The sequence below is a fragment of the Corallococcus sp. Z5C101001 genome (assembly GCF_007352635.1).
GTDB lineage: Bacteria > Myxococcota > Myxococcia > Myxococcales > Myxococcaceae > Corallococcus > Corallococcus silvisoli.
In genome coordinates, this window is record NZ_VKLU01000024.1 from 1 (window position 1) to 55,653 (window position 55,653).

General features: G+C 72.5%; 51 protein-coding genes. 35 read left to right on the top strand and 16 right to left on the bottom strand.

Annotated elements, in window-relative coordinates; translation table 11 throughout:
* Positions 1-73: 73 nt before the first annotated feature.
* Complete coding sequence (locus FOF48_RS34810; protein WP_143909086.1) at positions 74-280, bottom strand: CsbD family protein; 207 nt, start codon at positions 278-280, stop codon at positions 74-76.
* A gap of 314 nt (positions 281-594) precedes the next feature.
* Here FOF48_RS34810 and FOF48_RS34815 point away from each other — a divergent pair, with 314 nt between their 5' ends.
* Together FOF48_RS34815 and FOF48_RS34820 are read left to right on the top strand one after the other, a co-directional pair.
* Positions 595-2,376, top strand: a complete 1,782-nt coding sequence (locus FOF48_RS34815) for a methyl-accepting chemotaxis protein (RefSeq protein ID WP_143909088.1) — start codon at positions 595-597, stop codon at positions 2,374-2,376.
* Between the two features lie 187 nt (positions 2,377-2,563).
* Complete coding sequence (locus FOF48_RS34820) at positions 2,564-2,932, top strand: VOC family protein (protein WP_143909090.1); 369 nt, start codon at positions 2,564-2,566, stop codon at positions 2,930-2,932.
* 38 nt (positions 2,933-2,970) lie between these two features.
* On the opposite strand, the gene FOF48_RS34825 is transcribed toward FOF48_RS34820, so the two are convergent.
* The gene (locus FOF48_RS34825; RefSeq protein ID WP_143909195.1) at positions 2,971-4,551 is read right to left on the bottom strand and encodes an NAD(P)/FAD-dependent oxidoreductase; all 1,581 of its coding nucleotides are present in this window, start codon (positions 4,549-4,551) and stop codon (positions 2,971-2,973) included.
* Between the two features lie 212 nt (positions 4,552-4,763).
* Between FOF48_RS34825 and FOF48_RS34830 the strand changes: the two genes are divergently transcribed.
* The 9 genes from FOF48_RS34830 (at position 4,764) to FOF48_RS34870 (ending at position 17,615) form a co-directional block, all read left to right on the top strand.
* Positions 4,764-5,249 carry a chemotaxis protein CheW gene (locus FOF48_RS34830; RefSeq protein ID WP_143909092.1) on the top strand — a complete coding sequence of 162 codons (486 nt, stop codon included), beginning with the start codon at positions 4,764-4,766 and terminating at the stop codon, positions 5,247-5,249.
* Positions 5,246-7,069: a protein-glutamate O-methyltransferase CheR gene (locus tag FOF48_RS34835; protein ID WP_143909094.1), complete on the top strand. Its 1,824-nt coding sequence runs from the start codon at positions 5,246-5,248 to the stop codon at positions 7,067-7,069. Before FOF48_RS34830 ends, FOF48_RS34835 begins: the two co-directional genes overlap by 4 nt.
* The gene (locus FOF48_RS34840; protein ID WP_143909096.1) at positions 7,069-7,683 is read left to right on the top strand and encodes a chemotaxis protein CheW; all 615 of its coding nucleotides are present in this window, start codon (positions 7,069-7,071) and stop codon (positions 7,681-7,683) included. Before FOF48_RS34835 ends, FOF48_RS34840 begins: the two co-directional genes overlap by 1 nt.
* A complete protein-coding gene (locus FOF48_RS34845) occupies positions 7,680-9,323 on the top strand; it encodes a methyl-accepting chemotaxis protein (RefSeq protein ID WP_143909098.1) in 1,644 nt (547 codons plus the stop codon). The genes FOF48_RS34840 and FOF48_RS34845 overlap by 4 nt, the downstream gene beginning before the upstream one ends.
* Positions 9,324-9,326: 3 nt before the next feature.
* Positions 9,327-11,474: a response regulator gene (locus FOF48_RS34850; RefSeq protein ID WP_143909100.1), complete on the top strand. Its 2,148-nt coding sequence runs from the start codon at positions 9,327-9,329 to the stop codon at positions 11,472-11,474.
* Positions 11,471-12,538, top strand: coding sequence for a chemotaxis-specific protein-glutamate methyltransferase CheB (gene cheB, locus FOF48_RS34855; RefSeq protein ID WP_143909102.1), 1,068 nt, complete (start codon positions 11,471-11,473; stop codon positions 12,536-12,538). Before FOF48_RS34850 ends, cheB (FOF48_RS34855) begins: the two co-directional genes overlap by 4 nt.
* Before the next feature lie 111 nt (positions 12,539-12,649).
* A complete protein-coding gene (locus tag FOF48_RS34860) occupies positions 12,650-14,386 on the top strand; it encodes an ATP-binding protein (protein ID WP_143909104.1) in 1,737 nt (578 codons plus the stop codon).
* 102 nt (positions 14,387-14,488) lie between these two features.
* On the top strand, positions 14,489-16,270 hold the full coding sequence (locus FOF48_RS34865; RefSeq protein ID WP_143909106.1) for a monovalent cation:proton antiporter-2 (CPA2) family protein: 1,782 nt from the start codon (positions 14,489-14,491) through the stop codon (positions 16,268-16,270).
* 13 nt (positions 16,271-16,283) lie between these two features.
* Complete coding sequence (locus FOF48_RS34870) at positions 16,284-17,615, top strand: dicarboxylate/amino acid:cation symporter (RefSeq protein WP_143909108.1); 1,332 nt, start codon at positions 16,284-16,286, stop codon at positions 17,613-17,615.
* Here FOF48_RS34870 and FOF48_RS34875 read toward each other — a convergent pair.
* Positions 17,612-18,034, bottom strand: a complete 423-nt coding sequence (locus tag FOF48_RS34875) for a response regulator (RefSeq protein WP_235685575.1) — start codon at positions 18,032-18,034, stop codon at positions 17,612-17,614. The genes FOF48_RS34870 and FOF48_RS34875 overlap by 4 nt on opposite strands.
* Before the next feature lie 235 nt (positions 18,035-18,269).
* Between FOF48_RS34875 and FOF48_RS34880 the strand changes: the two genes are divergently transcribed.
* From FOF48_RS34880 to FOF48_RS34915, 8 genes are all read left to right on the top strand, one after another.
* Entirely contained in the window at positions 18,270-18,464 is a 195-nt protein-coding gene (locus FOF48_RS34880; RefSeq protein ID WP_143909111.1) for a hypothetical protein, read from the top strand.
* A 100-nt stretch (positions 18,465-18,564) separates the two neighbouring features.
* Positions 18,565-20,043: a sensor histidine kinase gene (locus tag FOF48_RS34885; RefSeq protein WP_143909113.1), complete on the top strand. Its 1,479-nt coding sequence runs from the start codon at positions 18,565-18,567 to the stop codon at positions 20,041-20,043.
* A complete protein-coding gene (locus FOF48_RS34890; protein ID WP_143909116.1) occupies positions 20,025-21,413 on the top strand; it encodes a sigma-54 dependent transcriptional regulator in 1,389 nt (462 codons plus the stop codon). The genes FOF48_RS34885 and FOF48_RS34890 overlap by 19 nt, the downstream gene beginning before the upstream one ends.
* A 60-nt stretch (positions 21,414-21,473) precedes the next feature.
* On the top strand, positions 21,474-21,935 hold the full coding sequence (locus FOF48_RS34895) for a response regulator (RefSeq protein ID WP_143909118.1): 462 nt from the start codon (positions 21,474-21,476) through the stop codon (positions 21,933-21,935).
* Positions 21,936-22,103: 168 nt separating this feature from the next.
* Entirely contained in the window at positions 22,104-22,649 is a 546-nt protein-coding gene (locus tag FOF48_RS34900) for a hypothetical protein (RefSeq protein WP_255443017.1), read from the top strand.
* A gap of 52 nt (positions 22,650-22,701) precedes the next feature.
* Positions 22,702-23,115, top strand: a complete 414-nt coding sequence (locus tag FOF48_RS34905) for a hypothetical protein (RefSeq protein WP_143909123.1) — start codon at positions 22,702-22,704, stop codon at positions 23,113-23,115.
* A gap of 25 nt (positions 23,116-23,140) precedes the next feature.
* Positions 23,141-23,584 carry a hypothetical protein gene (locus FOF48_RS34910; protein WP_143909125.1) on the top strand — a complete coding sequence of 148 codons (444 nt, stop codon included), beginning with the start codon at positions 23,141-23,143 and terminating at the stop codon, positions 23,582-23,584.
* A 447-nt stretch (positions 23,585-24,031) separates the two neighbouring features.
* Entirely contained in the window at positions 24,032-25,549 is a 1,518-nt protein-coding gene (locus FOF48_RS34915) for a PAS domain-containing sensor histidine kinase (protein ID WP_143909127.1), read from the top strand.
* Between the two features lie 24 nt (positions 25,550-25,573).
* Here the strand turns inward: FOF48_RS34915 and cheB (FOF48_RS34920) are convergent, their stop codons facing one another.
* The 7 genes from cheB (FOF48_RS34920) to FOF48_RS34950 are packed head-to-tail and all read right to left on the bottom strand — an operon-like array spanning position 25,574 to position 35,267.
* Positions 25,574-26,608, bottom strand: a complete 1,035-nt coding sequence (cheB, locus tag FOF48_RS34920; RefSeq protein WP_143909129.1) for a chemotaxis-specific protein-glutamate methyltransferase CheB — start codon at positions 26,606-26,608, stop codon at positions 25,574-25,576.
* Positions 26,605-27,426 (bottom strand): protein-glutamate O-methyltransferase CheR, encoded by an 822-nt coding sequence (locus tag FOF48_RS34925; protein ID WP_143909131.1) that lies wholly within the window; start codon positions 27,424-27,426, stop codon positions 26,605-26,607. Before FOF48_RS34925 ends, cheB (FOF48_RS34920) begins: the two co-directional genes overlap by 4 nt.
* A gap of 13 nt (positions 27,427-27,439) precedes the next feature.
* Positions 27,440-29,809 (bottom strand): HEAT repeat domain-containing protein, encoded by a 2,370-nt coding sequence (locus tag FOF48_RS34930; RefSeq protein WP_143909133.1) that lies wholly within the window; start codon positions 29,807-29,809, stop codon positions 27,440-27,442.
* Positions 29,806-32,349, bottom strand: coding sequence for a methyl-accepting chemotaxis protein (locus FOF48_RS34935; RefSeq protein ID WP_143909135.1), 2,544 nt, complete (start codon positions 32,347-32,349; stop codon positions 29,806-29,808). Before FOF48_RS34935 ends, FOF48_RS34930 begins: the two co-directional genes overlap by 4 nt.
* Positions 32,330-32,776, bottom strand: a complete 447-nt coding sequence (locus tag FOF48_RS34940) for a chemotaxis protein CheW (RefSeq protein WP_143909137.1) — start codon at positions 32,774-32,776, stop codon at positions 32,330-32,332. The genes FOF48_RS34935 and FOF48_RS34940 overlap by 20 nt, the downstream gene beginning before the upstream one ends.
* Positions 32,773-34,878 (bottom strand): chemotaxis protein CheA, encoded by a 2,106-nt coding sequence (locus tag FOF48_RS34945; RefSeq protein WP_143909139.1) that lies wholly within the window; start codon positions 34,876-34,878, stop codon positions 32,773-32,775. Before FOF48_RS34945 ends, FOF48_RS34940 begins: the two co-directional genes overlap by 4 nt.
* The gene (locus tag FOF48_RS34950; RefSeq protein ID WP_143909141.1) at positions 34,875-35,267 is read right to left on the bottom strand and encodes a response regulator; all 393 of its coding nucleotides are present in this window, start codon (positions 35,265-35,267) and stop codon (positions 34,875-34,877) included. Before FOF48_RS34950 ends, FOF48_RS34945 begins: the two co-directional genes overlap by 4 nt.
* A gap of 205 nt (positions 35,268-35,472) precedes the next feature.
* Between FOF48_RS34950 and FOF48_RS34955 the strand changes: the two genes are divergently transcribed.
* Positions 35,473-37,023: a response regulator gene (locus FOF48_RS34955; protein ID WP_143909143.1), complete on the top strand. Its 1,551-nt coding sequence runs from the start codon at positions 35,473-35,475 to the stop codon at positions 37,021-37,023.
* Between the two features lie 25 nt (positions 37,024-37,048).
* On the opposite strand, the gene FOF48_RS34960 is transcribed toward FOF48_RS34955, so the two are convergent.
* On the bottom strand, positions 37,049-37,423 hold the full coding sequence (locus FOF48_RS34960; protein ID WP_143909145.1) for a response regulator: 375 nt from the start codon (positions 37,421-37,423) through the stop codon (positions 37,049-37,051).
* 188 nt (positions 37,424-37,611) lie between these two features.
* On the opposite strand from FOF48_RS34960, the gene FOF48_RS34965 reads away from it, so the two are divergent.
* Entirely contained in the window at positions 37,612-38,301 is a 690-nt protein-coding gene (locus FOF48_RS34965) for a cyclase family protein (protein WP_201756031.1), read from the top strand.
* On the top strand, positions 38,298-39,380 hold the full coding sequence (locus tag FOF48_RS34970; protein WP_143909148.1) for a glucose 1-dehydrogenase: 1,083 nt from the start codon (positions 38,298-38,300) through the stop codon (positions 39,378-39,380). The genes FOF48_RS34965 and FOF48_RS34970 overlap by 4 nt, the downstream gene beginning before the upstream one ends.
* Here FOF48_RS34970 and FOF48_RS34975 read toward each other — a convergent pair.
* Entirely contained in the window at positions 39,355-40,011 is a 657-nt protein-coding gene (locus tag FOF48_RS34975; RefSeq protein ID WP_143909150.1) for a GNAT family N-acetyltransferase, read from the bottom strand. The two genes, FOF48_RS34970 and FOF48_RS34975, sit on opposite strands and share 26 nt — an antisense overlap.
* A gap of 114 nt (positions 40,012-40,125) precedes the next feature.
* On the opposite strand from FOF48_RS34975, the gene FOF48_RS34980 reads away from it, so the two are divergent.
* On the top strand, positions 40,126-40,368 hold the full coding sequence (locus tag FOF48_RS34980; protein WP_143909152.1) for a hypothetical protein: 243 nt from the start codon (positions 40,126-40,128) through the stop codon (positions 40,366-40,368).
* A gap of 126 nt (positions 40,369-40,494) precedes the next feature.
* Here the strand turns inward: FOF48_RS34980 and FOF48_RS34985 are convergent, their stop codons facing one another.
* A complete protein-coding gene (locus tag FOF48_RS34985) occupies positions 40,495-41,670 on the bottom strand; it encodes an NAD(P)/FAD-dependent oxidoreductase (protein ID WP_143909154.1) in 1,176 nt (391 codons plus the stop codon).
* 109 nt (positions 41,671-41,779) lie between these two features.
* Between FOF48_RS34985 and FOF48_RS34990 the strand changes: the two genes are divergently transcribed.
* Complete coding sequence (locus FOF48_RS34990) at positions 41,780-42,451, top strand: TetR/AcrR family transcriptional regulator (RefSeq protein WP_143909156.1); 672 nt, start codon at positions 41,780-41,782, stop codon at positions 42,449-42,451.
* Positions 42,452-42,494: 43 nt separating this feature from the next.
* On the opposite strand, the gene FOF48_RS34995 is transcribed toward FOF48_RS34990, so the two are convergent.
* Positions 42,495-44,465 (bottom strand): ATP-binding protein, encoded by a 1,971-nt coding sequence (locus FOF48_RS34995; protein WP_143909158.1) that lies wholly within the window; start codon positions 44,463-44,465, stop codon positions 42,495-42,497.
* 275 nt (positions 44,466-44,740) lie between these two features.
* Between FOF48_RS34995 and FOF48_RS35000 the strand changes: the two genes are divergently transcribed.
* The 5 genes from FOF48_RS35000 (at position 44,741) to FOF48_RS35020 (ending at position 49,319) form a co-directional block, all read left to right on the top strand.
* Positions 44,741-45,193: a Fur family transcriptional regulator gene (locus FOF48_RS35000; protein WP_143909160.1), complete on the top strand. Its 453-nt coding sequence runs from the start codon at positions 44,741-44,743 to the stop codon at positions 45,191-45,193.
* 188 nt (positions 45,194-45,381) lie between these two features.
* Entirely contained in the window at positions 45,382-45,759 is a 378-nt protein-coding gene (locus FOF48_RS35005; RefSeq protein ID WP_143909162.1) for a response regulator transcription factor, read from the top strand.
* Between the two features lie 120 nt (positions 45,760-45,879).
* Positions 45,880-46,368: a hypothetical protein gene (locus FOF48_RS35010; RefSeq protein WP_143909164.1), complete on the top strand. Its 489-nt coding sequence runs from the start codon at positions 45,880-45,882 to the stop codon at positions 46,366-46,368.
* A gap of 199 nt (positions 46,369-46,567) precedes the next feature.
* Positions 46,568-48,109, top strand: a complete 1,542-nt coding sequence (locus FOF48_RS35015; RefSeq protein ID WP_143909166.1) for a hypothetical protein — start codon at positions 46,568-46,570, stop codon at positions 48,107-48,109.
* Positions 48,110-48,404: 295 nt separating this feature from the next.
* Positions 48,405-49,319 carry a metallophosphoesterase gene (locus tag FOF48_RS35020; protein ID WP_143909168.1) on the top strand — a complete coding sequence of 305 codons (915 nt, stop codon included), beginning with the start codon at positions 48,405-48,407 and terminating at the stop codon, positions 49,317-49,319.
* Positions 49,320-49,325: 6 nt separating this feature from the next.
* Here FOF48_RS35020 and FOF48_RS35025 read toward each other — a convergent pair whose 3' ends face one another.
* The gene (locus FOF48_RS35025) at positions 49,326-49,763 is read right to left on the bottom strand and encodes a DoxX family protein (RefSeq protein ID WP_143909170.1); all 438 of its coding nucleotides are present in this window, start codon (positions 49,761-49,763) and stop codon (positions 49,326-49,328) included.
* Positions 49,764-49,980: 217 nt separating this feature from the next.
* On the opposite strand from FOF48_RS35025, the gene FOF48_RS35030 reads away from it, so the two are divergent.
* The 6 genes from FOF48_RS35030 (at position 49,981) to FOF48_RS36685 (ending at position 55,307) form a co-directional block, all read left to right on the top strand.
* Complete coding sequence (locus tag FOF48_RS35030) at positions 49,981-50,871, top strand: transporter (RefSeq protein ID WP_328700862.1); 891 nt, start codon at positions 49,981-49,983, stop codon at positions 50,869-50,871.
* Positions 50,871-51,605, top strand: coding sequence for a hypothetical protein (locus tag FOF48_RS35035; RefSeq protein WP_143909172.1), 735 nt, complete (start codon positions 50,871-50,873; stop codon positions 51,603-51,605). The genes FOF48_RS35030 and FOF48_RS35035 overlap by 1 nt, the downstream gene beginning before the upstream one ends.
* Entirely contained in the window at positions 51,602-52,906 is a 1,305-nt protein-coding gene (locus FOF48_RS35040) for an ATP-binding protein (protein WP_143909174.1), read from the top strand. The genes FOF48_RS35035 and FOF48_RS35040 overlap by 4 nt, the downstream gene beginning before the upstream one ends.
* The gene (locus FOF48_RS35045; protein ID WP_143909176.1) at positions 52,903-53,460 is read left to right on the top strand and encodes a response regulator transcription factor; all 558 of its coding nucleotides are present in this window, start codon (positions 52,903-52,905) and stop codon (positions 53,458-53,460) included. Before FOF48_RS35040 ends, FOF48_RS35045 begins: the two co-directional genes overlap by 4 nt.
* A 96-nt stretch (positions 53,461-53,556) precedes the next feature.
* Positions 53,557-53,955, top strand: a complete 399-nt coding sequence (locus tag FOF48_RS35050) for a tetratricopeptide repeat protein (protein ID WP_186002200.1) — start codon at positions 53,557-53,559, stop codon at positions 53,953-53,955.
* 92 nt (positions 53,956-54,047) lie between these two features.
* Positions 54,048-55,307, top strand: coding sequence for a hypothetical protein (locus tag FOF48_RS36685; RefSeq protein ID WP_186002201.1), 1,260 nt, complete (start codon positions 54,048-54,050; stop codon positions 55,305-55,307).
* An 89-nt stretch (positions 55,308-55,396) separates the two neighbouring features.
* On the opposite strand, the gene FOF48_RS35055 is transcribed toward FOF48_RS36685, so the two are convergent.
* The gene (locus FOF48_RS35055; RefSeq protein ID WP_186002202.1) at positions 55,397-55,591 is read right to left on the bottom strand and encodes a hypothetical protein; all 195 of its coding nucleotides are present in this window, start codon (positions 55,589-55,591) and stop codon (positions 55,397-55,399) included.
* Positions 55,592-55,653 lie beyond the last annotated feature (62 nt).

The following is a 55,653-nucleotide window of genomic DNA, read 5'->3' on the forward strand; positions in this document are numbered from 1 at the left end:
TCAACTACCTGGCCCTGGTGCAGGTGGCGCTCATCTTCTCCTACCTGCGCCACCTGCATCCATCAGACACGGCCTAGCGCCGGTGCGGATCCGCGTCGCGGCGCGCGGCCTCGCGCTCGTCGCGCTTGTCCTTGATGGCGTGCTTCACGTCCTCCACCACGCCTTTGATCTTCCCCTTGAGCGTGTCCGCCTTGCCCTCGGCTTCCAGCGAACGGTCGCCGGTCGCCGCGCCCACGGTCTCCTTCACCTTGCCCTTGGCCTTGTCAGTCCACTCACCCATGGCGTCCTCCTGACGTCGGTGTTTGAAGCGTTGGTGAAGGCAACGTGCGCATGTCTTCCGCGGCCGGCAGGCGACGCGGGCCCGCCCGCACGGCTGCCCTGCCCGGAGTCGGGCGAGGCCAGGACATCCATGGAGGTCAAGGCAACGGACGACACGCGACGCGCGCGGGTCCGACACGCTCCCCGCCCCCCCTACCCGTGGCGTCCCTGTTATTCAGGGAGCCCCTGGAGTCATTGTCACAAGACGAGGACGTTGCATTGACGCACCCGTGCTTCGCGCACAGGCTTGCGAGCACTTCCCGGATCCGCTGCCCGATGAATCCACCTCCGACCCCGTCGACGAACGCGCTGCTCTTCAAGCTGCTGATGCTGCGCACCCTGGTCGTCACGGTGGCGGTGGCTCCCGCCATCTACGTCGACATGCAGTTGTTGGACGTGGGGAGCGCGATGGGGTTCGTGCTGGGGGTGGTCACGCCCATCGTGATTGGCGGGCTGGCGTTGGTGGTGCCCATCGGGGCGGTGGGCGCGCTGCTGCGGCACGCGGTGCAGGAGGAGGCCGCCCCGCCGGAGCGGCTCCGGCGGCTGCTGCGGCTGCCGGGCGTGCTCACGTTCGTGGAGGCGCAGGCGGGCTGGTTCCTGGGCGGCATCTTCTTCAACGGCGCCATCGGTCTGGCGTTGGACCGGCCGCCGCGCGTCATCCTGGTGGGCGTGGCGGTGGCGATGAGCGCGGGGCTCTTCAGCGCGCCCATCATGTACATGCTCTACGAGCGGGCGCTGGCCGGGGTGACGCTGGAGGCCTTCCGCCGCGCGCCGCATGAGCGCCCCGCCGGAGAGGGCCTGTTCCTGCCCCGGCAGAGCTGGTTCCTGCCGGCCATCGTCGTGTCCGCGCTGCTCATCACCTGCATCACCAGCATCGCCACGTTGCAGCTGCGGCTGGAGAGGAACCTCTCGTCGCTGGCGGAGGACCTGGAGCTGTCGGGCGACCCCCGGGGCGCGGCGCGGGTGCGCGCGCGCATCCAGCCGCTGCAGGAGGATTTGACGACGCCGGTGGCGCTGCTGGGCGGGTTCGCGGCGCTGGGCGCCATCTTCACCGCGGCGTGGGCGGCGCGGCGGCTGGCGCAGGGAGCGAAGGCGGTGGGCGCGTCGCTGGACGCGCTGGTGGAGGGCCGCGCGTCGCCGCCGCAGTGGGTGTCCACGGACGAGCTGGGCGACCTGTCGGCGCGCACGTGGCTGCTCTACGAGCAGTTGCAGGAGCTGCCCCGGTCGCTGCGCTCGTCGGCGGGGCACCTGGCGAAGGCGGGCACGCGGCTGACGGAGGCGAGCGACCAGCAGAACCGCACGCTGTCGCGGCAGGCGGCGGCCATCCATCAAGCGCGCTCCACGGCGCATGAGATTCAGCAGACGTCGAAGCTGGCGGCCAGCCGCGCGGGGAGCATCCTCGCGGTGGCGGAGCGCGCGGCGGCGATGGGCCGGCTGGGCGCGGAGTCGCTGGCGGGCACGGAGCAGGGGCTCGCGGACATCCGCGACCTGACGCACGGCCTGAACCAGCAGGTGAGCGACCTGGGCACGCGCGCCCGCGAGGTGGGCCGGGTGTCGGAGGTGGTGAAGTCGCTGGCGGACCAGTCGCACATGCTGGCCATCAACGCGGCCATCGAGGCGAGCCGCGCGGGCGAGCAGGGCCGGGGCTTCGCGGTGGTGGCGCGGCAGATGCGCGAGCTGGCGGACCAGTCCATCAAGGCGACGGGCCAGGTGCGCGGGCTCTTGGAGGGCATGGAGGCCGCCACGGGCGAGGCCGTGACGACGGCGGACAAGAGCGCCCAGGGCGTGGAGGCGGCGCTGGTGCCGCTGCGCAAGAGCGGCGAGCGGCTGCGCGAGCTCATCTCGCTGGCGCAGGAGTCCGCGACGGTGGTGCGGCAGATCGCCGAAGCGGTGGCGCAGCAGCACGCGGGCGTGGATCAGCTCTTCGTCGCGGTGAGCGAGATGGACGAGCTGATGGCCGCGACGCTGCGCCAGCTGGACACCACGCAGGAAGCAGCGACGGCGGTGGCCCAGGCGACCGGGCAGGTGTCGGAGCTGGCGGAGCGGTACGTGGCCTGAGGTGCCGTCCGTGCGGGATGGCTTGCCACGCGTCCCTGCCCACCGTTAGCGTCCACCCCGGTCGAAAAACGGCGGACCGGTTCGGTGAGCCCCGGTCACTTCCATGGTGGAAGCACTTGTCCGTCTCCCTCGGGAGTCAGGACCCCCGGCCCTTCGAAGGCACGCGTGTGCCTTCGCGAGGCTCGCCATGAAACTGAATCACCTCGATCTGCAGGTCCCCGACGTCCAGGCCACCGCCCGCTTCTTCACGCGCTACTGCGGCTTCACGTCGCACGCGAAGAACCACGACTCGCCCGCCATCGCCATGCTCGCCGGCCAGGATGGCTTCGCGCTCATCCTCCAGCGCCGCAAGCGCGACACCGACACCTTCCCGGAGGACTTCCACGTCGGCTTCCTCCAGGACTCCGAAGCCCCCGTGCTCGACTTCCACGCGCGCGTGAAGGCCGACGGCCTGGAGGTGTCCGACGTCATCCGCAACAACCGGGGCACCCTCGTCTACTGCCGCGCCCCGGGCGGGCTCCTCGTGGAGGTGAGCTGCCGCCCCGGCGCCGCCTGAGCCCCGGCGGCGCTCCCGCGTCATGACCGACAGCCGCCTCAGGCCGCGCGCGGCCGGGGCGGCGCACTCGCCGCGTCATCCTCCAGCGGCGGCACGTAGGGCCAGCCCTTCAGCGGCCCCTTTCCCGCCTCGCGCGTGAGGTAGTCCGCCGCGATGTTCGCGCTCTCCATGATGGTGAGCAGCCCGCTGCCCGGGTGCGTGCCGCCGCCCACGAAGTACAGGCCCTCCACCTGCCCGTTCTTCACCCGGGGCCGCAGCGGCCCCAGCTGCAGCCACGTATGAGACAGGTTGAACACCGCGCCCCGGAACACGTTGAAGTCGTCCCGCCACGTCTCCGCCGTGAAGTAGCGCTCCGCCTTCACGTGTTCGCGCAGGTTCCGGATGCCCACCTTCTCCAGCATCCTCGGGATGCGCTCGCGCAGCGTGGCCTCTGTCCTCGCCCAGTCCACCGGCCTCGCGGTGTTGGGCGTGGGCACCAGCACGTACAGCGTGGAGTGCCCCGCGGGCGCCCCGGATGCGTCCGACACGCCCGGGTTGCACACGTAGAAGGGCGGGTCGTCCACGTCCACCGTCCGGTCCTCCAGCGCGTCCCGGTCCGTCCGCCGCGCGCTCTCCGACAGGTAGATGAGGTGGTGCGGCAGGTCCGCGTACGTCGTGTCCACGCCGTAGTACGCCATGAACGTGCTGCACGAATACTTCGCCCGCTCCAGCGCCGCGTCCGTCAGCCGGCTGCCCTCGCGCACCTCCGGGGCCAGCAGCGTCCGCGCCGCGTAGGCCAGGTCCGCGTTCACCACCACCGCGTCCGCGTCCAGCACCTCGCCGTTCGCGAGCTTCACGCCCACGGCGCGGCCCGCTTCCGTCCGCACCCGCTCCACCGCCGTGCCCATGCGGAAGGTGGCCCCCAGGTCCTGGGCGCACTTCATCATCCCGCGCGCCAGCTCCCGGAAGCCGCCCTGCACGTGCCACACGCCGAAGGCCAGCTCGATGAACGGAATCACGCTGAACACCGATGAGCACGTCGTCGGGTGCAGCCCCAGGTACTTGGATGGATACGCCAGCGCGTAGGTCATCCGGTCGTCGTGGAAGAACCCGTCCAGCTGCGCGTAGAGCGTCCGCCACGGCTTGAAGCGCAGCGTGGGCGCGAGCCGCCAGGGCGCGTAGTAGCTCAGGCTCCCCGCGTGGGTGCAGATGAACTTCTCATACGCGAGCGCGTACTTCTCCCGCCCGTCCGCCATCCAATCCCTCAGCGCCCGCGACTTGCCCGCGCCGAACTTCTCCAGCTCCTGCCCCATCCGCTCCAGGTCGCGCCGCGTGTCCAGGTGCGTGCCGTCCCAGAAGTGCACGCGCGTGTTGGGGTCCACCGGCGTGAGCGTGACGTAGTCCTCCAGCTGCTTGCCCGCGCGCTGGAAGATCTGCCTCAGCACGCCGGGCAGCTGGAGGATGGACGGGCCGGTGTCCACCGCGTACTCGCCGTCCTGCCCCAGCCGCAGCCCCTTCATGCGGCCACCGGGGATGGCGTCCTTCTCCACCACGGTGACCTGGAAGCCCTGCCCCGCCAGGTTGATGGCGGCCGACAGGCCCCCCGGCCCCGCGCCCACGACGATGACGTGCTGAACCATGTGCCTCACGATGCCCGGCCCCACGCCGGCTTGCGATTGCCCCATCGGGACGGCCATCCCGAAAAAGCGTTTCCGCCCGGGATTCCCGGCCGCGCGCCAGCGGTTGATTCCGGGCCGAAGCGCTCCCTCTCCCACGGAGCGTCTTCTAGAGGACGGGACACCATCCTGAATCCCCAGGGTGCATTCCGTCCTGTAGCCTGCGACGCGCATCCATGAATCCCCCCGCGGAGGCCCGCCCACTGGAAGTCTTGTTGTTCACCCTGGAGCGGCAGCGCTACGGCCTGCCCATGGAGGACGTGCGCGAGCTGGTGCGCGCCGCGCGCCTCACGCCCCTGCCCCAGGCACCGGACGTAGTGGAGGGCCTGCTCAACCTGCGCGGCGAGCTGCTGCCCGTGCTGGACCTGCGCCGCCGCTTCCGTCACGCCGCGCGGCCCCTGTCGCCCATGGACCACTTCATCGTCGCCAGCGCGGGCGGACGTCCGGTGGCGCTGCGCGTGGACCGCGCGGAGGGGCTGCACCCCATCACCCCTGGCGAATGGGATGCCTCCCCCGGGGCGCTGCCCGGCGTGGGTTATGTCGCGGGGGCCGCGAAGCTGGCGGACGGTCTGGTGTTGGTGCACGACCTGCGCTCCTTCCTCTCCGAGGCCGAAGCGATGCAGTTGGACACCGCGCTCGGAGCCCTTCCGGAGCCCGCTTGATAGGCGGCGTCCTTCCCCCGGGCTTCAAGGAAGTGCTCACCCTGGTGGAGGAGCGCGCGGGGCTCGCCGCGCCCAGCTGCCTGGCCGCGGCGCTGGAAGGCATCCAGCGCGCCATGGCCCGCGCCAACCAGGACGACGTGGAGGTCTACCTGCGGGAGCTGGCGCAGGACAGCTCCCTGCTGGACGACCTGCTCACCGAGCTGACCATCGGGGAGACGTACTTCTTCCGCACCCACGAGCACTTCGACCACCTGCGCCGCGTGGTGCTGCCGGAGCTCCGCGAGCGCAAGGGCCCGGACCACCTGCTGCGCGCGTGGAGCGCGGCCTGCGCCTCCGGCGAGGAGCCCTACTCCATCGCCGCGCTGCTGATGGCCGAGGGCTGGGAGGACCACATGCTGGTGCGCGCGACGGATGTGTCGCGCACGGCGCTCGCCCGCGCCCAGCAGGGCCGCTACACCGACTGGTCCCTGCGCGGCCCCTCCGCGGACCGCATGCGCGCCCACCTCAAGCAGGAGGGCCGCCACTACCTGCTGTCCCCCGCCGTGAAGCGCCACGTGCAGCTGGGCTACCTCAACCTCGCGTTGGAGACGTGGCCCTCCGCGGAGAGCGGCATCTGGCAGTTGGATGTCATCTTCTGCCGCAACGTCCTCATCTACTTCAACCGCGCCACCATCGAGGGCGTGGCGCGCAGGCTCCACGCGTCGCTGGATGAGGGTGGCTATCTCTTCACCGGCCCCTCCGACCCGCCGCTGGGCGACTATGCCCCGCTCGAGCCCGTCCTCACGGAGTGGGGCGTGCTGTACCGCAAGCCCCTGGCCGGACAGCACGCCGGGCACTTCGTTCCGCTCCAGCCCCTGGCGCCCCTGCGCGCGGACGGCACGCCGTTTCCGGCCACGCCTCCAAACGCGCCTCCCCGGCCCGACACCTCCCCCGCCGCGTCCACGCCGCACGCCCCGCGCGCGCCGACGACGCCTGGGATCCGCCCCGGCGCGGGAACGTCAGCGCTGACGGGCGCAGGGCCTTCTGGCGCGGTTCGGCCATCCTCGGGCGGCGGGTTTCGCGGCTCGGGAGACTCCGCGTCCTCCAGCAGCGGGCCTTCCGGCGCCTCGGGAGCCGGACCCGCGGCCACGGCGACTCCCGTGTCTCCAGGGCGCGGGCCGTCTGGCTCGGGCTCCTCCGCATCCTCAAGCGGCGGCCCCTCCAGCACGGGCGCTCCGGGCCCCGGGCCTTCGGCCACCGGGACTCCAGGAGGCGTGCCCTCTTCCGGCGGGGCTCCCGCGACGCGGCCGGCGGCGCGCTTCACCCTGGGCGTGGAGGCCCTGGAGGCGGTGCGGCAGGCCCTGGCCCGAGGCGACTGGCGCGAAGCCGCTCGGCGGGCGGGGGCCCAGGCCGCCGACCCCGACCACTCCGTGGCGGCGGTTCGTGCACTGGCCAACCTCGACTCCCGCGCCGCGGTGTTCGCGTGCGGTGAGGCCTCGCTTCGTCACCCGCTGGTCGCCGGTCTGCGCTATCTGGAGGCGCTGCTGCTGCTGGGACAGGGACGGCTGACCGACGCGGAGAAATCCGTCCGGCAGGCGCTCTACCTGGAGCCGGGGCTCGCCGTGGGCCACCTGCTCCTGGGCCACGTGCTGCGCCAGCAGGACCAGGCCGCCGCCGCGGCCCGGGCCTACCGCGAAGCCGAGGCGCTGTGCCGGAAGCTGCCGCCAGAGGCGCTGGTGCCGCTGGCGGAGGGAGAACGGGCAGGTGCCCTGGCGGACGTGGCCCGCGCGGAGTGGCGGCGCCTGGAGCGGTCCGGGACTGAAGGCGGAGAGGCGAGCTGATGGTCAAGCGCGAGGGAGTCATCGACTGGCAGCAGGTCCGGGCCCGGCTGGAAGCGCTGGAGCGCGCCACCGAGGCGCGCGACTCCCTCACGGACGCGGCGGCCCAAGCCCAGCTCGACGCGCGCGCCCTCATCCTCGCGCGTCCGCCGGAAGTCCCCGCGCTGCCCGGCAGCCAGCGCGAGGTGGTCCGCTTCCGCGCCGCGGGCCAGACGTACGCGCTGGAGTCGCGCTTCATCCTGGAGGTGATGCGCGCGCCGGAGCTCACCCCGCTGCCCGGCTCGCCGCCGCTGCTGCGCGGCCTGACCCTGCTGCGCGGCGAGGTGCTGCCCGTGGTGGAGCTGGCGCCGCTGTTCGGCCGGCCCGCCGCCAACGCGAGCGGCCCGGTGCTGGTGGTGGGCACCGCGCGGGCGGAGCTGGGGCTGCGCACGGACGAGGTGTCGGAGGTGGCGGTGCTCACGGGCACGGAGCTGTTGCCCGCGCCCCCCTCCCTGGAAGAGGAAGCGGGCGCGCTGGTGTCCGGCGTGAGCCCCGACGGCACGCTCGTCCTGGAGGGAGAAGCCCTCCTCGGTGACGAGCGTCTCGTGTTCGAGCTGTCCGAAGAAGGAGTCGCATGAGCATCGGGAATCGCATCGCGCTGGGCTTCGGCTTGTCCCTGCTGGTCCTGCTGGTAATCGCGGGCGTGGCCTTCCAGGGCGCGCAGCAACTCACCGCCACCACCGACGGCCTGCTGGAGTCCCACAACAACTACAAGCTGCTGCGCGAGGTGCGCGCGCTCGTCGTGGACGCGGAGACAGGCCAGCGCGGCTACGTGCTCACCGGCGACGACTCCTACCTGCGCCCGTACCAGAGCGCCCTGGGCGAGCTGCGCTCGGACCTGGACGCCTTGCGCCCCGCGATGGCGAAGTACCCGGACCAGCGCGCGCGCCTCCAGAAGCTGGAGCCCCTGGTCGCCAACAAGCTGGACGAGATGTCGGAGACCATCCGCCTGCGCCGCGAGCAGGGCTTCGACGCGGCCCTGGCCCTGGTGAAGACCAACCGCGGCCAGCGCGACATGGATGCCATCCGCGAAATCATCTACGAGATGCGCGACACCGAAGAGGAGCGCTGGCAGCAACACTCCGACGCCGCCACCCGGGCCGCGCAGCGCAGCATCTGGGTGCTGGCGCTGGGCACCCTGCTGGGCCTGGCCATCGTGGGCGTGGGCAGCTTCGTCATCACCCGGGGCATCACCGGTCCCTTGCGCAAGCTCACCTTCGGCGCCGAACAGCTGGGCAAGGGCGACCTCACCCACCGCATCGACGTGCGCGGCCGTGATGAGATGGCGGACCTGGCGAACACCTTCAACGCCATGGCCGACCGCCGCCAGCAAGCGGAAGTCCAATTGGCCCGGCAGGCCGAACAGCGCGAACACACCCTCAAGACGGTGGCGGAGTTCGTCAACCAGCTCGCGGGCGCGTCCTCCGAAATCCTCGCCAGCACCACCGAACAGGTGGCCGGCGCCCAGGAGCAGGGCACCGCCGTGACGGAGACGGTGAGCACCATCGAGGAGATCACCAAGACGTCGGAGGAGGCCGCGGGCCGCGCCCGCGCGGTGAGCGAGTCCGCCCGGCACTCGGAGGAGGTGGGCCGCTCCGGCCGCCGCGCCGTGGAGGAGGCCGTGTCCGCGATGGGCGCGGTGCGCGACCAGGTGGAGTCCATCGCGTCGCGCATCCTCGCCCTGGCCGAGCAGGCCCAGGCCATTGGCGACATCATCACCACCGTCAACGACATCTCCGAACAGACGCACATGCTGGCGCTCAACGCGTCCATCGAAGCGAGCCGCGCGGGCGAGCACGGCCGAGGCTTCGCCGTCGTCGCATCAGAGGTGAAGGCCCTGGCGGAGCAGTCCAAGAAGGCCACCGCGCAGGTGCGGCAGATCCTCGGTCAAATCCAGAAGGCCACCCACGGCGCGGTGATGACCACGGAGGAGGGCACCAAGAGCGTGTCGTCCGCCACCCGCGTCGTCACGGAGGCCGGCACCACCATCCAGCAGCTGGCGGACCTGCTCACGCAGGCCTCGCTCACGGCCGCGCAGATCGCCGCGTCCGCCAACCAGCAGGCCACCGGCATCGGGCAGATCCGCCAGGCGATGCACGACGTGAACCAGGCCACGCAGCAGGGCCTCACCTCGTCGCGGCAGACGGAGCGCGCGATGCAGGACATCAACGCCATGGGCCAGAAGCTCAAGGGGCTGCTCGGGGAGTTCGGGCGCTAACCCATGGATCGCGACAGGCTGGCGCAGGCACTGCTGGACTCGTTCCTGGAGGAGCTGGAGGGGCACGTCGTGTCCCTCAACCGGGACCTGCTCGCGCTGGAGCAGGCCCCGGCGCGCGCGCGGGAGCTCATCCCGGGCCTCTTGCGCACGCTGCACAGCGTGAAGGGCGCGTCGCGCGCGGCCAGCGCCAGCATGGTGGAGAACGCCTGCCACCGCATGGAGGAGGTGCTGGAGTCCCTCCTCCACGGGCGCGCCCCGACGCCGGACCTGTTCGAGCTGTGCTTCGCCACCGTGGACGCGCTGGACGACGCGGGCCGCCGCCTGGCGTCGCGCCAGGAGCTGCCCGGCTCGCCGCTGGAGGCGCTGCTGCCCCAGCTGGAGCAGGCCGCGCACGGCATGCCCGCACGGGCGCCGGAGCCCCCCCGGGCCGGCGCGAGGCCCCCCTCGCCCGAAGCCGCGGACGCGGAGCCGGAGCCGGAGCCCGCGGTCCCGGCGCAGGCCAGCGGGGAGGCGCTGCCGGTGCGCGTGTCCGGCCAGAAGCTGGACGCGCTCCTGAGCCGCAGCGGCGAGCTGCGCGTGGCCATGCTGCGCCTGGAAGGCCACGCCGAGTCGCTGGAGCAGCTGCGCGACGACGCCGCCAGCCTGCGCGGGACGGTGCGCGGCACCTCCTCTGAAACGACGCTGCGCCGGGTGGAGATGGAGCTGGCGCGGGTGGCGCGCGTGCTGGCGCAGGACCGCCGCGCGCTGTTCCAGTCCTCCACCGGCCTGGACGACGAGGTGCGCCGCGCCCGCATGCTCCCCTTCGAGGAGGGCTGCACGGGCCTGGAGCGCGCCGCGCGCGACGTGGCGCACGGCCTGGGCCGGCGCGCGCGCATGGAGGTGCACGGCGGCGGGCTGGAGCTGGACCGCTCGCTGCTCCAGTCCCTGCGCGAGCCGCTGCTGCACCTGGTGCGCAACGCGGTGGCGCACGGCCTGGAGGCGCCCGAGGAGCGCGTGCGCCACGGCAAGTCCGAGGAGGGCCGCGTGGTGCTGTCCGCGCGGCTGCGCGGCAGCCGGGTGGAGGTGGCGGTGGAGGACGACGGGCGCGGCCTGGACCTGGAGGCGCTGCGCGAGCGCGCGCGCGCCCGGGGCCTGGAGGCGCCCGAGGACGACGAGGAGGCCGCCCGGCTCGTCTTCATGCCCGGGCTGTCCACCGCGGCGAAGGTGACGGCGGTGTCCGGCCGGGGCGTGGGCCTGGACGTGGTGCGCGCCCAGGTGGAGGCCCTGCGCGGCAGCGTGGAGGTGGCCTTCAAGGCCGGCCAGGGCACCCGCTTCACGCTGGACGTGCCCCTCACCCTGAGCACCCTGCGCGTGCTGCTGGTGACCGCGGGCGGGCAGATCCTCGCGCTCGCGAGCGAGGGCGTGGACCGGCTGCTGCGCCTGTCCCCCTCCGACGTGCGCGAGGTGGAGGGCCGCATGTCCTGGGTGACGCCGGACGCGCTCGTGCCCCTGGCGTCGCTCGCGGGCGTGCTGGACCTGCCCGCGGGCGCGCCCAAGGCGCGGCCGTCCGCGGTGGTGCTGTCCGCGGGCACCGCGCGGGCGGCGCTGGTGGTGGACGAGGTCATCGCCGAGCAGGAGGTGCTGGTGCGCTCGCTGGGCGGCCGCGTGAAGCGCGCGCGGCACGTGGCGGCGGCGGCGGTGCTGCCGGATGGCCGCATGGCGCTGCTGCTCAACCCGGCCTCGCTGGTGCGGGCCGCGGGCGGGCGCCCGTCCGCCCACTTCTTCCCCACGCCCCGGGAGAAGGCGGTGCGCAAGCACGTGGTGCTGGCGGACGACTCGCCCACCACGCGCATGCTGGAGCAGAGCATCCTGGAGGGCGCCGGGTTCGACGTCACGGCGTGCGCGGATGGCGCGGAGGCGTGGGAGCGGCTCCAGGCGGGCGGCGCGGACGCGCTGGTGCTGGACGTGGAGATGCCGCGCATGGATGGCTTCCAGGTCACGGAGGCCGTGCGCGCGTCGCCCCGCTTCGGGCGGGTGCCGGTGGTGCTCGTCACGTCGCGCGAGAAGCCCGAGGACAAGGCGCGCGGACTGCAGGCCGGCGCCAGCGCCTACATCGTGAAGAGCGCGTTTGACCCGACGAGCCTGCTGGAGACGCTGAGGCGACTGCTATGAAGACCGAACCGTTGCGCATCCTGGTGGCCGAGGACTCGCCCACCGCCCGGCGGCTGCTGGTGGAGATCCTGCGCACCGACCCGGCGCTCACCGTGGTGGGTGAGGCCAAGGATGGCCTGGAGGCCGTGGAGCTGTGCCAGCGCCTCCAGCCCTCCCTGGTGACGATGGACATCCAGATGCCGCGCATGGACGGCCTGGACGCCACCCGCCGCATCATGACGGAGGTGCCCACGCCCGTGGTGGTGGTGTCCACGCTGGTGGAGCGCGACATCCAGACATCCATGGCCGCGCTGAGGGCCGGAGCGCTCGCGGTGCTCCAGAAGCCGGTGGGCCCGGAGTCGCCGGACTTCGAGGCGGACAGCCGCCGCCTGCGCGACACGCTCAAGGCCATGGCCCAGGTGAAGGTGGTGCGCCGCTGGCCGGACCGCGCCGCCCCGCCGCCGCCCCCGGCCGAGCCCACGTCCACCCCCCAGCCGCGCCCGCCGTCCGTGCTGGCCATGGCCGCGTCCACCGGCGGCCCCGCCGCCCTCCACCGCATCCTGTCCGACCTCAACGGCCGGGACACGCCCCCGCCGCCCATCCTGGTGGTGCAGCACATCGCGCTGGGCTTCGGGTCGGGGCTGGCGACGTGGCTGGGCACGGCCACGAAGCTGCGGGTGAAGGTGGCCGAGGACTGCGAGCCGCTCCTGCCCGGCACGGTGTACCTGGCCCCGGACGACAAGCACCTGGGCGTGACGACGGACCACCGCGTCCAGGTGTCCGGCGCCGCCCCCATCCAGGGGTTCCGCCCCTCCGCCAACTGGCTGTTCCGCGCCGTCGCCCGCGCGTATGGGCAGACGTCACTGGCCGTGGTGCTCACCGGCATGGGCCAGGACGGGCTGGACGGAATCCGGGACGTGCACCAGGCGGGCGGGCGCGTGATTGCCCAGGACGAGGCGACGTCCGTCGTCTACGGCATGCCCGCGGTGGTGGTGGGCGCCAACCTGGCGCACGAAGTCCTCCCCCTGGGGCAGATCGCCCGCAGGTTGCAGGCGCTCTACCAGCCGGCGGGCCGCACGCCCTGAAGTGTTGGTTGAGTGAAACTCATCCGGTTGGATTCCGGGGCGGAATGGCGTCCCTGGCACGGAGTGTCAATATCGAGTCCAATGGGACATCTCCCCGTCCCCTCCTCCCCGATGAGCGCTCCCACGACTGGTCCGGCCTATGAAGCGGCCTTCGCCGCCATCCCCGATCCTGCCTATCTGCTGGATGGCTCGGGGCGGCTGGTGTCGTGCAGCGCCGCGGGCGCCCGGGCGCTCGGGCGGACCGAGGGGGAGCTCGCCGGCCGGCACTGGAGCGAGCTGGGCCTGCCCCAGGACGCGCTGAGGGCGCTGGAGGCCGCGCGCGTCCGGGTGATGACGCTGCGCGAGTCCACCACCGTGGAGGCGCCCTGGCCGGGCATGCAGGGCCTGCGGCCGCACGCGCTGGTGCTCACGCCGCTGGGGACGGACGCGGACGTGTCCCCTGCCGTCCTGGTGACCGCGCGGGCGCTCACGGAGGCGGAGGCCGTCTACTCGCGCGCCCTGGAGCTGGAGCTGGCGTCGCGCGCGGAGGTGGAGACGGCCGAGCGCCGCCGCTCGTTCCTCTACCAGGCGATGACGACGCTCTTCACCCACCCGCCGGATCCCCAGGGCATGTACACGCTGCTCGCGCACCTGGCCGTGCCGGACCTGGCGGACTGGTGCCTGGTGGACGCGCTGGAGCATGGGCCGTGGGTGGGCCGCGCGGCGGTGGCGTGCCTGGACCCGACGCAGCAGGAGCGCGCCCGGGGCCTGCCCATGCGCACGGAGGTGCGCGACGACGCGCCGGTGGGCCTCTTGCGCGTGCTGCGCACCGGAGAGCCGGAGCTGGTGCCGGCGGTGACGGAGTCGCTGCTGCGCGCCGCGGCGGCGGAGCCCGCGCACCCGGCGATGCTGGAGGCGCTCCAGGCGCGCTCGTACATGATCATCCCGCTGCGCGCGCGCGGCCACACGCTGGGCGCGGTGACGTTCGTGAGCTCCGGCTCCGGGCGCCGGTACGGCCCGGATGACCTGGCGCTGGCGGAGGACCTGTGCCTGCGCGCGAGCCTCGCCATCGACAACGCGCGGCTGGTGGGCGAGTCGCGCCGGGCGGCCCGCGCGCGCGAGGACCTGCTCGCCGTCGTGTCGCACGACCTGAAGAACCCGCTGGGCGTGGTGCAGTTGGGCGCGGCGCTGCTGCTGCGCGGCACGGCGGGCAAGCCGGGCGGCGAGGCCGTGGCCAAGCAGGCCACGCGCATCAACGACGCGGCGGAGCGCATGTCGCGGCTCATCTCCGACCTGCTGGACTGGGGCCGCCTGGAAGCCGGGCACCTGCCGCTGGAGCTGGGCGAGTACCCCGCGGCGTCGCTGGCCACCGAGGCGCTGGAGGCCATCCGTCCGCTGGCGGAGGCCAAGGGGCTGCACCTGGAGGCGGACCTGCCCCCGGAGTCGCTGCGCGTGAAGTGCGACCGCAGCCGCGTGCTCCAGGTGATGGGCAACCTGCTGGGCAACGCGGTGAAGTTCACCCCGCCGGGCGGCACCCTGTCGATGCGCGCGACGGTGCGCGGCAACGAGGTGTCCTTCGACGTGCGCGACACGGGCAACGGCATCACCCCGGACGCGCTGCCGCACATCTTCGACCGCTACTGGCAGGCGCGCGACGCGGCCAGCCGGGGCACCGGCCTGGGCCTGGCCATCGCCAAGGGACTGGTGGAAGCCCACGGCGGCGGCATCCGCGCGGAGAGCACCCTGGGCACCGGCAGCGTCTTCACCTTCACGCTGCCCGTGGCGCACCTCGCCGCGCCCGCGACCGTCACGCAGCAGGCGGGAGCCGGCGGCCCCCTGACGCGCCCGCGCGACGCCTACGAGCACTGACGCGCCCGCGTCCGCGCCCCTCACCCTGTTGCCCACCCAGCAGGTGAGAGCCCCCTCGGCTCCAGTTGCCGCACCGCCTTAAGCGTGCCATGCAGGCGCCTTATGTCATTCCTGCATCAGGCGCTGGTGTTCCTGGCCGCCACGGTCATCGCCGTGCCCCTCTTCAAGCGGTTGGGGCTGGGCTCCGTGCTGGGGTACCTGGCGGCGGGCGCGGCCATCGGGCCGTATGGCGCGGGCCTCATCTCCGACGTGGAGAACATCCTCCACATCGCGGAGCTGGGCGTGGTGTTGCTGCTGTTCGTGATTGGCCTGGAGCTGCAGCCGTCGCGCCTGTGGAGCCTGCGCCGGTCGGTGTTCGGGATGGGCGGGGCGCAGGTGGTGCTGACGGGGCTGCTCCTGGCGGGCGTGGGGCGGGCGCTGGGGCTCGCCTGGGGCGCGGCCATCATCGCGGGCTTCGGCCTGTCGCTGTCCTCCACCGCGTTCGCGCTCCAGCTGCTGGGGGAGAAGAACCAGCTCGCCGCGGAGCACGGGCAGCTGGCCTTCGGCATCCTGCTGTTCCAGGACCTGGCGGTCATCCCGCTCCTGGCCCTGCTGCCGCTGCTGGGCGTCTCCGAGGCGCCGGCCACGGAGGCCGGCTGGCTGACGGCGCTGAAGGCCGCGGGCGCGGTGGTGCTGGTGGTGGTGGCGGGCCGCTACCTCCTGCGGCCGGTGTTCCGCGCGGTGGCGTCCGTGCACAGCCAGGAGCTGTTCACCGCGACGGCGCTGCTCGTGGTCGTGGGCACCGCGTCGCTGGTCAGCGCGGTGGGGCTGTCCATGGCGCTGGGCGCGTTCCTCGCGGGCGTGCTGCTGTCGGAGTCCGAGTACCGCCACGAGCTGGAAGCGGACATCGAACCGTTCAAGGGCCTCTTGCTGGGCCTGTTCTTCATCGCGGTGGGCATGTCCGTGAACCTCACGCTGCTGGCGCATGAGCCGCTGCGCGTGCTGGCGCTGGTGCTGGGCCTCACCTTCCTCAAGGCGCTGGTGCTGTACGGGCTGGGGCGCGTGGGCCTGAAGAAGCCGGGCTCCGCGCTGAACCTGGCGGTGGTGATTTCGCAGGGCGGTGAGTTCGCCTTCGTCCTCTTCTCCCTGGCGGTGGCCTTCCACGTGATGGACCGCCCGCAGGCGGACCTGCTGGTGCTGGTGGTGGGCATGTCCATGGCGGTGACGCCGTTCCTGTCCGTCATCCACGAGCGCTGGGTGGCGCCGCGCTTCAAGAAGAAGGGGCCGCAGCGCGAATACGACGTGTCCCCGGACCAGGACCACCCGGTCATCATCGCGGGCATGGGCCGCGTGGGGCAGGTGGTGGCCCGCCTGCTGCGCGCCCGGCGCATCGGCTTCACCGCCATTGACGCGAGCGCGGAGCACATCGACTTCATCCAGCGCTTCGGCAACCAGGTGTTCTACGGCGACGCGTCCCGGCTGGACCTCTTGCGCGCGGCCCGCGCGGACAAGGCGAAGGTGTTCGTGCTGGCCATCGACGACATGGCCGCGTCCCTGCGCACCGCGCAGATGGTCCAGGAGCACTTCCCCAACCTCACCATCTACGCGCGGGCGCGCAACCGCGAGCACGCGTACCGGCTGCTGGACCTGGGCGTCACGCACCTGGTGCGTGAGACGTTCGACGCCAGCCTCGTGATGGCCAACGACGTGCTCCAGGCCATGGGCCTCACCTTCGGGGAGGCCCGCCGCTCCGTGGAGCGCTTCCGCGAGCACGACGAGGCCCTGATGCTGGAGAGCGCGAAGGTGTTCCGCGACGAGAAGAAGATGATGGAGGTCATCGTCCGCGCGCGCCGCGAGCTGGAGCAGCTGTTCGAGAAGGACGAAGCCGAACAGAAGTCAGCCTGAGGACGACAGGACCATGAGCGCCGACACCGCGGAAGCCGGACCCCCGAAGTCCTCCTCGCGCCTCTACCTGTGGGTCCTGGCGGCCATCTTCGCCGGGGGCCTCCTGGGTCACCTCCTCCCGGCCACGGCGGTGAAGCTCAAGCCGCTGGGCGACGCGTTCATCGCGCTGGTGAAGATGCTCATCTCCCCGGTCATCTTCCTGACCGTGGTGCTGGGGGTCGCCAACGTGGCGGACATGAAGAAGGTGGGCCGGGTGGGCGGCAAGGCGCTGCTCTACTTCGAGGTCATCTCCACGTTCGCGCTGCTCATCGGCGCGCTGGTGGTGACGGTGCTCAAGCCCGGGTCCGGCTTCAACGTGGATCCCCGCACGCTGGACGCGAGCGCCGTGGCCCGCTTCGCCCAGCAGGCGCACGACCAGTCCACCACGGGCTTCCTGCTGCACATCATCCCGCGCACCTTCGTGGACGCCTTCACCGGCGAGGGCGACCTGCTCCAGGTGCTGCTGCTGGCGCTGCTGTTCGGCTTCTCCCTCACCGCGCTGGGCGCCACCGCGAGGCCCGTGGTCGTCCTCCTGGAGGCGCTGTCCAAGGCCTTCTTCCACATGATTGGCACCGTGATGAAGCTGGCGCCCATTGGCGCGGGGGCCTCCATGGCCTTCACCCTGGGCGCCTACGGCATCACCAGCCTGGGCCCGCTGCTGCGCCTGATGGGCTGCTTCTACCTGGCGTGCGGCCTCTTCGTGGTGGGCGTGCTGGGCGTGGTGGCGCGGCTGACGGGCTTCTCCATCCTGAAGTTCCTGCGCTACATCCGCGCGGAGCTGCTCCTGGTGCTGGGCACGTCGTCGTCGGAGTCCGCGCTGGTGCCGCTGATGCAGAAGCTGGAGCGGCTGGGCTGCTCCAAGTCCGTGGTGGGGCTGGTGGTGCCCAGCGGCTACTCGTTCAACCTGGACGGCACCAACATCTACCTGACCATGGCGGCGCTGTTCGTGGCCCAGGCGCTCAACGTGGACCTCACCCTCGCCCAGACGGCCACGCTGCTGGGCGTGGCGATGCTCACGTCCAAGGGCGCCTCCGGCGTGACGGGCGCGGGCTTCATCACCCTGGCCGCCACGCTGGCGGTGGTGCCGTCCGTGCCGGTGGCCGGCCTGGCGCTCATCCTGGGCATCGACCGGTTCATGAGCGAGGCGCGCGCGCTCACCAACTTCATCGGCAACGGCGTCGCCAGCATCGTCGTCTCCCGCTGGGAGGGGGAGCTGGACCGCGACCGGCTCCACGCCGAGCTCCACGGCCAGCCGCTGCCCGCCCCCCAGGCGCCCGGCGCCGAGCCCGAGGAGATGCCCGGCTAGGGCCGCGCCACCGCTTCACGCACCGCCGCCTTCAGCACGTCCAGGTCCACCGGCTTGTCCAGCAGCTGGCGCGCGCCCAGCCGCAGGGCCTCCGCGTGCGTCTCGTCGTCCGCGAAGGCGCTGAGCAGGAGGACGGGGCACGCGATGCCCTGCTCGCGCAGCCGCTTCAGGGCCTCCAGGCCGCTGCGGCCCGGCATGCGCACGTCGCTGACGATGAGGTCCGGCGGCGCGAGCGTGCCGCCCTGGCCCTGCATCATGGCCACGTAGTCCCCCAGCTCGAAGCCGTCCTCCACCTCCACCACCGTGTAGCCCGCGCGCACCAGCGTGCGCACGAGCATGGCCCGCATCGCGTCGTCGTCCTCGGCCACCAGGATGCGCACGGGGGACGCGGCTGCTTCATGCGGGGGGGCGTTGGTCATTTCGCCCCCCAGGAGCATGGCCCATGCCACGCACCCTCCGGGTCCGGGGATCCGTCCGGCCCCGCATGTTCCGGGGCATCCTGCCCCTCTCGGGGCAATACGCCCCAGGCATTTCGCGGGTATCAGGCCCCCCGTCCGCCCGTGCGTCCCTCTGGAGCGGGAGTTGGCACGAGCAATGCTCTAGGCCCGGTCAGCCCCGCACCCAACTTCTCGCGGGCCTGAACCGGAGTCTTCCATGAAGCGCACTTCCGCCCTCGTCCTCGGTCTGTCCCTGTCCCTCGCCTCCATGGGCGCCTTCGCCGCGGCCCCCAAGGCCCCCAAGGCCGCTGCCCCCACCACCCAGGCGAAGCCCACCAAGGCGAAGAAGGCGAAGCCGGCGGCCAGCCAGAAGGCGGCCACCACCCCGTCCGAGAGCTCGGGCAGCAACTAGCCATCTGTCGCAGTGACGCAGCACCCGCGGTACCCGTAGCGTACCACCCCGGTCCGTGTGTTCCTTCCCCCTCACGCACGAACCGGGGGTTGCCTTTTCCGTGAAGCTCGCTCGCAAATTCACCCTGGCCCTCGTGCTGCTCGCCGTCGCCGTGATGGCCGGGCTCCAGGCGTTCCAGGTCCACCAGGAGCTCACCCGGTCGGAGATCGACTCGCAGCACGACCACCGCCTGCTCGGCCACACGCTGGCCGGCTCCATTGGCAAGGCGTGGCAGCTGGCGGGCGAGGCCGAGGCCCTCACGCTCCTCAACCAGGCCAACCGCTTCCAGGAGCAGGTGCGGCTGCGCTGGGTGTGGCTGGACGGCGGGCCGGGCTCCGGCTTCGCGCCGGCGCTGCCCCCCGCGCTGCTGCTCAGCCTGCGCGCGGGCCACGACGGCTGGTTGATGGACACGTCCAGCAGCCCGGGCGTGCTGCGCTCGTACACGCCGGTGTTCCTGGGCCGGCGCGCGGGCGCCATCGAAATCACCGAGTCCCTGTCCGAGCAGGAGCAGCACGTGCACACCACGGTGGTGGGCACGGTCATCGCCACCGCCGCGCTCTCCGTGTTCTTCCTGCTGGCCGCCATGGCCATGGGCCGCAAGCTGGTGGGGCAGCCCGTGGAGCAGTTGGTGCATCTGGCGGGGCGCATTGGAGAGGGCGACCTCACGGCGCGAGTGCCCTTGCGCAACGAGCGCGGCGACGAACTGACGACGTTGGCGGTGGCCATGAACCGGATGGGCGAGCAGTTGGAGGAGACGCGGGCGCGGCTGGCGTCGGAGACGGCGGCGCGGCTGGCCACGGTGGAGCACCTGCGCCACGCGGACCGGCTCACCACGGTGGGCAAGCTGGCGTCGGGCGTGGCGCACGAGCTGGGCACGCCGCTCAACGTGGTGATGGGCCGCGCGAAGATGGTGTCCTCCGGGGAAGCGGAGGGCGAGGAGGTGGGCGAGTGCGCCCGCATCATCTTCCAGCAGGCGCAGCACATGACCGGCATCATCCGCCAGCTGCTGGACTTCGCCCGGCGGAGGGCGCCGTCGCGCGCGCCGGAGGACCTGTCGCTGCTGGCCGAGCGCACCCTGGCGCTGCTCAAGCCCATGGCCACCAAGCGCGGCGTCGCGCTGTCGCAGGAGGTGCCCCAGGGCTTCACGGTGGAGGTGGACGCGGGGCAGTTCCAGCAGGTGCTCACCAACCTGGTGATGAACGGCCTCCACGCGATGAACCGGCCGGGCACCCTGCGGGTGCGCTCGCAGGTGCTGCGCGCCACGCCGCCCGCGGACGTGGGCGGGCCGGAGCAGGACTGGGTGCGGCTGGACGTGGAGGACGAGGGCACGGGCATCGCGCCGGACGTGCTGCCCCACGTCTTCGAGCCCTTCTTCACCACCAAGGACGTGGGCGAGGGAACGGGCCTGGGTCTGTCCGTCTCCTATGGGATGGTGCGGGACCACGGCGGCTGGATTGACGTGAAAAGCGAGCCGGGCCGTGGGAGTTGTTTCTCCATCTATCTGCCGCCGGGGACGCACGCATGCCAGGCCGCATCCTGATTGTCGAAGACGAGCGCGAGATGCGCGCCATGGTGGAGAAGGGCCTCCAGCGCCGGGGCTTCCAGCCCGTGGCCGTGGCCGCGGCGGACGAGGCCCTCCAGCGCCTGTCCGGCGAGGACTTCGACACGGTGCTCACCGACCTGCGCATGCCGGGCATGGACGGCCTGGCGCTGTGCGAGCGCATCGTGCTCAACCGGCCGGACATCCCGGTGGTGGTGGTGACGGCCTTCGGCAGCCTGGAGACGGCGGTGGCCGCCATCCGCGCGGGCGCCTATGACTTCATCACCAAGCCCATCGACCTGGACGCGCTGGTGCTGGTGCTGGAGCGGGCCGTGCAGCACCGCGCCCTGCGCGCGGAGGTGCGGCGGCTGCGCCAGGCGTTGGATCAACGCCAGGACGACGGCGTGCTCGTGGGGGAGAGCCCCGCCCTGAAGCAGGCGTACGCGCTCATCGACCGGGTGGCGGACGTGGACGCCACGGTGCTGATCACCGGTGAGAGCGGCACGGGCAAGGAGGTGGCCGCGAGGGCGCTCCATGCGCGCGGCCGGCGCAAGGAGGGGCCCTTCGTGGCCATCAACTGCGCGGCGATGCCGGAGCAGCTGTTGGAGAGCGAGCTGTTCGGCCACGCCAAGGGGGCCTTCACCGACGCGAAGGCCTCGCGCACGGGCCTGTTCGTGAAGGCCAACGGCGGCACGCTGTTCCTGGACGAGGTGGGCGAGCTGCCCATGACGCTCCAGCCGAAGCTGCTGCGCGCGTTGCAGGAGCGCGTGGTGCGTCCGGTGGGTGGGGACACGGAGACGCCGTTCGACGCGCGCATCGTCGCGGCGACGAACCGCGACCTGGAGCTGGCGGTGGAGGAGAGCCGCTTCCGCGAGGACCTGTACTACCGACTCAACGTCATTGGCCTGGAGCTGCCCCCGCTGCGCGCGCGCGGCAACGACGTGCTGCTGTTGTCGCAGCGCTTCGTGGAGCAGTTCGCGTCGCGCACGGGCAAGAAGGTGGACGGGCTGTCACCGGCGGCGGCGCAGCGCCTGCTGGCGTACGGGTGGCCGGGCAACGTCCGCGAGTTGCAGAACTGCATCGAGCGCGCGGTGGCGCTCACGTCCTTCGAGCAGCTCACGGTGGACGACCTGCCGGAGCGCATCCGCAACTACAGCACGCCGCGCGTGGTGCCGGAGAACACGGACGCGTCGGAGCTGGTGACGCTGGAGGAGCTGGAGCGCCGCTACATCCACCGCGTGCTGGAGGCGGTGGGCGGCAGCCGGACGCTGGCGGCGCGCATCCTGGGCGTGGACCGCAAGACGCTCTACCGCAAGCTGGAGCGCGGCGACGCGGAGGCGAAGGAGTCGCGCGAGGCGAAGAAGCCCTGACGCTGGCACGGCGGATGCTCCTCTTCGCGGTCGGACAGCGCGACCCCGGAGGAGCACCCCATGGCGTTCCAGGACACGACACACGACGCGGAGCAGGAGGAGACGCCGTGGGCGCCGGGCTACGAGGCCCCCGCCACGCGGCCCCGGGTGTTGATCGCCGAGGACGACCGGGAGATGCGCCGCATGCTGGTGCGCGCGCTCCAGCGGCGCGGCTGTGACGTGCACGAGGTGCCCAACGGGCGCGAGCTGCTGGGCACGCTGACGCGGGGCCTGGCGGGCGTGGAGGGCGCGGCGCCGGACGTCATCATCACGGACGTGCGCATGCCGGGCGTCACCGGACTGGAGGCCCTGGCGCGCCTGCGCCGGGTGGACTGGGCCACGCCGGTCATCCTCATCACCGCCTTCGGCGACGCCGCCACCCACGCGGAGGCCATGCGCCTGGGCGCCGCGTTCGTCTTCGACAAGCCGTTCGACCTGGACGTGCTCTGCGGAGCGGTGACGCGCCTCATCGGGGAGGGGTGAGGCCCGGCATCTCCCGCGACGGCAGCCTGCTATGCTCCCACGCTCTGCGGACCGCGGGAGCGGACCATGCGTCTTCCACAACGAGCGCGGAAGGGCCTGACCCTCTGCGCCCTGCTGTCAGGCTGCGCTGGTGGAAGCACTCAACAGGGCAGGAGCGACTACGGCTTCGTGGACGCCACTTCTCGTCGCGTGTGGGCGCGCGGCCCCTGGGAGCGCGTCCAACCTTCACGCGACGTCGATGACGTCATCGATCAACTCTGCCCCGCCATCATGACCCTGCCCGCCGCCACCTTGGGTGACTACGGGATGGAGTACTGCGGCGTCATCTACAGCCTGGGGCAGGGCGTCTACTACGCGAGCAATCCCTCTCCCCTCGCCACGCGGGTCCAGGTGGGGACGAGCCGGCGCAAATCCTGTCGTCCTCCCATGGAGGTCCGGGATCCCCGGGGCAGGGCCTCCATCCTCGCTGACTTCCACAGCCACCCCTGGTTCCCCTCGAGCCTTTCCGAGGAGGACCGGAAGTCGGATACACAGTGGTACTCCCTCCGGATCCAGTTCGACACCCACTGCATCATCCACAAGCTGGTGCCGCATGCGGACGACAACCTGCCAGGCGAAATCTATGTCCGCGAAGGGCGCCGCTGGAGGCGCGTCGGAAGCATCCTCCCGGAGGACAAGGCCACTGGACGCATCACCGCCGTGGAGGAGCCATGAGGAACTCGCCGCATCCCGGGCCCGGCCCGGACGACATGCACGGGGGTCGGCGATGAAGCCCTCGATGCTCTTGCTCTGCGCGCTCCTGGGCGCATGCGCTCCCCGGCCGTCGCTTCCCGCGCGGGTTCCCGCCAGGGAAGCAGCCTGGTTCAAGTTCCCCTCGACCTTGAATGAGTCGGAACAGGTCGTGGTACCGGCGGCGACGGCCGCCGCCATCCAGCTGGCGCTCGAAGACTTCCGGCCTCTTGGCACGCAGCCTCCTCGTGGAGGCGATCCCGTCGAAGCATGCCTGTTCCAGCGTCAGTCGTTCGACGTGCAGGCGGCGCCCTGGAATGAAGACGTCGTGCTGGTGCGCTTCTCCCTGAGCCCGGGTGCATGCATCGAAGAAGGCCCGGTCACGGACATGGGAGCGACCTATGCCGTGGATCCACGACACGGACGCATCATCGCGGTTCAACGCCCGTGAGCCTCCGAACAAGAAGGAGCCTTCCGTGAAGCCCTGGATGCCGTGCCTGCTCTTGCTCGCCCTGGGGGGTTGCCGGACGGCTGGGGGGATTCCCCACGCCTCCGCCGAGGACGCAGCGCGATTCACCTTCCCCATCGAGCTGCCGCGCCAGGGGCTCCTCCACATCGATGGCAACACGACCGCCGCCATCCAGCTCGCCATGGAGCACTTCCTGCCGTGGGATGCGCCTTCATCCCGTCAGCCCGCGTGCCTGGATCAGCGGGACTCCTATGACGTGACCGCGGCGCCAGGTCCCGAGGGTGTGGTGTTGGTGCAACTCGTCGCCAACGCTCAACGCTGTCCGCCAGAGCCCACTCAGTCTGTCGAGGCCACCACCGGAAAGCCCCTCCAGGAGGTCGTGCTCTATGCCGTGGACCTCCGCACGATGCGGCTGCTCTCCATCGGGCGGTATTTCCGGCGACACCTCTGACCCGGGTTTCCTGGACCCCGCCCATCCCTGGCACCCGAGCGGCCCTGTTTCATCCGCTCCCGCCGCAACCGTCCGCCATCAGCGCACGGCTGAAGGCCCTGGGTGGGACGCACCGTGCGGAAGCCAGCCGTCCCCCGGGCTGAAGCCCCCGCTTCGCCTTGGGCGCGGTATGGTTCAGACGGATGCGCCCCGTCCCCTTCCAGCCCCGTTCCGTGTGTCGCCTGAGTGACCTCGTGCGGAAAGGGAGCGACAGGAGCACCGCCGACCCGTTTCATCCCGGAGGTTTCTGCCTACCCTCGGAAATCCACCAGCGTGCCCTTCCCGTAACGGCCTGTCTGGACGCAACCCTGCCTCCCGCTCCCCGGACCTGATGCCGGGCACGCTCCGCCCACGCGCCGTGTTTCCTCCCTGAAGGGGCCCGCTCCCCAAGTTCCCGCCGACCCCACGATGGCCCACGTCCCCGCCCGCCCGCGCTCCCGCTCCTCCGCTCCGCCTTCGTCGGACGCGCCTGGCCTGGGTCTGCTCGCACTGCTGGAGGGACTGCCGGAGGCCTTCCTCGGCGTGGACGCCGACTGGTGCGTCACCTACCTGAGCCCCCGCATGCGCGAGCTGCTCGCGGATCGCGCCCAGCCAGGGGACGACGTGCGCAAGAAGGTGGCGGACCTGCTGGGCCTGGGGCCCCACCTGCGCCTGGAGGCCCCCGCCACCGGACAGCCCGCCGTGCGCTACGAGCACCGCTGGCCCGAAGGCGACCTCTGCTTCGACGTGAGCGCCCGCCCCGTGGAGGGCGGCCTGCTGGTGCACTGCCGCGACATCAGCCGCGAATACATGGCCCGGCAGGAGCTCCAGCGCGCCGGCCAGCTCTTCCAGGCGGTGATGGAGGGCACCACCGACGCCATCTACATCAAGGACCTGGACGGCCGTTACCAGGTCATCAACTCCGCGGGCGCCAGGGCCCTGGGCCGCACCGTGTCCGAGGTGCGCGAGCACACCGACGCGGAGCTGTTCCCCCCCGAGGAGGCCCGCGTCAACCTCCGGCACGACCGGGACGTGCTGGAGGCGGGCCAGCCGCTCACCTACGAGGACTCCCAGCAGGGCCCCGACGGAGACGTGCGCGTGTGGCTGTCCACCAAGGGCCCCCTGCGCGACCCCGAAGGCAACGTGTTCGGCCTGTTCGGCATCAGCCGCGACATCACCCAGCGCAAGTGGGCGGAAGAAGAGGTGCGCCGGCACTCCGAGTTCCAGGAACACCTGATGGGCATCATCAGCCACGACATCCGCAGCCCGCTCGGCGCCATCATGAACTGGTCGCGCGTGCTGGCGGCGGGCGGCCCCGCGGAGGAGACGGCGCGCACCAGCCAGCGCATCGCCACCGCGGCGGTGCGCATCGAGCGGCTGACCCGCCTGCTGCTGGACTTCACCCGCGCGCGGCTGGTGGGCGGCGTCGTCATTGAACCGCGCGGCGCGGACACGCAGGAGCTGCTCGCCAAGGTGGCGCACGAGTTCCGCGTGGCCTTCCCCAAGCGGCACATCGAGGTGGAGCACAAGGGCAACACCCAGGGCCAGTGGGACCCGGACCGGCTGGCCCAGGTGGTGTCCAACCTGGTGGAGAACGCCCTCAAGTACAGCCCGGCGGACGCGCCCGTGCGCCTGTCCACGCGGGGCCTGCGCAACAAGGTGGTGGTCAGCGTCCACAACGAGGGCCGCCCCATCCCGGAGGCCACCCTGCCCCACCTCTTCGAACCCTTCCGCCAGGGTCCGCAGCAGACGCGCACGCTGAAGATGAGCTACGGCCTGGGCCTCTACATCGTGCGGGAGATCGTCCACGCCCACGGCGGCACCATCGACGTCACCTCCACCGAGGACGACGGCACCACCTTCACCGTCACCCTGCCGCGCCGCGCGCCGCCCAAGAAGGGGCCGCCGCCCGAGCCGCCTCCCCCGCCCCCCGCGCACCGGCCCTGAAGCCGGCGCCCGCGAGGCCACACCTCAGGGGATGTACCGCCCGAGCAGGGGCACCAGCTCATCCAGCGGCGCGCTGCCGTGCGACAGCCCGGCTTCAGCCACCGCGCGCGGCATGCCGTACACCACGCAGGACGACTCCGCCTCCGTCAGCACCACGCCGCCCGCGGCGCGCACGGCCCGGGCGCCCTGGAGCCCGTCCTCGCCCATGCCGGTGAGCACCAGCGCCACGGCGTCCCGCCCCCAGCCCTCCGCCGCGCTCTGGAAGAGCACGTCCACGGAGGGGTGGTGCGGCGTGCCCAGCGGCTGGCGGTCCAGGCGCGCCAGGTCCAGCGCCCCGTGCCGCTGCACCCGCAGGTGCAACCCCGCGCGGGCCAGCACCACGCGGCCCGGCCGGAGCTCCAGGCCGTCCGTCGCCTCCACCACCTCCAGCGCGCTCTGGGAGTCCAGCCGCTTCGCCACGGCCTCCGTGTAGCCGGCGGGGATGTGCAGCGCGAGCACCACCGGCGCGGGGAAGTCCCGGGGCAGCGCCGCCAACAGCCGCGTCAGGGCCTGCGGCCCGCCCGTGGACGTGCCCACCGCCAGCAGCTTCGGGGACGCCGCCGGGGACAGCGGCCTCGCCGCCCGGGCGCCCGCGGCCGCCAGCTCCTGCGCGTAGCGCGGCACCGCTCGGCCCGCGATGCGCACCTTCTCCACCAGCTCCGCGCCCAGCTCGTAGAGCCGGTCGGTGGCGAGCGCCGTGGGCTTGTGCACCAGGTCCACCGCGCCCGCCTGGAGCGCGGCCACCGCCAGGTCGCTGTCCGCGTCCGCGCTGCTCACCACCACCACGCGGGGCGCGTCCGGCATCCCGGACAGCGCGCGCAGGAAGCCCGGGCCGTCCAGCGCCGGCATCACCAGGTCCAGCGTGATGACGTCCGGCTTGAGCTCCGCCACGCGCTCCAGCGCGTCCAGCCCGTCGCGGGCGGTGCCCACCACCTCCAGGCCCTCCCCCTCCGACAGCACCTTGCGCAGCACCTTGCGCGCGAACGCCGAGTCATCCACCACCAGCACGCGCAACGTCATGGGCCCGCCTTGCCGTAGAAGAACGCGCCGCGACGCTCCTCGCACCGCAGCGCCGTGCCGAAGCGCATCAGCGACTCCGACGTGCCCACCAGCAGGTGCCCGCCGGGCTTCAGCGTCCGGGTGATGCCGTCCACCACGCGGCGCGCGGTGGCGTCCTGGAAGTAGATGAGCACGTTGCGGCAGAGGACCGCATCGCAGCTCTCCGGCGGGGGGAAGTCCGCGGTGTCCATCAGGTTGAGCTGCCGCCACTCCACCGCGGCCACCAGCTCCGGCCTCACGCGCGGACGGCCGTTCACCACGTCCAGCCAGCGGCCCTCCACGCCCTGGGGCAGCGCGCGCATGCAGCGCAGGTTGTGCTCCCCCGCCCTGGCGCGCTCCAGCGCCCGCGCGCTCAGGTCCGTGGCCAGGAGGGACACGTCGCCCAGCACGCCCCGCGCGTCCAGGAGCATGGCCAGCGTCAGGGGCTCCTCGCCGGTGGAGCACGCCGCGCACCACACGCGGGGACGGCGGCCGGCGCGCACCTGGGGCACGAGCAGCTCGTCCACCAGCACCTCCAGCGCCGGGGGCTCGCGGAAGAAGTACGTCTCATGCACCAGCAGCGCCTCCACCAGCGCGTCCAGCGCCTCCGTGCCCTTCGGGTCGTAGCGGAGGAAGTAGTAGTAGTCGAGCAGCGAGTCGAACCCCGCGTCGATGGCCCGCGTGGACAGCTTCTCCGCCAGCAGCTCCCGGTCCTCCAGGCCATAGTGCAGGCCCGCGCGCTGCTCGATGAGCATCGCGAGGATGGCCAGGACCTGCGGTGACAACGGCAGCGTGCTCATGGGCGGTGGGGGCTCAACGTCCCAGCGCCAGCAGGCAGGCGCGGCGCACGTCCGCGTCCTCGTCGCGGTGGGCCGCGCGGTCCAGCGCCTCGCGCGCCTCCACCGTGCCCAGCGCCGCCACCGCGGGGGCCGCCGCGCGCCGTCCGGAGGAGCTCGCGGAGGCCAGCGCCTGCATCAGCGCCGCCCGCGCGTCCGCCCGGCGCATGCGCGCCAGGGCCGCCACCAGCAGGGGCGCGGTCGCGTCGTCCGCCACCTCCAGCGCCGACAAGAGCCCGGGCAGCCGCCCGTCCACCGGCAGCGCCAGCGCGCCCACCACCTGCTCGCGCAGCATCACGTCCCCCAGCAGCGACACCAGCGACTGCGTGGCGTGCGTGCCCGTGCGCGTGGCGAGGAAGCCCACCGCCGCGCTCCGCACGCTGTCGTCCCGGTCCCCCGCCGCGCGCAGCAGCGCGGGCAGCGTCTCCGGCGCGTCGTACTCCGCCACCGCCGACAGGGCGACGAGCCGCGTGGCCGGGTCCTCCGAGTGCACCGCCTCCAGCAGCACCGGCAGCGCGTCCGGGCGGCGCGCCACGCCCAGGCCCAGGAGCGCCGCGCGGCGCACGTCCGCGTCCGCGGACGCGGCGGCCCGGCGCAGCGCCGCCATGGCGCTCTCCGTGTGCAGGTGCGCCAGCGCGTCCACCACCGCCACGCGCACCTGCCCCGCGTCGTCGTTGGCCAGCGCGACGATGGCGTCCGCGGCGGCCTCCTCGTTGAGCTTCCCCAGCGACTGGCACGCGTAGTAGCGCACCCACGGGTCGCGGTCGTTCAGGCCGCCCAGCAGCGTGGAGGTGATGCGGGCCTGCTTGTCCGTCTGGCCCAGCGCGCGCATGGCGGTGGCGCGCGTGCGCTCCGACTCGTGGCTCGCGGCGGACAGGAGCGCGTCCACCGCCCGCGGGTCGTCGATGAAGGGCAGGCCGTAGATGGCCGCGTCGCGCAGGCGCTCGTCCGGGTCCCGCATGGCCAGCAGCAGCGCGTCCAGGCCGCGCGGGTAGCCGAAGTACGCCACGATGCGCAGCGCCGCACGCCGCTGGCGCGTGTCCGGTGAGCGCGCCGCCTCCAGCGCCAGGGCCTCCGTCGTGTCGCTGCCCAGCGACTGGATGGCGCCCACCACCGCCTGCGACACGCGGGGGTCCTCGTCCGACAGCCGCGCGAAGAGGGCGGGCACCGCGGAGGTGTCCCCGATGCGCGACAGCGTCTCCGCCGACAGCGCGCGCACCGTCGCGTCCCGGTCCTCCAGGCACAGGAGCACGTCCGGCACCGCGGCGGAGCGCTTGCCCACCAATGGCAGGAGCACCCGGCGCCGGGAGCTGTCGCCGTCGCGCAGCGCCTGCAATATCTGCGCGTCCGCGTCCGCGCCCAGCTCTCCCAGCGCCGCCGCCGCCGCGCGCGACACGCCCAGGTCCTGTGAGTCCAGCAGCTTCAGGAGCCCGGTCGCCGCGTCCGCGCCGCCCACCCAGCCCAGCAGCCGCGCCACCGAGGTCTTCTCCCCCGCGTCCGCGCCCGCGATGACCTGGGCCAGCCGGCGTCCGGTGGGGTGAGGCTCCGCCGAGGCGGAGCGCAGCACCGACGGCACCGTGCGCGCGCCGCCGAAGCGCTGCACCTGCGCGTCGTGGATCTCCACCAGCGCCACCGCCGCCACGCGCACCACCGCGTCGTTGCCGCGCTGGAGCAGGCCCACGAGCGCGGGCACCGCGGCCTCCTGGCCGGTGCGGCCCAGCGCGCGCGCCGCCTCCAGCACGTAGAAGGGGTCCGACAGGAGCGCCATCAGCGCCGGCACGACGGTGGGGTCGCCCGAGCGGCCCAGCACGTCGATGGCGGGGAAGATGCGGAAGAAGTTGCCGCTGCCCAGCGACTCCAGCAGCGCGTCCACCGCGGCGCCGCCGCCCACGCGCCCCAGCGCCTCGATGGCGGCCACCGCCACGTTGTCGTCCGGGTGCACGATGAGCCGCGACAGCAGCGGCACGGACTGGCGGCTGCGGCGGCGCCCCAGCACCTGGGCGGCGTCGCAGACGATGGCGGGGTTGGCGTTCTCCCCCAGGGCCTCCACCGGGCGCTCCACGTCGCCGGTGGCGGCCACCAGCGCGTCCACCGCCGCGGCGAGGCGCGCCTCGTTGTCCCGCGAGTGGCGGAGCACGTCGCACAGGGGCTCCACCGCGGGGGTGCCCAGCCGCGCCAGCGCGGACACCACGGCGCGGCGCACCGCCCACGACGGCGCGTCCAGCCCGGCCACCAGCACCGGCAGGCTCGCCGGGCCCCGGCGCGCCAGCTGCTCCACCTCCTCCACCCGGGCGCGGTCCTCCGCGGACAGCGACAGCGGGTGGTGCCGCGTGCTCGGGCCCGTCACGTGGGCTGCTCCCGGGGGTTCCGGGCGGCGGCCGGCTCCGCCGCGCCCAACAGCCCGCTCAAGTGAGAGAGCCCCTCCACCTGCTCGCCTTGCAGCCGCGTGAGCTGGCCCAGCCGGCCCGCCACCTCGCGCACCTCCCGGGCGCTGACGGCCGTGGAGCGCGCCTGTTCGGCGGTGGTGACGGCGATCTCCCGCGCTCGCGTGCGCATCTCCTCCACGGACCGCCCCAGCTGCTCCGTCACCGACGCCTGCTCCTGCGCGGCCTTCGCCACCGCCGCCGCGCCCGAGGCCTGCTTCGCGGCCGACGTGGACAGCAGGCTCAGGGCCTCCGTCTGTTCATCCAGCGCGCGCGCGGTCATCTTCGCCACCCGGCGCACGTCCTCCGCGCCGCGCACCAGCGACGTCAGCGCCTGGGCCTGCTCCTCCGTGGCGCGCGTCACCTCCTTGGCCAGGTTCGCCACCTGGCGGCTGGCCACCTCGCCCTGCTTGAGGGCGCGGGCCTGCTCCGCCATGGCGCGCGTGGACTGGGCCACCTCCTTGCGCGTGGCCTCCATGGCGCGCGCCACCTCCTGCGCGGCCTTGGCCTGCTCCGCGACGCCGGTGAGCGTGCGCTGCGTGGAGGACGCCACCTCCTGCGCCGTGGCCCCCATCACGGCCACCTGCTGCCCCTGCGCCGTCACGGCGCCGCTCACGCCCTGCACCAGCTGCCGCATCTGCACCGTGCCCCGGGCCAGGTCCGTGGCGGCCTGCGCCTGCTCCTGCATCGCGCGCGACACCTTCTCCGCCACCTCCGTCAGCTGGTGGTTGGAGCGCACCGCGTCGCGCAGCGCCTTGGCCTGGTCCTGCGTGGCCTGGGTGGTCTGCCGCGCCATGCGCCGCATCTCCGTGCCGCCCTGGGCCAGGGCCTGCGCGGCCTGCGCCTGCTCCACCGAGGACGCGGCGATGAGCCGGCCCTGTTCGCTCACCTTCGCCGTGGCCAGGACCAGCGACTGCACGGCTTGCACCTGCTCCGCCGACGCGCGCGACGCCTCGCGCACGCTCTGGCCCAGGTCATCCACGCCCTTGAGGATGGTGCCCAGCGCCCGCTCCGCGTCCCCCGCCAGCGCCGCGCCCTCGTCCGCCGCCCGCACGCCCTCGCCGGTGGCCACGGCCGCCTCGCGCGCCGTCGTCTGGAGGCCCCGGACGATCTTCGCCACGTCGGCGCTGGCCACCGCCGCCCGGTCCGCCAGGGCGCGGATCTCCTCCGCCACCACCGCGAAGCCGCGGCCGTGCTCCCCGGCGCGCGCCGCCTCGATGCTGGCGTTGAGCGACAGGAGGTTGGTGCGGTCCGCGATGAGGTTGATGGCCTGCACGATGTCGCCGATCTCCTCCGCGCGCCGGCCCATCTCCTTCATCACCCCGGAGGACTCCACGATGGACTGGCGGATGCGGCCGAAGCCCGCGATGGAGCGCGCCACCGTGGCGCCGCCCTCGCGCGCGCTCGTGCCCACCCGTTCGGCGGCCAGCCGCGCCTCCTCCGTCATCTGCGCGGCGCGGCGCGTGGACGCCTCCAGCTGCGCGGACGCGGTGGCGCTGGTGGACGCCAGGCCGTTGATGCTCTCCGCGGCGCGCGCCACCGCCTGGGCGGAGCGCGACAGCTGCTCGATGGTGGCCGCGTTGGCGTCCACCACGGCCGCGTTCTTCTCCGCGGTGGCGGCCACCTCCTCCACGCTGGCGGCCACCTCCTGCACGGTGGACGCGGTGGCGACCGCGCTCGCCTCCAGGGTGCGCGCGTGGTCCGCGACGCCGCGCGCGCTGCGGGCCACCTGTTCGGTGGTGGCCGCCGTGTCCTCCACGCTGGCGGCCATGGTGGCCGCGTCGCGCCCCACCTCCTGGAGCGCCTTGCCCAGCGACACCACGGCGCCGGACACCTGCCCCATGCGCTCGCCCACGCCCTGCGCGTCCTGCGACAGCCGGGTGATGCCCTTGGACATCTCCTCCACGGTGGCGCCCACCTGCTCCGTGGTGGCGGCGCTCGTCTGGTTGCGCACCACCAGGTCCTCCACGGTGGCGGTCATCTCCTGCATGCTCGCCAGCAGCTCCTCGCTGGAGGCGGCCAGCTCCTCCGCGTTGGCGCTCACGCCCTTCACCGAGCGCGCCACCTCCTCCAGGGTGGTGGCCGTCGCGTCCGCGCTCGTGGCGAGCACGCCCGCGTCCTTGCGCACGCCGGACACCGACGCGGTGATCTCCTGCATCGTGCCCGCGGTGGCCTCCACCTCCTGCTGCACGCCCTTCGCCAGCGTGCCCACCGCGCCCTGGCTCTTCACCAGCGACTGCACCGCCGCGCTGGTCTGCTCCACCTGGGCGGCCACGGACTCGATGGCGATGCGCACCTGCTCGCCCGCCGCCGCCTGCTCGTTGCCCGCGGAGGCCAGCCGCGTGGCCAGCTGCTCGGTGGACTTCACCAGGCCCGCGCCCTCCTCCACCTGGAGCGAGGCCCGCTCCGCCAGCGCGCGCGCGTCTTCCAGGCGCAGTCCGCTGCTACCCTTGTCCGTCGACATCCGCCGCCTCCTCCCCCACCACGCGGGGGAAATCGATGAGCATCACCAGCCGCGGGCCCACCTGCGCCACGGCCTTCACGAACCCCTTCGCGCCCTCCACCACCATGGGCGGGGGCGGCTGGATGGTGCGAGGGTCCAGCTTCAGCACCTCGCGGGCGCTGTCCACCAGCAACCCCACGGTGCGCTCGCCCAGCTGGCCCACCACCACCCGCCAGTCCAGCGACGGCGTCCCGGCCGGCAGCCCGAAGCGGGCCCGCGCGTCCACCACCGGCACCACCCGGCCGCGCACCTGCACCAGCCCCGCCACGTGCGCGGGCGCCCCTGGCACCGGCGTCGCGCCGGTGAAGGACTCCATCTGCACCACGTCCGCCGCGGGCATCGCGTATTCCGTCCCGTCCACCTTGAACAACACGTGCAACACGCTCATGACACCCACTCCCCTGCCCTGGGCTTGCGCCCGCGGCGGCCCAGGTGCGCCGCGCCGAGCGCCCCCAGGTCCAGCACCAGCGTGGGCCGGCCGTCGCCCAGGTCCGTGGCGCCCGCCACGCCCGGCACGCGCACCAGCGGATCCTCCAGCGGACGCAGCACGATCTCCTGCTGGCCCAGGAGCCGGTCCACCGCGAAGGCCACCGGCTCCCCGCGCTGCCGCACGATGAGCGCCTTGCACTCCCGGGTGGGGCCCGCGTCCGCCTCCGAAGGCGCCCGCCGCGCCGCCGGGTCCAGCAGCCGCGCCAGCGACACCAGCGGCACCGCCGCGCCCCGCCGCTCCACCAGCCCCACGCCGTCCACGCCCGCGGGGCGCACCACGCTCCCCACGTCGATGAGCTCCTCCACCGTGCCCACCGCGACCGCGTACTTGAGGCCCGCGCACTCGAAGACGATGGCGTCCAGCAGCGTCACCGTGAGCGGGACGCGCAGGCTGAAGGTGGTGCCCGCGCCCTTGCGCGTCTCCATCCGCAGCTCGCCGCCCAGCTGCTCCACGACGATGCGCCGCACGATGTCCATGCCCATGCCCCGGCCGCTGGTGCGCGTGGCCTCCTGGCGCGTGGACAGGCCGGGCCGGCACAGCAGGTCCAGCAGCGCGTCCACCGACTCCGGCACGGGGGCGTTCGCCGCCTTCGCCACCGCCTTCGCGTCCACGCCCCGGCCATCGTCGCGCAGGGTGATCTCCAGCTGGCCCCCGGCGCGCGCGTGGCTGGTGAGGCGCACCAGCCCCTCCGGCGGCTTGCCCAGGGCCTGACGCTCCTCGGGCAGCTCCAGCGCGTGGTCCACCGCGTTGCGCACCAGGTGCACCAGCGCGGGCAGGAGCCGGTCCGCCACGGCCTTGTCCAGCTCCGCGTCGCCCACGTCCAGCTCCAGGCGCACCGCCTTGCCCGTGGTGCGGCGCAGGCCGCGCACCAGCAGGGGCAGCCGCTCCAGCACGTCGCCCACGCGCACCATGCGCAGCCGCAGGATGGCCGAGCGCAGGTCGCGCAGCTGCCGGCCATTCTCCTGGAGGATGGCGACAAGCTCCCGCGTGGGGGCCCCCGCCTGGGTGAGCGCCGCCACCGCGCGCGTCAGCCGGGAGCGGTTGACCACGAGCGCCGCCAGCCACTCCATGGCCTCGTCCAGCCGCGACACCTCCACGCGCAGCAGGCCCCCGCCCCGGCGCGCCTCCGGCTCGTCGTTCAGCGCGTCGTCCAAGGCCAGGGGCGGGGCCGGGGTGTCCACCCCACCCGAGGCCAGGGCCGCCACGGAGGCCACCGGCTCGGCCTCCTCCAGCGCGGCGGCGGCCAGCGAGCGCACCGTGGCGGGCGGGCCGCCCACGGCCTCCAGCAGCGCGGCGTCCTCCGCGCGGGTGACGAGCAGCAGCGCGAACGCGAGCGACGCGCCCGCCGCGGCGGCGCCGGACAGGGGCAGCACCTTCACGATGTCCGAAAGCTTCGCCACGCGCTCGCGCACGGTGTTGATGGTGAGGCCCTTCGCGGCGCGCTCCGCGGACGGCACGAAGTCCAGGCGCACCGCGCGCTGGTCTCCGGACAGTCCGCCCTCCAGCTGCTCGCGCTCCGACGGCGTCAGGCGCGAGGCGAACGCGGCCTCCACGTCCAGCGCCACGGCCCGGGTCCGGCGCGGCGCGGACTCCAACACCTGGGGGCCCAGCGCCTCCAGCCGCTCCAGCAGGCCCACCGGCGCGGGCGAGGCCGGCTTCCCGGCGCCCAGCTGCCGCACGCGCTGCTCGATGGCGCGCAGGCCCTCCACCAGCGGCTCCACGCTGGCCTCCGGCAGACGGCCACCGGCTTGATCCGCCAGCCGCAGCGAGGCCTCCATCCAGTGCGCCAGCGCGACGATGGGCTCCACGTCCACCATGGCGGACAGGCCCTTGAGGGTGTGCACCGCGCGGAACAGCTCCCGCACGGCGCGGGGCTGGGCGGCACCCCGGCGGACGGCCTCCTCCACCGCGAGCAGGTCCTTCTGCGCGGAGGCCAGCAGCTCATCCACCTCCGCCAGGTAGGCGGGGAGGAACTCCGCGAACTCCCCGGATGCCGTCACCCGCGCGGCGCCTCGGCCGGGCGCTTCTCCAGGAGTTCCCGGGCCGCGCCCTGGATGGAGTCCGGCGTGAAGGGCTTGGTCATGAACCGGTCCGCGCCGGCCCGCAGGGCGCGCTCGCGGGAGGCTTCGTCGCCTCGGGTCGTGACGATGATGATGGGCAGCGCCCGCAGGTGATCCTGCCCCCGCACGAACTCCACCACCTCGATGCCGCCGATATCGGGCATGTTGAGGTCCAGGACGAGCAGGTCGTAGGGCTTGAGCGACAGCTGCTCGATGGCCTCCAGGCCGCTGGAGGCCTGGGTGAAGCGGCTCTCCGGGTAGGGGCGCAGGCAGGCGACCACCATGTCGCGCATCACCTTGCTGTCATCGACGACGAGTACTTCGGGCATGGCGTCCTCTGGAAACGACCGGCCAAGCTAGACCGATTCCAACCCGCTGAAAGAAATGAGTCATGGAGGGCACGGTGAACGTTGGCTTCTCCACGCATGCTCCGGACGAATCCCCGTGGCCCCCTACTGGATGACGCCTGTCGCGTGAACATCCCTCCCCTCCTCGCGCACCCGCCGCGTCCATCCCGCGAATCGACCCCCGTCCATGCCTCCACCGTCCGACACCTTCTTCCCCCGCCCTCCGGGAGCCCCCTCCGGTGACACCAGCACCCCACCCTGCGTCTGGGTGGTGGATGACAGCGCGAGCGAGGCGCGGTTCATCACGTCGGCCCTGGGAACGGGATTCAAGGTGGAGACGTTCCCGGATGGCGCTGGGATGCTCGAGCGCCTGCACGCCGGGCGTGCGCCGGACGTGGTGGTGCTGGACTGGGAGATGCCGGGGATGTCCGGTCTGGAGGTATGCCAGTTCCTGCGCGGCGAGCCGGAGACGCAAGCACTCCCGGTGCTGCTGCTCACCGCGCATGGCCGGCCGGAGGACCTGGTGCAGGGGCTGCGCGCGGGCGCCAACGACTACGTGGCCAAGCCCTTCCGCACGGAGGAGGTGCGCGCGCGCGTGGACGCGCTGGTGCGCACCAAGCGGCTGATGGACGACGTGCGGCGCGCGGACCGGGAGAAGGCGGAGGTGTTCGCGCAGTTGGAGGCGCTCCTCACGTCCGCGCCCGTGGGCATGGCGCTGCTGGACCGGGACCTGCGCTTCATGCGCGTCAACGCGCGGATGGCGAGGATGGACGGGCTGTCGGTGGACGCCTACGGGGGCAGGACCCTGGCGGAGGTGCTGCCCCTGCGGGCCCCGAGGCTGGAGCCCGTCCTCCGCCGCGTGCTGGAGACGGGCGAGGCCACCGAGGAGCTGCCCTTCACGCAGAGGCGGCCGGGCGTGCCGCCCGATGGGCCGGGAAGCGACCTGCACCTGATGGGCAGCTACCACCCGGTGCGCACCGCGCGGGGCGAGGTGCTGGGCGTGGGCGCGGTGGTGGTGGACGTCACCCGGCACATGCAGGCGGAGGGCGAGCTGCGCGCGTCCGCGGAGTTCCGCGAGCGCTTCCTGGGCATCGTCGGCCACGACCTGCGCAACCCGCTCAACGCCATCCGCATGGCGGCCAGCTTCCTCCTGGCCAGTGAACAGATGCCCGCCGCGCTGGTGCGCACCGCCAGCCGCATCATCACCAGCACGGACCGGATGACGCGGATGATCACCGAGCTCTTGGACTTCACGCGCAGCCGGCTGGGCGGCGGCATCCCGCTGACGCCGGGCGCCACGGACCTGGGGCAGGTGGCGCGTCAGGTGGTGGAGGAGCTGGAGCTGGCGCACCCGAACCGCACCGTGAAGGTGACGGCCATGGGGCCGCTGGCGGGACGGTGGGACGCGGACCGGCTGGCGCAGGTGCTGAGCAACCTGCTGGGCAACGCGCTCCAGTACAGCCCCGCGGAGAGCACGGTGGAGCTCACGCTCCGGGGCGAAGCGGAGCGGGTGGTGGCCTGGGTGAGCAACCCCGGGGAGCCCATCGCCCCGGAGGACCTGGCCCTGCTCTTCCACCCCTTCCAGCGCGCGCACACGGGCGCCCACGTGCCGTCCGGCCTGGGCCTGGGGCTCTTCATCTCCGAGCAGATCATCCGCGGCCACCGGGGCACGCTGGACGTGGCCTCGGACGCGAAGCGGACGGTCTTCACCCTCACCCTGCCGCGAGGGGGAGCCTGAGCGGACGCCGCGCGCGCGGGCCCGCTCAGGCGGCGGGGCAGTGCCGGGCCACCGTGGCCAGCAGCTCCGCGATGTCCACGGGCTTGCGCAGCAGGCCCACCGTGCCCGGAGGCGCCTTGGCGGAGAAGTGGGCGGTGAGCATCAGCACCGGCAGCTCGCGGTAGCGGTCGTCCTGCCGCAGCCGGTGGAGGAACTCATGTCCATCCATCACCGGCATCATCAGGTCCAGCAGCACCAGGCACGGCTGGGACGTGGCGGCCAGCACGTCCAGGGCGGCCTGACCATTGGCGGCCTGGAGCACGGTGTAGTCCTCCATCTCCAGCAGCTCCGCGACGACCTCGCGCAGGTCGGGCTCGTCGTCGACGATGAGGATGGTGGAGCGAGGAGACGGGGTCACCACGGCGGACAGCCTACGCAGGCCGCCCCACTGCCGCCAGCAATGACGTGCGTCCTCCGCGAGGACGGGACGGGCAGGCGGACGGGGGATGAGGCCGCACGGCCGGGCGTCCCCTGGGTCCAGGGCAACCGTTGGAGCACGCCATCCCCCGCCGCGTCCATCCGGTGACACCGCGTGCCTAGGCTTGGGACATGCCCACGCATTCGACCTTGGAGGTCATCGGGAACGCCGCCCCCTGGGTGGATGTGACGGTGCCCGTCCACGACGGGATGGTGCACTGGCCGGACAACCCGCCCATCCAGGTGCGCCACCACCTGGACCTGTCGAAGGGGGACGCGGCCAACGTCTCGCACCTGTCCCTGGGCGTCCACTCCGGCACGCACGTGGACGCGCCCGTGCACTTCATTCCAGGCGGGATGGGGGTGGACGCGATGCCACTCGACCGGCTGCTCGGCGACGTGCGGGTGGTGTCCCTGCCGCGAGGCCCGGCCATCACGGTGGAGGCCCTGAAGGCCCATGCGCCCCGGCGGGGCGAGCGCCTGCTCTTCAAGACGCGCAACTCCTCTCACCCGTGGCACGCGGCGGACTTCCAGCCGGGCTTCACGTACCTGTCGAGCGACGGGGCGCGCTACCTGGTGGAGACGGGCGTGCGCACGGTGGGCATCGACTACCTGTCCATCGCGGGCATGGATGAAGGGGAGACGACCCACCGGCTCCTGCTGGAGGCGGGGGTGTGCATCATCGAAGGGCTGGACCTGACGGAGGTGGAGCCCGGCGACTACGAGATGATGTGTCTGCCCTTGCGGCTCGCGGATGGGGACGGGGCGCCGGCACGTGTGTTGTTGCGCTCACGGATGGATGAACGAGGAGGGCCGCCATGAAGGCCGTTGCCGTGTTTCCGGGCACCCATGAGGTGCGAGTGATTGACGAGCCGCAGCCCCAGGTGATCCGGGGCACGGAGGTGCTGCTGCGGATGCGGGAGGTCGGCATCTGCGGCACGGACCGGGAGGTCGCCGCGTTCGAGTACGGCGAACCGCCGCCGGGCGAGGACCACCTCATCATCGGGCACGAGGCGCTGGCCGAGGTGGTGGCGGTGGGGCCGGAGGTGACCAAGCTGCGGCCGGGGGACCTGGTGATCCCCTCCGTGCGCCGGCCGTGTCTGCACGCGGAGTGTCTGGCCTGCCGTTCCGGACGGCAGGACTTCTGTGTCACCGGCGACTTCCGGGAGCGGGGCATCAAGCAGACGCACGGCTTCCTCACGGAGTCCACGGTGGAGGACGAGGCGAACCTCACGCTGGTGCCTCCGGACCTGGCGGACGTCGCGGTGCTCACGGAGCCGCTGACCATCGCGGCGAAGGCGATGCAGCAGGTGAAGACGCTGCAACAGCGGCTGCCCTGGGAGCCGTCGCGCCAGCGGTCCGTGGTGCTGGGCGCCGGGCCGGTGGGGCTGCTGGGCGCGATGACGATGGTGGCGAACAACTTCGAAACGCACGTGTATTCGATGGAGAGCGGCGACAGCGACCGGGCGGACCTGGTGCGCTCGTTTGGCGCGGGCTACATCTGCAGCCAGGACTGCGCCCCGGAGGATTTGGGCAAGCGGCTGGGCAACATCGACCTCATCTACGAAGCGGTGGGCAGCTCCCATCTGGCGTTCACCGCGCTGGAGTCGCTGGGGCCCAACGGGCTGTTCATCTTCACGGGCATCCCGCCGCTGGGCGGCCCCTCGCCGCTGCCGGCGGACCAGCTCATGCGGAACATCGTGCTGGAGAACCAGCTGATCTTCGGCACGGTCAACGCCAGCCGCAGCGCGTATGCCCTGGCCCTGCGCCTGCTGGGACAGTGCATGGCGCTGTTCCCCGACAGCGTGCGGCGGATCATCACCGCGCACCGGACCATCGACGAGGCGCCGGGGATGCTGCGCAAGCGCAGCGGCATCAAGGAGGTCGTGCGGCTGTCGTGAAGCCCGGCAGGGGCTGCCCCAGCACGTCGAAGGCCTGGACCGGTATCCCGGCGGCGCGGCTGCCGGGATACGCGTCCGCGAACAGGGTCCAGATCATCGTGTCCCGGAGCAGGCCGTCGGGCGCGACCAGGCGCTTCTGGAGGGTGGCCTCGTGGGTGAACCCCAACCTGCGGGCCACCTCCGCGCTCCGGACGTTGCGGGGGTCGCAGTGGATCTCCACCCTTCGCACCCGCTCCACCTCGAAGGCGACGCGGGTGAGCGCCCCCGCCACCTCGGTCGCGAGGCCGCGGCCCACGTGCGCGGCCGCGATCCAGTAGCCAATCTCCAGGGCCCCCTCCCCCACGCGGGGATGCAGGCCGGTGCCGCCCAGGACCTCGATGCCGTCGCGGGCGAACACGCCATAGGCGTAGTCCTGCCCCAGGTCGAAGAGACCGCGCATGCGGCGCAGGTGCCCGGCCTGCCGCGTGACATCCATCGGGTAGCTCTTGGCCCACTCCATCCAGGGGAGCAGGTGGTCCAGGCTGGACTCGATGGCGCGCAGCGCCAGCCCCGCATCCGCCGGGGACCAGCAGCACAGGCGGGCGTGCTCGGTCTGGACGGTGTAGGCGGGACCGGAAGGGATTGTATTCATGGCGAACCCGGGGGTTGGGGGCCCATCGTAGACGATGCCCCGCAACTCTTCCGGCGGTCGCGTGTTCACCCTGGAAGACCCCGCGGATTTTCCTCCGCCCCTTCCGGAGTTCCCATGCGCCGCTCCATTGTCGCCGCCACCGCCACCGTCGCCTTCTTCCTGGGCTGTGCCGCCAACCACGCGTACGCGGAGCGTCAGCCGCGCATGCGCGACGCGCTCGCGCACCTGGAGTCCGCCCTGGCCGACCTGCGCGCCGCGAGCGCGGACAAGGGCGGCTACCGCGTGAAGGCCATCAGCCTCACGGAGCAGGCCATCACCTCCGTCCGGGATGGCATCCAGTACGACAACCGCCACTGACGCATCCCCGTCCTCCGCGCTCAGTCAGCCAGGGGGAATCCCCCGCCTCCTCCGGGCGTGATGTGTCACGCCCTGAAGACTCCGGGGGGACGCCATCGGGAAAGGGACTGCCTGCCTGATGCGCCTTTAGTCGCTGCCGGGGATAGGACGACCGTGCTCCGCGGTGGGCGGTGCCGCGGTCGGCTCCGCGCCGGTGAAGAAGGCGATCAGCCCGTGCGGAGCGTCGTCGCCGAAGCACAAGCGGTGGATGTTCGCGGAGTCGACGGCCTCCTTCGCGCTCCGGGCGAACATGGCTTCCTCGTACTCGGCGAGCGCGGCTTCAAGGTCGCCTCGGTGCTCGGCGAGGGCCTTGCCGAGCTCCGCGCCGTCATACATCGCGAGGTTGGCGCCCTCACCGGACGGTGGCATCAGGTGCGCGGCGTCGCCGAGGAGCGTCACGCCGGGCACGCGCTCCCACCGGTGTCCCACCGGGAGCGTGTGGATCATCCGGGGGACGAGGTCCGTCTCGCCGTCGGTGATCAGCGCGGTGAGCTCGGGCGCCCAGCCCTCGAACTCCGCCGCGATTCGAGCCTTCGCCACCTTCACGTTGGTGAAGTCGATGCCCGCGATCCACTCCCGTGGCTGGCTGACCGCGACGTAGGTGTGCAGGGCGCCGTGGGTCTCGCGGTGGGCCTGGATGCCCTTGCCGGGCGCGAGGGCGAGCATGGCCCCGCCTCCGACGACCTTCGCGCTGGCCGGGTGACGCGCGTCGGCGTCGAGCAGGTAGGTCTCGATGAACGAGAGGCCGACATACTCGGGCCTCGCGTCGGACAGCAGCGGCCGAACCTTCGACCAGGCACCGTCCGCGCCGACCAGGAGGCCCGTCGTGACCGTCGACCCGTCCGCGAACGTCACCTCATGACGCCCGCCGCCGAGCGGGCGGACGGCGGTGACCTTGCGTCCCCACTGGACGGCTCCCTCGGGCAGCGAGTCCAGCAGGATGCGCCGCAGCTCACCGCGATGCACCTCGGGGCGACGGCCGCCGCCGTCGTCGGGCTCGTCGTAGAGGACCGTGCCGTGTGAGTCGAGCACCCGCGTCGCCTCGCCGCCTTCATGGATGATCCGGCGGAACTCGTCGAACAGTCCGGCCGCCTTCAGCGCGAGCTGCCCGTTGTAGTCGTGGATGTCGAGCATCCCGCCCTGCGTGCGCGCCCCCGCGGACGCCTCGGCCTCGTAGACCGTGGCGGCGATGCCGTGGACCTGGAGGACGCGCGCGAGCGTCAGCCCGCCGAGGCCGGCGCCAATGATGGCAATCGAAGTCATCGTGCTTCCTTTCGAAGGAGAGGCCGCTCGCCGGCACGGCCGCCGGACTCTGGAACGCCGTTCCATGAATCATACTGGAACGCCGTTCCAGACCTGTCAAGATGAGGCCATGGCGAAGGCAACGCGCGGGTCGGAACGACGTGAGGACGCGCTCTCACGCGAGCGGATCGTCGACGCGGCGATCCAACTGCTCGACGACGAGGGCGAGGACGGGTTGACCTTCCGCGCGCTGGCCACGCGGCTGGCGACGGGGCCCGGGGCGATCTATTGGCACATCGCGAACAAGAGCGAGCTGCTCGTCGCCGCTAGTGACGCGGTCGTCGCCCGCGCGATGAGCGAGGTCCCCGCCTTCGCCACGCCGCACAAGGCGATCCGCGGGATCGCCGTCGGGGTGTTCGAGATGATCGACGCGCATCCGTGGGTGGGCGCGCAGCTCTCTCACGCTCCGTGGCGGACCGCGATGCTGCAGCTCTTCGAGCGCATCGGGCGCCAGCTCCAGGCGCTGCGGGTCCCACGCGGCGCCTGGTTCACGTCGGCGTCGGCGCTGTTGAGCTACATCATCAGCGTGAGCGTCCAGAACGCCGCGAACGGCCGCCTGTTCGAGCCGTCCGTGGACCGCGCTGACTTCCTCGAGACGGTGTCGGCCCAGTGGAAGGAGCTCGACGCCCACGAATATCCGTTCACCCGGAGCGTCGCGGCCCAGCTGCGCGAGCACGACGACCGCGCCGAGTTCCTCGCCGGCATCGACCTCATCCTCGCCGGGATCACGGCCTCGCTGTAGCCAGTCCCAGAGCGGCGCCCGACACCTTCCGTCAGGCCGTGAATCAGGCGGCGGCGACGGGAGGTCCAGCCAGCGGCAGGCGCACGCTGAAGGCGGAGCCCGCTCCAGGGGTGCTCGACACCGTCACCTGACCGCCGTGGGCCTCCACGATGCGCTGCAAGCGGTACAGCCCCAGGCCCAGGCCACCGTAGTTTCGCGCGGGCACCGCGCGCTCGAAGCGGCGGAAGAGCCCATCCACCCGGTCCGGCGCGATGCCGATGCCGTGGTCGCGCACCACCAGCAGCGCCGAGTCCGCGTCCGCTTGGATCTCCAGCTCCACCGGCCTGCCCGGCCCGAACTTCACCGCGTTGGACAACAGGTGCGTCACCACCTGCCCCAGCCGCAGCGCGTCCCAGCGGCCCACCGCCGGCTGGGCCTCGCGCACCACCAGCAGGCACCCCGCGCGCGACGCCATCTCCTCCGAGCGCAGCACCACGTCCCGCACCACCCGCCCCAGGTCCACGGCCTCCAGGTTCAGCCGGGGTGCGTGGCTCTGGAGCCGCGACACGTCCAGCAACCCCTCCACCAGGTCCGCCAGCCGCTGCACCTGCCGGTCCGCCGCCACCAGCGCGCGCTCCAGCCGCTCCGGCCCCACGTGCTGCTCGTGCTTGAGCGCCGCCGCCGTGCCCTGCACGCGCAGGCGCAGCGCGGCCAGCGGCGTGCGCAGCTCGTGCGCGGCCACCGACAGGAACTCGTCCCGCGCGCGCACCGCCTCACGCGTCTCGCGGTACAGCCGCAGCTGCTCCGTCACATCGCCGATGATGCCCGCCATGCGCACGGGCCGCCCCTGTCCGTCCCGGAGCGCGCGCCCCCGGCTCACGCACGAGCGGTAGCCCCCCGCCTCGTGCTTGAGCCGGAAGGACACGTCATAGGGCGAGCCCTGCTCCAGGTGCTGGGTCAACGCGGCCGCCACCGCGTCCCGGTCCTCCGGGTGCACCCGCGCGAGGAACGCGTCCGGGGTGCCCGGGAAGTCCTCCGGCTTCAGGCCCAGCATCTCCAGCAGGCGCGGGCTCCAGTACATCGTCTGGCGGCGCACATCCCAATCCCATACACCGTCGTAGGAGCCGGACACCACCAGCCGGTAGCGCTCCTCGCTCTCGCGCGCCACGCGCTCGGCCTGCTCCAGCAGTCCCACCCGCCGCTCCAGCTGCCGCACCATCGCGTACAGGTGCGCTTCGGTGGACAGCTCGCCCGGCACAGGCGCGGGCAGCGGCCCCTCCGCGCCGGACTCCCGGAGCAGCACCGCCACCAGCGCGTCATCCCCCTGCGCGCGCCGCACGAAGCCGTTGGCGCCCACGTTGGCCGCCATGCGCAGGTCCAGCTCGTCCGGCGCGGTGGCGTGCGTGAGGACGACGGGCACCCGTGAAAGCTTTGGGTCCTGGCGCAATGCCAGACACAGTCGGAAGCCATCCAACCGGGGCATCAACACATCCGCCAGCACGATGTCCGGCCGCCGCCGCCGCGCCAGCTCCAGCGCGGACAGGCCGTCCTCCGCCAGCAGGACCTCGAAGCGGAACGGAGCCAGCGCCAGCTGCAGGAGCTTGCGGAAGACCGGGTCGTCCTCCGCCACCAGCACCCGCCAGGGAGGCGCGCCCCCCGCGCCCCGCGCTTCGGGCGGCAGCGCCTGGCGCACCGCCTCCACCCGCGCGCCCAGCGACAGGGGCGGCGTGAGGAAGCCCGCCACCGGCACGTCCAGGCGGCCCAGCGCCTCCTGCTCCGCCAGCGGCGCCTCCACCCAGAGGCTCGCGCCAGAGGCCCCCAGCGCCTCGCGCAGCGCCGTCAGCGGCCCGCCCGCGGACGCCAGCAGGCCCGCCGTCACCAGCACCAGCTGCACCGGCGCGGACTCCCGCAGCGCCCGCACCAGCGGCTCCAGCCCCACCGCCAGGAGCACCCTCCAACCCTGGCTCTGGAAGGCCAGGGACAAGAGCTCCCGGTGGGGTCCGGGGGCTTCGACGAGCAGCAGGGTGGGCTTCATCGGGGCGGGGAACCAGAAGAACGGGCGCGGGCGACAGGTCGTGCTGGAAAGGTGGGACCCCAACGGCCCACGTCCAGGCTGGGAAGAGGCGCAGTGTGGGGACCAGGCCCCCTGAGTCAAGGCAACCGTGCGGAAGTGTTGGAAGTTGGAAGGGCACGGACCGGGGAGTCGGCCCACGGCTGGCTCGGCGCGTCACAGCTACAACCGGGCTACAGGTACACCTGACTTGCACTGGCACCGGGACGTAACGCGGTGGGTGTGTTATTCGACCGCGCATGGGTGCCAAGAAAGTCACCGCGCAGGAGAAACTGACCGGGTTCCAGGACCGGATTCGCGCCGCGGGGCTGCGCAGCACCGCGCCTCGGGTGGCCGTGCTGCGCAAGCTGGAGACCGCCACGGCGCCCATGAGCCACGCGGACCTGGTGGAAGAGCTGGGCGGCGAGGGCTACGACCGGGTCACCATCTACCGCAACCTCACCGACCTCACCGAGGCGGGCCTCGTCGTGCGCGCCGACCTGGGCGACCACGTCTGGCGCTTCGAGCTCAAGCGCGCCGGCGGCACCGAGCACGCCAACAGCCACCCCCACTTCACCTGCACCGACTGCGGCACCGTGGCCTGCCTGCCCGAGGAGTCCGTGCGCCTCACCACCGCCCGCGGCGTCCCTCGCGCCGTGTCCCAGCGCGCCGTGGAAGTGCAGCTGCGCGGCCTCTGCGACCGCTGCGAGTAGTCCCCCCTCCTCCCCCTCCCGCCAGGCATGGAGACGCCCGTTCAGGGTGTGCTCACTGGTAGGCACACGCCCACACCAGAACTTCCGCTTCGTTGGACCCGGGCACAGATTCGTTCTGGCGAAGGCGGGGCCCCGCCGTCCTGGCTCGGGGGACGGAGCGGCGGCTCCCAGGCTCACAGGGGGGACTGATGGAAGCCCATCACACGCTGCTGGTCGTCGACGACGACATGGACATCCGGGACGCGCTCCAGGACGCGCTGGAGCTGGAAGGGTACGCCGTGCAGCTGGCGGCGGACGGCCTGGAGGCGCTGGAGCGGCTGCGCTCCTCGGAGCCCCGGCCCCAGCTCATCCTGCTGGACCTGATGATGCCGCGCATGGACGGCGTCGCCTTCCGCGAGGCCCTGCGCCACGAGCGCGCGTGCTCGGACATCCCGGTGTTGGTGGCCAGCGCGGACCTGGACGTGCGGGACACCGTGGACGGGATGGGCGTGGCGGGCTACCTGCGCAAGCCGCTGGACCTGTCCGCGCTGCTCTTGACCGTGAAGCAGCTCTGCCTGCCGGTCTGAACGCCTGCCTGCTCCCCCCTCGACGGGGCGGACTGGCCACGAGGGGCCGCTTGGCGCGGCAGCATGTCCGCCCCACCCTTCTGGCCAGACATCGCCTCCATCCACGAAAGGGAGCGGACCATGAAGAAGCTCATCGTCGCGACTGTGCTGTGCCTGGGAACGGCCGCGTTCGCGCAGGAGCGCACCGGCACGCCGCAGAACCCGGCCCCGACCGCGCCCAGCGCGCAGCAGTACAATGGCCCCTCCACGGGCGTGGAGGCCCAGCAGGTGGGCCCCGCCATCGGTGACGCCGCGAAGTCGGCGGTGGGCGCGGACACGTCCAAGGACAAGGCGGACGCCGCGAACAAGACCGGCGTGTGGAAGATGAAGGACGCCTACAGCCTGAGCGGCACCGTGAAGAAGCCGGAGAAGGGAGACATCACCATCACCCGCACCGATACGCTTCCGGAGGTGAAGCTGGAGGTGCGTGACGCGACGGTCGTGACCCTGGACGGCAAGACGGTGAAGGCGAACGAGCTGCCGGAGGGCGCCAGCGTGCGCGCGAAGTTCCAGCTGCAGGGGGATGACTCCGTCGCGCTGGAGCTGAGGGCCAGCTCGCCGAAGAAGTAATCACAGACCGTCTCCTCGTGACGCACCGCCGGGCCCGCTCCCCCTCCACGGAGAAGCGGGCCCGGCTTTTTTGCTACCCAGCCTGGGCACCCGAGACGCCCTCCTGGGAAAGGGATTGCCCCGCGACCGACGAAGACCCGCACGCCCGGTCGCTCCGTGGGTGGGTACACCGCTTGCTTAGCCGCTGTGTGGGGAGACCATGGTGAAACGACGATTGTTGGGCGTGTGTATGGGGGCGATGCTGCTGGCGGCGGGGGGATGTGGCGGGGGGGATGTGCATTCGAACCCGGCGGAGGGCACGGACCCCATCGATCCTCCGCCAGAGACTGACGCGGGGACCGACGCGGGCACGGAGGACGGTGGCATCGACGCAGGCACGGATGCGGGGACGGACGGTGGCACCGACGCGGGGATGGATGCGGGCACGGACGCGGGCACCGACGCGGGGACGGACGGCGGCAGCGACGGGGGCACGACCGAGGACCCGTGGCCGACGGACGCGGTGATGAACTACTCGGACCGCTATGGCATTGGCCGGGTGCGGTCGGTGGGCATGGACCTGGGCCGGAACATCTGGGTGCTGGACGGCGAGCGCATCGGCGTGGTGCGCGCGGACACGCAGAAGCTGGTCTGGGTGTCCGGCGCGGTGGGCCAGGCGGCCCAGGGCAACAGCTCCACGGTCATCTGCGGCGGCGAGGCGGGGCGGGCCTACGTGGGCTACGGCGCGCCGGACCTCCAGGTGGATCCCGAGTTCCCGGGGCTGCACACCAACTTCATCGTCACGGCGAAGCCGTGTGAAGTCCCGGTGAGCACCCAGACCTGCTACCCCTTCAGCGAGCGTCGACTCCAGCTCTACCGGCAGGGCGACGTGGACGCGGTGAAGCTGGACGCCAGCGGCCAGGTCGTCTTGGAGGAGCACATCAACCAGTCGGTGCGCGCCAACACCGACGCGCAGGGCAACCCCATCCTCCAGACCGGCCCCCGCGTCGTGGACGGCGTCAGCCTGGGCATCCGCAACAGCAACGACCACCACTTCGATGAAGACCGCGCCATGCTCAGCTGCACGTCGGTGCTGCGCGGCGCGAACAAGGGCGACGTCTTCTTCGGCACCAACCACGGCGTCGTGCGCATCCGCGGCCTGACGTACAACGCGCACCGGCACCCGGTGTGGTTCGACTCGCACGGCTCGCAGTACGCGGGCTACACGTACAGCCTGGGCATCTCGCCGGACGGCGACGTGCTCATCGCGAACGAGTGGAACTTCGGCACCGTCACGCCCTCCACGAAGGTGGAGACCTGGGACGACACCCAGACTCCCACCATCAACCAGCAGAAGGTGAAGTCCTCCTTCCTGCCGGAGGTCAACTCGCAGGCGGAGTTCGACTCGTGGCGCGGCTTCCAGCAGACGACCGACGGGGTCTACTACCTGGGCAGCAAGTCCTTGGGCCTGTGGCAGATGACCATCATCTCCGCCGGCAATCCCTACCAGAAGGGCACCCGCATCGGCGCGGACGTGTCGGCGCTGGACGCCATCAACTCGCTGGCGTCCACCAACGACGGCTCGCTCTTCATCGGCACCAACGCGGGCGGCCTGTACCGGCTCACCCCCGCGAAGACGCTGGAGAAGGTAACGGGCGTGCGAGGCAGCAAGGTGCTCCAGCTCGTCTACGACGGCTCCGCGACGCCCGGCATGTTGCTGGTGCTCACCTCGGAGGGCCTGACGGTGCTGCGGGGCAACTGACCGCGGCGGCGCGCGCCACCGCCATCAAGGGCCCCTCGGCACGCCGCGCTGGCGCCGAGGGGGCCTCCCCGGCGGAAGACGGGTCCCACCCTGGCGCCGGGGCGCGGCGCATGTCGCACCGGAGGGGCGCGGCGAGCTCGCCTGGAAGCGCGCGGAAATGTTCCAGAAACCGGCCCGGTTCTGCTTCCGCCCTCCTGCTGACCGCGAGGGAGCAGGCGGGCCGGGCAGCCGGGCTTCACGCATGTCCGCGCCGTTCTCTACAATCGCCCTCGTCTCGCAGGAGGAATCCGAAAGCATGCGCCTGAGACTCGCCCGCCGCCGCCACGCCGCTGGTGCCGCCTCCACCGTCGCCCAGGCGGAGGCCGAAGCGCTGGAGCCCCACGGCCGCAACGAGCTCCAGGCGCGGGGACCGGATCCCTTCCGGCCGGACCAGCGCCTGCGGTGGCGCGACCACTTCGTGCTGACGGAGCACCTGCTCCAGCTGGACAGCATCCCCGCGGAGCATGACGGCCTGCGCATCGCGCAGCTGTCGGACGTGCACGTGGGGCAGGCGACGTCGGACGTGCGGATCCGCCGCGCGGTGGCCGCGGTGAACGAGGCGGCGCCGGACCTGGTGTTCCTCACGGGCGACTACGTCACGCACAGCCCCAAGCCGCTGCCGCGCGTGCGCCAGCTGCTCCAGGGCCTCCAGGGTCCCGTCTTCGTGGTGCTGGGCAACCACGACCACTGGGTGGACGCGGCGTACCTGCGCGCGGGCTTCGAGGACCTGGGCTACACGGTGCTCCAGAACGAGCACCGGGTGGTGCACGTGAAGGGCGCGCCGGTGACGGTGCTGGGCGTCGACGACGGGCTCACGCGCATGGACGACGTGGAAGCCACGTTCCGGGGGGCGCCCACGTCCGGCACGCGGCTGGTGCTGGCCCACACGCCGCCCACCGCGGAGAAGCTGCCGGCGCACGCGGGGCTGGTGCAGTTCTCCGGGCACACCCACGGCGGGCAGTTCGTCGTGCGCGGCCTGACGGAGGCCCTCTTCCGCCGCGCGGGGCAGCCGTACATCCGCGGCCACTACCGGGTGAACGGCAACCACCTGTACGTGAACCAGGGCCTGGGCTTCGGCTTCGGAGGCCCGTACCTGCGCCGGGGCAGCACGCCGGAGGTCGCCTTCTTCACGCTGCGCACCGCGCGGGCGGCCCACGTCGGGGCGCCCTGAGGACGCTCAGCGCAGGGGCGCGCCCAGCTTCATCCCTCCGAGCGAGGCCTCGCGCTTCTTGCGCGACAGGCTGAAGGGGCCGGGCCCGAAGTAGACGATGAGCAGCGCGCCCCCCGCCATGGAGAGGTTCTTCATGAAGTGGATGAGGTTGTTCTGCGCCTGCACCGGATCCGCCATCCGCCAGAAGTGATGGACCATGAAGGCGGAGGCCACCAGGAACACGGCGAGCATGGCGGCGCCCAGGCGGGCGAAGACGCCCAAGAGGACGCACAGGCCGCCCACCACCAGCACGCCACCGGACACCAGCACCGCGAGCCGCGCGTCGGGCACGCCGGAGGCCTGGGCGTAGGCGGTGAGCGCCTGGAGCTGGATGAAGTGATTGAGTCCGCTGGTGATGAAGATGACCGAGAACAGCAGCCGTCCCAGCGGCGCGAGCAACCCCATGAATGACCTCCATGCCTCCGGCGTGCCCCGCCCCAACGCGGACGGGCGGGTGTCATTCTCCAGATAGGCATGGACGGGGGGACGCACAGGCGGCCCCGCTCTCCCGCCCGCTCCCCGTACCTGGGGGCGGGGGCTCCGTCCCCGGGGTGACGTCCCCTCGGACTGCGACAACACGCCGCAGTCCGCCAGGAGAGGGGGAGGCTAGTGTGGCCACGCCTTGAGAACCCTGTCCCTGGCCGTCCTGTGCGTCGCGCTCCTGCTCATGCCCGCCTCGAGGGCGTGGGCGTGCGCGAGCTGCGCGTGTGGTGACCCCACGCTCACCTCCATGGGGGGCGAGCAGCCCTTCGAGGGCCGCCTGCGGCTGTCCACCATGCTGCGCGCCTGGGGGCACACGGAGGGCCGGGAGGGCGTGGATGCCCAGCGCCTCCGCGAGCTGCGCATGGACGTGGCGGTGGCGTACGCGCCCCGGCCCTGGCTGGTGCTGGCGGTGAACCTGCCGCTCCAGGCCCGCGAGGTGCGGGACGTGAGCCTCGCGCGGGAGCGCGGCTGGGGGCTGGGAGACATCGACGTGAGCGCGAAGGCGTTCGTGTGGAAGGACAAGCAGTTCTCGCCGGACCACCTGGTGAGCGTGGTGGGCGGGCTGAAGCTGCCCACGGGCCCGCGGCTGAACGCGCGGGACGGGACGGCGCTGGGCATCGACGCGCAGCCGGGCAGCGGCTCCGTGGACCCGATGGCGGGGCTGGCGTGGCAGGGCTTCCGGGGCAACTGGTCGTTCCTGGCGAGCGCCCTGGGCTTCCTGCCCACGCGAGGCCGCGAGGGCTTCCGGCTGGGCGCGTCCGTGCGCACGCAGGTGGCGGCGCAGTACCAGCCCTCCGTGAAGTGGGCGGTGCGCCTGGGCGTGGACAGCCGGGCGGAGCGGGCGGCGGACACGCACGGCGCGCCGGAGGAGTCCGGCGGAGGCTTCATCGCGTACGCGTCACCGGACGTGCTCTTCAGCCCGGGGATGGACGTGGTGGTGCAGGCCGGGGTGCGCATCCCGTTCGTCAACCAGCTGCGCCGGGTGTCGTCGACGCCCATCGCGCAGCTCTCGCTCGCGTACGACCTGTGATGCGCCTGCCTTCGCTGCTGGTGCTGGTGCTCGCGCTGTGCGCGTGCGGCGAGCGCGTGGACGGCGTGCACGTGACGCTGGGCCTGGAGCACAAGGCCACCGCCGAGGGCGTGGTCGCGGCGGGGGGCGCGCGCACCATCACGCGGGCGGATGGACAGACGCTCACGCTGACGCGCGGCTACGTGACGCTGGGCAGCGTGGAGCTGAGGCCCTGTGAAGAGGCGCTGGGGTGGAGGCTGCTCCGGGCGCTGTCGCCGGTGGGGACCGCGCACGCGCACTCGGCGGGGTCGCCGTTGAAGCTGGGCACGCCGCACGTGAGCGGGCTGGAGCGGCCGGATGGGAACGTGCTGACGCTGGGCACGCTGCGCCCGCCGCCGGGGCGGTATTGCCGGGCGCGGCTCACCTTCGAGCCGGCGGACGGGGACGCGGAAGGGATGCCGGCGGCGGACAGCGGCGTGGCCATGGAGGGGCGCACGCTGTGGCTGGAAGGGACGCGGGTGCCCGCGGGAGGTGGGGAGCCCCAGCCCTTCCGGCTGGTGAGCTCGCGCATCGCGACGGTGGACGTGGTGCTGGACGGGCTGACGCTCTCCGAGGACGAGCCGGCGGCCGAGCGCACCTTCGTGCTCGCCTGGGACTCGTGGCTGGCGACGGTGGACGTGGAGTCCGAGGAAGTGGCGGGCGCGGTGCTGGACACGGTGGCCCGCTCCGTGGCGATGTCCTCCGCCGCGCCATGACGACTCCGCCTCCGACGTCCGAACCCTCGCTCCGGGCCCGCATCAACCTGGTGTGGCTCTTGCGGCTGCGCTGGGGCGTGCTGGTGGGGCAGGCGGTGTTGGTGGCGGTGGCGGCCTGGGGGCTCAAGCTGGACCTGCCGGTGCCGGCGCTGTGCACGCTGCTGGCGGTGGAGGCGCTGACGAACGCGGCGGTGCGCGCGGGGCTCGCGAAGGCGAGGCCGGTGGCGGAGGCGGCCATCTTCGGGTTGATGCTCTGGGACACGCTGGTGCTGACGGGGCTGCTGGCGCTGAGTGGCGGGACGCACAACCCCTTCACCACGCTGTACCTGGTGAACGTGGCGCTGGGGACGGTGTTGCTGCCGCCGCGTCGCACGTGGGCGATGCTGGGGTTCACGCTGGTGGCGTTCGGCTCGCTGTTCGTGTTGCAGGACGTGACGCTGCCGGGGCTGGAGCGGCCGGACCACGCGGAGCTGATGCGGCTGCACCTGAGCGGCATGTGGGTGGCGTTCGCGGTGGCGGCGGGCTTCATCGTGTATTTCATTCAAAGGGTGACCCGGGCGCTGGCGCGGCGTGAGCAGGAATTGGCGCAGGCGAGGACCCGGCACGCGCGTCAGGAGAAGGTGGCCTCGCTGGCGACGCTGGCGGCGGGCGCGGCGCATGAATTGTCCACGCCGCTGTCCACCATCGCGGTGGTGGCGAAGGAGCTGGAGCGGGCGCTCGCGGTGTCCCAGACGTCCGAGACCGTGAGGGAGGATTTGAGGCTCATCCGCCAGCAGGTGGACCGGTGCCGGGACGTGCTGGTGCAGATGTCCGCGGACGCGGGCCAGACGACGGGAGAGCCCTTCCAGGCCATTCCGCTGGAGCGGCTGGTGGAGGAGACGCTGGCGGAGCTGCCGGGCCGGGAGCGCGTGCGGGTGGACGTGCCGGACGCGCTGAGGACGTACCCGGTGCACGGCCCGCCGAGGGCGCTGGCCCGGGTGCTGCGAGGGCTGGTGAAGAACGCGCTCCAGGCCACGCCCGTGGGCCGGCCGGTGGAGCTGCGCGCGACCGGGGACGGGACGGGGGCGAGGTTGGAGGTGCGCGACGAGGGCCAGGGCATGCCAGAGGCGGTGCTGTCGCGAGCGGGGGAGCCGTTCTTCACCACCAAGGCGCCGGGAGAGGGCATGGGGTTGGGGCTGTTCCTGGCGCGTTCGCTGGCGGAGCAGTTGGGCGGGTCGCTGGAGCTGCGCTCGAAGGCGGGAGAGGGCACGACGGCGCGGCTGAGCCTGCCGGGCGAGGGCGCGCGGGAGGTGGCGGCGTGAGCACGACTCCGGTGGACCACAGGCCCAGCCTGCTGCTGGTGGACGACGACCACACGCTGCGCGAGCGGCTGGCGCGGGCGTTCCGGGAGCGCGGCTGGGACGTGACGACGGCGGGCAACCACGAGGAGGCGATGGTGGTGGCGGGGCGCGAGTCACCGGAGTACGCGGTGGTGGACCTGCGCATGCCGGGACACAGCGGGTTGGAGTTGGTGAGGGACTTGCTGGCGGTGGACGCGTCCACGCGAGTCATCGTGCTCACGGGGTACGGCAGCATCTCCACGACGGTGGACGCCATCCGGCTGGGGGCGGTGAACTACCTGCCGAAGCCGGCGGACGCGGACGACATCCTGGCGGCGTTCGCGAGAGCGGAGGAGGCGCCGAACGTGGCGGCGCCGGAGACGTTGCAGGCGCCATCCCTGGCCCGAGCGGAGTGGGAACACATCCACCGCGTGCTCGCGGACAGCGCCGGAAACATCTCCGAGGCCGCGCGCAAGCTGGGCATCCACCGGAGGTCGCTCCAGCGCAAGCTGCAGAAGTATCCGCCGTCGCGTTGATCCGACTTCGCGGGCACATCACCGGCAAGCCACCAGCGCGCTGATTGCAGCGGTGGAAGCCAGGCGGAGCGCATCCCCTCGCCAGGGAATGTCATCGTGAACGACGAGAATCCCCTGCGTACCGCGTCGAACCTCGCCCAAGCAGGCAGGACCGCCGAGGCCATCGCCTGCCTGGAGTCCGCGCTGGCGCGCACTCGGTCAAGCAAGGAAAGGCCAACCAACACATCCACCCTCGCGAGGGCGGCGGGACTCCTCTGCGACGAAGCCGGGAGGCTATCGCAGGCAGCGCTCTACTACGAAGAAGCAGTCGCGACCCCGGAGTGCGACCCACTCCTGCTGCTCGCCTTGGCGGACGTCCGCTGGCGGTCAGGACAGGCCGACAGCGCACATTCGTGCCTGGCAAGCGCCGAATCCATGGCCCAGTCGTCCTCCGATGCCGAGGCCTTGAAGATGATCGCCAACATCCGCTCGAAGTGGGCGAGCGACGAGGGTTGATCAGCTCTCACAAAAATACGGAAGTGACAGGAATCGTCCGGTGCTACCTTCGGCACTCCCGACGATCCACCGCTGACTTGCCGGAATCGCCCATGAAACCCCTGTGCGCGTTGTTGCTGTTCCTGGTCTCGTTGTCGGGGTGTGGCGGAGGTGGAGCGTCCGGGCCTGCTGATGCGGGCGTCGGCCTGGACGCGGTCACCGGCGTCTCCGTGACCGGGGCGGACCCTATCGCCTTCAAGGCCCGGACGGTGCTCAGGGCAGTCGTGGAGGGGACCGGGACGTTCTCCGCCGACGTGACGTGGAGCATCATGTCGGGCCCGGGCAGGCTTTCCTCCGTCGGAGGTTCGTCTGTCGCATACACAGCCCCCTTCGTCCGAGAGGACACGCGGGTGACCGTCCAGGCGGTGTCCCAGGCGGATTCGTCGAAGGTCGGCGTATTCACCTTCACCGTGAGCCGGGCCCCCGCCGCGAGGCGGATGGCGGGCATCTATGACTCGGTCCTCTCCTCCGTCACATCCCCCGGCGGTCCTTCCGGTTCATCCCAGCCCTGGCCGTACACGCTAGCGGTGGTGAGCGACACCCAGGTCCGACTCACACCCGTGAGCGGCTTCTCCGCGGGGGTCCTGGTGGACGTCGGAGAGGATGGGACACTCACCCTTCCGGCGATTGCCTCCGCTCGCACCCCCTATGACGAGTACTGCATCCGGCAGTACCTCCTGGGCGACGCGGCCTCCCCCGTCGCGGGAGCGGGAACCTGGGATGAGGAGGGCAATCTGTCCTTGTCCTGGGTGGAACGCCTGGCACAGGAGTGCAACGGGCCTCCCTGGGGCCAGCATTGGTCGTCTGAATGGCGCACCACGTATGAATTGACGGGCGTCCGAATGCCTGACGCCCCTCCAGCTTCCGCCGTGGACTTCCTCGTCGGGCATCATCCGGGGAAGTACGTCGGCCTGGAGGAGAAGACGGTGCCTGGCCATTCGCCGACCACCAAGCTCTGGGATGTGCCCATGTCCCTCTACATGGAGAGGGTGGATGACACCCAGATGCGGGTCCGAAAAGTCAGCTCCCCTCCGCCTACCATCGACTCCTGGCCCGGCATCTTCGTGGACGTCTTCGAGGACGGCACGTTTGAAATGCCCGCGTCTACGTTCGCTCCCTATTCCGGCGGGGAGGATTGCGAGTGGCAGTTCTTCATTGGAGATAGCGGGTCCCTCGAGCCGGGGACGGGGACCTGGGATGTGTGGGGAAACGTGACGTTCGAATGGATCGGCCGGTATCGGCACGATTGCATCGACTCCGAAGACCGACAGTACGTCACGCGCACCCGCAACAGCTTCAAGTCTGAATGGTAGCGCGACGGCGCGCGGTTCCTGGGGTCCTGCAGGAAGCGCATACGGAGAGCAGTGCTCCGCCTGGTAGAATGCAATGAAGAGGCAGGACTTCAGCAACTGCTCTGGTGGGATGCTCGGCCGGCCGGTGCCGCTGTACATCTCATCTCATCGAACGTCGGCGAAAGCGCCGCCAGCGCGGCGTCCGCCATGTCCTTCACCCTGCGCAGCGGATGGCCCGCGGGCACCCGGTCTCCCGGCGTCCTCAAGCCGAACAGCGTCGTCTGCTGCTTGGGCCGTCCGCGCATCCCTGCTTCCAATGCGCGGAGGACACCACGTCACGGTGCGGGGTGTCGCTCCCTCGGAGGGG

Bases quoted from the DNA above. Each gene is read 5' to 3' on its own strand.
- FOF48_RS35040 (WP_143909174.1), top strand. From the start codon at position 51,602: ATGACGACTCCGCCTCCGACGTCCGAACCCTCGCTCCGGGCCCGCATC.
- FOF48_RS34825 (WP_143909195.1), bottom strand. From the start codon at position 4,551: ATGGTTCAGCACGTCATCGTCGTGGGCGCGGGGCCGGGGGGCCTGTCG.
- FOF48_RS34970 (WP_143909148.1), top strand. From the start codon at position 38,298: ATGAAGGCCGTTGCCGTGTTTCCGGGCACCCATGAGGTGCGAGTGATT.
- FOF48_RS34950 (WP_143909141.1), bottom strand. From the start codon at position 35,267: ATGCCCGAAGTACTCGTCGTCGATGACAGCAAGGTGATGCGCGACATG.
- FOF48_RS34990 (WP_143909156.1), top strand. From the start codon at position 41,780: ATGGCGAAGGCAACGCGCGGGTCGGAACGACGTGAGGACGCGCTCTCA.
- FOF48_RS34975 (WP_143909150.1), bottom strand. From the start codon at position 40,011: ATGAATACAATCCCTTCCGGTCCCGCCTACACCGTCCAGACCGAGCAC.
- FOF48_RS34810 (WP_143909086.1), bottom strand. From the start codon at position 280: ATGGGTGAGTGGACTGACAAGGCCAAGGGCAAGGTGAAGGAGACCGTG.
- FOF48_RS34815 (WP_143909088.1), top strand. From the start codon at position 595: ATGAATCCACCTCCGACCCCGTCGACGAACGCGCTGCTCTTCAAGCTG.
- FOF48_RS35035 (WP_143909172.1), top strand. From the start codon at position 50,871: ATGCGCCTGCCTTCGCTGCTGGTGCTGGTGCTCGCGCTGTGCGCGTGC.
- FOF48_RS35025 (WP_143909170.1), bottom strand. From the start codon at position 49,763: ATGGGGTTGCTCGCGCCGCTGGGACGGCTGCTGTTCTCGGTCATCTTC.
- FOF48_RS34925 (WP_143909131.1), bottom strand. From the start codon at position 27,426: ATGAGCACGCTGCCGTTGTCACCGCAGGTCCTGGCCATCCTCGCGATG.
- FOF48_RS34940 (WP_143909137.1), bottom strand. From the start codon at position 32,776: ATGAGCGTGTTGCACGTGTTGTTCAAGGTGGACGGGACGGAATACGCG.
- FOF48_RS34880 (WP_143909111.1), top strand. From the start codon at position 18,270: ATGAAGCGCACTTCCGCCCTCGTCCTCGGTCTGTCCCTGTCCCTCGCC.
- FOF48_RS34980 (WP_143909152.1), top strand. From the start codon at position 40,126: ATGCGCCGCTCCATTGTCGCCGCCACCGCCACCGTCGCCTTCTTCCTG.
- FOF48_RS34850 (WP_143909100.1), top strand. From the start codon at position 9,327: ATGGATCGCGACAGGCTGGCGCAGGCACTGCTGGACTCGTTCCTGGAG.
- FOF48_RS34875 (WP_235685575.1), bottom strand. From the start codon at position 18,034: ATGACCAACGCCCCCCCGCATGAAGCAGCCGCGTCCCCCGTGCGCATC.
- FOF48_RS35055 (WP_186002202.1), bottom strand. From the start codon at position 55,591: ATGCGCGGACGGCCCAAGCAGCAGACGACGCTGTTCGGCTTGAGGACG.
- FOF48_RS35005 (WP_143909162.1), top strand. From the start codon at position 45,382: ATGGAAGCCCATCACACGCTGCTGGTCGTCGACGACGACATGGACATC.
- FOF48_RS34905 (WP_143909123.1), top strand. From the start codon at position 22,702: ATGAAGCCCTCGATGCTCTTGCTCTGCGCGCTCCTGGGCGCATGCGCT.
- FOF48_RS35015 (WP_143909166.1), top strand. From the start codon at position 46,568: ATGGTGAAACGACGATTGTTGGGCGTGTGTATGGGGGCGATGCTGCTG.
- FOF48_RS36685 (WP_186002201.1), top strand. From the start codon at position 54,048: ATGAAACCCCTGTGCGCGTTGTTGCTGTTCCTGGTCTCGTTGTCGGGG.
- FOF48_RS34995 (WP_143909158.1), bottom strand. From the start codon at position 44,465: ATGAAGCCCACCCTGCTGCTCGTCGAAGCCCCCGGACCCCACCGGGAG.
- FOF48_RS34840 (WP_143909096.1), top strand. From the start codon at position 7,069: ATGGTCAAGCGCGAGGGAGTCATCGACTGGCAGCAGGTCCGGGCCCGG.
- FOF48_RS34915 (WP_143909127.1), top strand. From the start codon at position 24,032: ATGGCCCACGTCCCCGCCCGCCCGCGCTCCCGCTCCTCCGCTCCGCCT.
- FOF48_RS34860 (WP_143909104.1), top strand. From the start codon at position 12,650: ATGAGCGCTCCCACGACTGGTCCGGCCTATGAAGCGGCCTTCGCCGCC.
- FOF48_RS35000 (WP_143909160.1), top strand. From the start codon at position 44,741: ATGGGTGCCAAGAAAGTCACCGCGCAGGAGAAACTGACCGGGTTCCAG.
- FOF48_RS34955 (WP_143909143.1), top strand. From the start codon at position 35,473: ATGCCTCCACCGTCCGACACCTTCTTCCCCCGCCCTCCGGGAGCCCCC.
- FOF48_RS34845 (WP_143909098.1), top strand. From the start codon at position 7,680: ATGAGCATCGGGAATCGCATCGCGCTGGGCTTCGGCTTGTCCCTGCTG.
- FOF48_RS34870 (WP_143909108.1), top strand. From the start codon at position 16,284: ATGAGCGCCGACACCGCGGAAGCCGGACCCCCGAAGTCCTCCTCGCGC.
- cheB (WP_143909129.1), bottom strand. From the start codon at position 26,608: ATGACGTTGCGCGTGCTGGTGGTGGATGACTCGGCGTTCGCGCGCAAG.
- FOF48_RS34865 (WP_143909106.1), top strand. From the start codon at position 14,489: ATGTCATTCCTGCATCAGGCGCTGGTGTTCCTGGCCGCCACGGTCATC.
- cheB (WP_143909102.1), top strand. From the start codon at position 11,471: ATGAAGACCGAACCGTTGCGCATCCTGGTGGCCGAGGACTCGCCCACC.
- FOF48_RS34895 (WP_143909118.1), top strand. From the start codon at position 21,474: ATGGCGTTCCAGGACACGACACACGACGCGGAGCAGGAGGAGACGCCG.
- FOF48_RS34820 (WP_143909090.1), top strand. From the start codon at position 2,564: ATGAAACTGAATCACCTCGATCTGCAGGTCCCCGACGTCCAGGCCACC.
- FOF48_RS34890 (WP_143909116.1), top strand. From the start codon at position 20,025: ATGCCAGGCCGCATCCTGATTGTCGAAGACGAGCGCGAGATGCGCGCC.
- FOF48_RS34965 (WP_201756031.1), top strand. From the start codon at position 37,612: ATGCCCACGCATTCGACCTTGGAGGTCATCGGGAACGCCGCCCCCTGG.
- FOF48_RS34830 (WP_143909092.1), top strand. From the start codon at position 4,764: ATGAATCCCCCCGCGGAGGCCCGCCCACTGGAAGTCTTGTTGTTCACC.
- FOF48_RS34985 (WP_143909154.1), bottom strand. From the start codon at position 41,670: ATGACTTCGATTGCCATCATTGGCGCCGGCCTCGGCGGGCTGACGCTC.
- FOF48_RS35020 (WP_143909168.1), top strand. From the start codon at position 48,405: ATGCGCCTGAGACTCGCCCGCCGCCGCCACGCCGCTGGTGCCGCCTCC.
- FOF48_RS34935 (WP_143909135.1), bottom strand. From the start codon at position 32,349: ATGTCGACGGACAAGGGTAGCAGCGGACTGCGCCTGGAAGACGCGCGC.
- FOF48_RS35010 (WP_143909164.1), top strand. From the start codon at position 45,880: ATGAAGAAGCTCATCGTCGCGACTGTGCTGTGCCTGGGAACGGCCGCG.